Consider the following 56,188-nt stretch of genomic DNA (forward strand, 5'->3'; position numbering starts at 1 on the left):
TATCAGCAACGCCAGCATCAGGTAATAAGTCATCTGGATGTGGTTGGCCCTTATTTCCATCGCCAAAAAAAGCGCTGTTAAGGCACCACCGGTAAAATATTTGCCCCTCAGGGTAAGTATTATGCTGCCTATTAAAGGCGCGAAAAAAGCGATTGCAAAAACCTGGTTTGAATGCCCCGCTACCAGCAGGATAATATTATACGACGAAAACGTAAACGCCAGGGCCCCGGCTGCCGCCAGCCACGGCTTTACCTTTAAAACGCTTAGTAAAAAATAAACGCCGAAGAGCAGCAACAAAACTGTATCAACCGGATTGGGGAAAACTGCTTTTAAGGCCGATACAACATGCGTGGTAATATTATCGGGGTAGGGCGCCCATATCTGGAACGTTGGCATACCGCCGAATATCTGGTTGGTCCACAAAATGGTGACACCTTTTTCCCTGTAGTCGTTTATCTCTTTTTGGGTCGACTGGGCGCCGGTAACATCCGACTGTCCTAACACTTTACCCTGGAATGCCGGGGCAAAGTAAATAATGCATATCACAAAGAAAATTACACCTATCAAAAAGTGAATGCCATTTCGCTTAAACCAATTGTTCATCTAAGTTTTTTAAAAAAGAGCTAATATTAATTCCTCAAAAATAGAAATTAGTATGAGAAAGTGAATTATATGTTTGATTGATTTATCGGGGTCGTAAATTCCGGAATTCTGTATCCAAAAAATCGGGCATCGAACGTCCTAAGTCCGACATCATTGAACCGCTTTTTCATCTACATGAAAAACACCGGTGGTCTGCAAAATATGCCACGGGTAAAGACTATCATTGCTATCAGCGCCTACCCCCTCCATGATAGTACCATCAGGGCTTGTTATCTCAACCGGCTTGGTGGACTTAAATGTTTTGGCTGTCATGTCATAAACCAATTCTTCCGATTTAAACACATCCCCATGCGCACTCGTAGCTACAACATGCCGCCTGAATTCAATTAGATTCTCTTTCTCGCGTTGAATGGCATAGTCTGATACAACGCTGCCGCTTTCTTTTAGATTACTGTCGTAAAAAATTATTTTAATTCCTTTGGGAAACTCTTTATAAGGCTTGGGCGTGTTGTCCGAATAATCAATCATCAGCGGCCCGGTCACATGTGCCTTAACCTTCGCCGAGTCGCTGTAAATCATATCAACATCTGTGGTGCGCGAAATGGGTTTATCCTCTTCTTTTGAAGCAATTTTCTTGATGTCGTTCAACGAGTTTTCGCACGAGCAGAACGCAAGCATTATGCCCGTCAATAGCGTTAACTTAGTTGCCCGGATATTCATATTGAAGAAGAATCAAGAGTCAAGATACAAGAATCAAGATAAAAATCACAAACAGGCCTTTCCTGCAAGCAAATCTAACTCCCAAACGAATTATTGGAACTTATATTTTTGGAACCACTTATCGTTAAGCGTAAAGCCTAAATGTATGTTAACGTAGTTTTCTTTAACCAACCCGCTTGCAACCGTACCACGCTGACCTACCTCGGCAGATATGTTAATTTTATAAAACGAAGAAAGCGTTTGTGATGGCGCCAAAGGCAGGCCAAGGCCGAAAGTAACCGCATACCTGTTAATGTTGGTATTGTTTACGTTAAGGTAAGTTTGGTCGTAAATAAAGCCTAAACGGTAATCAACCCGCTGAAAATAGTTACGCAACGCGTTATTATCAGGTGTGAACTGCCCGCCCACGGCAAACGTTTTACTATTTTGTATATTTTCAGCCTTCGCGCCGTCAATAGTAAGGCTGCTCCAGTTACCTAAAGTTAAATCAGCGCCTACCAAAAATTTGTTATCTACCTGGTACGATAGTCCAAATCGGTTAATAGAAGGCAGTTTTATTTTCGATTTTTCGTTCTGGTGGTTCACTATCGAGTCCGCTGGCGCCTTTTCATTACCGCTTGCGTCGTAAGTATACTGGCTCACAATATAAGACGATGTGTTTGTTATACTATTAGCCGTTGAAGCTGAATAACCAACTGTAAAGTGCCGGGTATTATTCGCCCAATCGAACGAATACTGAAGACCCAGATCATAGTTCAAACCACCAACACTTTTGCTGTCTTCAATGCGCGAGTTTAGCGCACCATATAAAGTCGGAACTTCGGTAGAAGCTGTTTGAACTATGTTACCGAAAATATAAGAAGCATTAGCGCCGATTGACAAGTGGCCTATTCCAAACCCGTAACCGATATACGCCTTTGAAAGACCGCCGGTACCGTTGTAAAGATAATTTACTGCATTGGTATCAACCGGCGAACCCGAGCCAAAGTTTGGCTTTACCTGTTTATAATTGTATCCAACTTCGCTGTAAGGCATTAAACCAAAGCTAAGCGCCGACCGTTTGCTAACCGGTACAGCAAAATTAACGTGGCTAAGCCTGAAGTTTGAATTGCGTACACTTGTCTGCCCTGTTTGGCTTAATCCAATCGAGTTTACATAAATGCCCACATCAAAGGTAGTATAGTTGATAAACGAATACGATGCAGGGTTCTGTACGTTTATGGTGTTGTAATTATTTATTTTGTTAATAGCGGCTGATATGCCGCCCATGCCCCTTTGTTGTGGCGTTACAGCCGGGTCTATATCACCCAGCCCATATCTTGAATAAGGCGAACTTGTAGTAGCGGTTGTTTGTGCGTGTGCCCCGTATACAGAAACAGCAAATATTAGTATTATAAAAACCCTGGTATATTTAATCATTATTAGTTTGTATTGCTGCGTTTAATCCTTTTAGAACCAAGTGAGGCTCAATTTTTATATAGGGGGCAAAGATGCTATTTTTTAGCAGCGTATCAAAAAAAATACTATCGCCGCCGCTAAGCACAATATTCAGCTCTTCCCCGTTTTTTTTATAGCTTTTTATAAAGCCTTCCAATTCATATTTTATCCCGTTTTGCACCCCGGATATTATCGCCGATTTCGTGTCATTGCCGCTGTCGGCGGTAAAACTTTCATCGGCTTTTATTAAAGGCAAACCGGCTGTATAATTATTTAATGCCTTATAACGCATATTTAAACCCGGCGATATACTGCCCCCAAAATAATTTCCCTCGGCGTCAACCCAGTCGTAGGTAATGGCAGTGCCCCCGTCAATTACCATGTTGCTTTTACCTGGGTACAGGTGGTATGCACCTATTACTGCGGCCAGCCTGTCGAGCCCGAGTGTTTGTGGGGTTAAATAATGGTTGGTTATGCCACTTGTCATCCCGGCACTAAAATATACCAGCATTACTTTGCCGGCCAGTATATTTTGCCACTCCTCTTTTTCTTTTTTTACTGATGATATAATGGCCTTACCGATGGCATAATCAGCGAGGGATTTATCAATTATAGTTTCATCAACCTGGCTATACTGGTCTGTCTGTAACAGCCTGTCGTGTTCAAAAACAGCAATTTTTGTAAACGTATTGCCGATATCGATAACCAGGTTCATTTATTTTAAGTCTTGAGTCGCGAGTCTTAAGTCCTAAGTCAAAAAACAATGACCCAATGACGTAATGACCCAATGACTACGCTTTTACCAGTGACAATATCGATTCAAAAATTGCCAGCCCGTCTTCGTTAGCCACTAATGCATCCGATGCGCGTTCCGGGTGAGGCATAAAGCCAAACACGTTACGGTTTATATTGGTGATACCGGCAATGTTATCCAACGAGCCGTTAGGGTTCGATTCAGGTGTTATCATACCATACTCATCGCAATATTTAAACAGCACCAAATCATCATCATACAGCGATTTCAAAACATCAGCATCGGCAAAATAATTACCCTCGCCATGTGCAATAGGTATTTTAAGCGCCCTTTCAGGGTCTATCTGCGCAGTGATCAATGAATTGGTGGTTTGCGCCTTCATATAAATGTTGCGGCAAATAAACTTGCGGTTTTCGTTATGCAGCAATGCGCCCTGTAACAGGCCAGCTTCGGTTAATACCTGGAAACCATTGCAAATACCCAAAACATAACCGCCGCGCGCAGCAAACTGTATTACTTCGGTCATGATAGGCGAAAAACGCGCTATCGCGCCCGAACGCAGGTAATCGCCAAACGAGAACCCACCCGGTAAAACAATAAAGTCGGCACCCTGCAGGTCGTGGTCTTTATGCCATAGGCGGACCACCTGCTGGCCCATTATTTTTTCTAATACATAGATGATGTCCTCATCGCAATTAGAACCCGGGAAAACAACTACTCCAAATTTCATTAAATTGATTTTTTGTGTAATAATGGTACAAAACTAATATAACAGCCGTGATTTGAACGAATGTAAAAGTTAAAAAGTGTTAAACTGAAAATAGATGATGCTGATTAGCAGCAATAAATACAAGCTTTCGTAAAACCATTTGCTTTTGGCGTACAAAAAATAGTAAGCAAAAAACACCGCAAGCGGTACTGTGCAAAGCAAAAAATGGTTTAAAGTGAACGGCGTTTTTACATAAAATGATAAACCGGCCACCAAAAAAATTATAAACAACAACTGGAACGATTTGCGCACCTGTACATAGCTTTTAAAAAAGTTTTGCTGCAACTTAAAAAAGCAAAGCACCAGTATGGCAATAACCGGTATAAGCACCAGGTAGTTGTAATAAACAATATTAATTGTATCCGGAAATTTGGTGGCAAGCGGCAACCAGATGGCCGGAAACCGGCTGATGCTGTCGGATAAAAAATAATACACGGCCAAAAAGAAAAATATGGTCACGTAACCAATAATGCTGGCAACAACCTCGCGCCAGTTAAACGGGCGAAAGATAAACAGGGCTATCCAAAGCACCAGGAACAGGTAAATAAAGGGCAGGTAAATTACCGAACCAATAGCAACCATCATCCCCAGATCGTAAGCGGCCGACTTGGCATCACTGCTTTTATAAAAGCTGAACAGCCTGAATAGCATCCAGATGATCAGAAAATTACAAATAAGCGGCGGGCTCAATACCAAAAACGATTTAAACAAAGCCGTTGCAGTAACATACATTAAAGCAGGCAGAAACGTAGGCTTACCCAATAAGTTAAAGTGATTTACCAATCGGTTTATCAGCAGACTTTGTATAAACACAATGGCTGCGGCCAGCAAAACATTGTAAGCGGTAACTGCCGGGTTAATATACGAGCCAGGCGCAATTAACAGCCGCGCAACAGGTTCAGCAAATGCAAATTCGGTTGTAGCCGGGGCGGTAAGCAAATAGCCCGCCCGCGACACAAATAGCACTACAACAAGCAGTAAAATATTGAACGGATTAAGCGTTTTAAAAAAACCAATCATTAAGGGCGTATTTGCGCTGCGAAATTAGCACAATTGTCGTTAGGATAAAACTATAGGGTGATAATAGCTGGTAAATAACAAATATCGAACACCGAATTTTGAATGTCCAACACCCAAGTACCCTTCATCATTCGATATTGGATATTCGATGTTCGATATTTTTTCTTCTAAAACTTCTCCTCCATCATCTTCTCCAATGCAAACATCTCATCCCTCAACTTGGCAGCCAACAAAAAGTCCATATTCTTCGCGGCGGCAAGCATTTCCTTTTTGGTATTCTCTATCGATTTTTTCAAATCGGGCTTGGTCATGTAAGCCACAATCGGGTCGGCGGCAAGGCTAACCATGTCGGCTTCCACGTAGGCTTTTTGTATGCCGTCCTTAAAGTCCATTACCGATGTTTGCTCCATTATCTGCTCGCGGGTTTTACCGACAGTTATTGGGGTAATACCATGCAGCGTGTTATAAGCAATCTGTATTTCACGACGACGGTTGGTTTCGTCCATGGTGATTTGCATCGAGTCGGTAATTTTGTCGGCATACATAATTACCCGGCCTCGGTCGTTACGGGCGGCACGGCCAATGGTCTGAATGAGCGATTTTTCACTGCGTAAAAAGCCCTCCTTATCTGCATCCAAAATAGCCACTAACGATACTTCGGGCAAGTCCAAACCCTCGCGCAACAGGTTGATCCCTATCAGCACATCAAACTCACCAAGGCGCAGACCGCGCAAAATTTCCACCCGTTCCAGTGTTTTCACTTCCGAGTGTATGTAGCGGCATTTAATACCCAGCCTGTCCATATATTTTGCCAGTTCCTCACTCATACGCTTAGTCAGGGTGGTTACCAGCACACGGTCGCCCATTTTTATGGTTTTATCCACCTCTTCCAGCAAATCATCCACCTGGTTTATAACCGGGCGCACATCAATTACTGGGTCGAGTAAGCCGGTTGGGCGTATTACTTGCTCAACCACTACGCCGCCCGATTTTTCCAGTTCAAAATCAGCCGGCGTTGCGCTAACATACAAAGTTTGCGGCGCCAGCTTTTCAAACTCCTGGAAGTTTAAAGGCCTGTTGTCCAGCGCTGCCGGCAGGCGGAAACCATAGTCAACCAATGATATCTTCCTCGACCTGTCACCACCGTACATGGCGCGTATTTGTGGCACGGTTACGTGGCTCTCGTCAATAACCATCAGGTAATCTTCCGGGAAATAATCAAGCAAACAGAACGGCCTAGCACCTGGTAAGCGCCCGTCAAAAAATCGGGAATAATTCTCAATGCCCGAGCAATAACCCAGCTCGCGTATCATTTCCAAGTCGTAATTCACCCTTTCTTCCAAACGCTTAGCCTCCAAAAAGCGGCCATCGCCAATAAATTGCTTTTTGCGGGTCTCCAATTCTTCCTGTATTGCCCAGATGGATTGTAAAAAACGTTCGCGCGGGGCAACATAAAGGTTGGCCGGGTAAAGCACCATGTGCGTCATTTTTTCCAGCGTTTTGCCTGTGCTCACGTCAAAGCTGGTCAGTTCCTCAATGTCATCACCAAAAAAGGATATACGGTAAGCGTGGTCCATATAAGCCGGGAAAATATCGACGATATCCCCTTTAACCCTAAAAGTGCCACGTTTAAAATCGGCAGTGGTGCGCGAGTACAATATCTCAACCAACCGGTGCAAAAATGCATTTCGTGCTATACGGGTGCCAACAGCAAACTTAAAAACCGAATCCTTAAAATCCTCCGGGTTACCCATACCATAAATGCAGGAAATGGACGACACCACGATCACATCCCTCCTTCCCGACATCAGTGCCGATGTGGTGCGCAAACGCAGCTTTTCAATCTCCTCATTTATCTGCAGATCCTTCTCGATGTAAGTATTGGTTGTAGGGATAAATGCTTCCGGCTGGTAGTAATCGTAATACGATACAAAGTAGTTAACCGCATTCTCCGGGAAAAACTGCTTAAACTCGCCATAAAGCTGTGCAGCAAGCGTTTTATTGTGACTTAAAATCAGCGTTGGCTTTTGCGTTTGCTGTATAACATTGGCAACAGTAAACGTTTTACCCGAACCGGTAACCCCCAGCAGGGTTTGGAACGGATCGCCATTATTTACACCTTCAACCAATTGCCTGATGGCCTCGGGCTGGTCGCCAGTGGGAGAATATTGGGAAGTAAGTTTGAAATCCATAGTGTAAATACAAAGTTAACGATTAGCGGTTAGAGATTAGTTAATTAGAGGTCAGTTTATCAGTCAACATTTAATAACCGGGGTAAACCTTAATTTTCTAAACAAAATCAAAATAACAATGTGTTAATGACAACGGTATGTCAACAGGAATTTATAGATTTAATTTTTTGTAAATTTATACCTGCATGCCAACTAATCGCTAACCTCTGATTAACTAATCACTAACGCTATGACCTTCATCCTCAACGAAACCAACACCGTCGCCAATAAGTTTTTGGCCGAGCTGCGCGACAGCAGCATACAGCAGGACAAGGCCCGTTTCCGCAATAACCTGGTGCGACTTGGTGAAATAATGGCTTACGAGATGAGCAAATCGCTTAAATATGGCGAATACGAGGTGCAAACACCGCTGGGTTTGGCAAATATAAACCTGCCCGAAACTGATTTGGTGTTAGGTACCATCCTGCGTGCCGGGCTACCCTTTCACCAGGGATTTTTAAATTATTTTGATAATGCCTGCTCGCTGTTTGCCACCGCCTACCGCAAAGTGAAAAAGACAGGCGCCTTTATCATCAATATCGACCATATCTCCACTCCCGACCTTGACGATAAAACCCTGGTAATGTGTGATACCATGCTGGCTACCGGCCAAAGCCTGGTACAGGTCTGCAAAGAGTTGATAGCACAATACCAAATAAAAGAGCTACACATTGCCGCCGTTATCGCGAGTACTGAGGGAATTACCCACGTGCGCGCCAACCTGCCCAAAGCAAAACTATGGGTATGCGCGGTGGATGAGGAAATGACCAGCAAATCTTACATTGTGCCAGGGTTGGGCGATGCAGGGGATTTGGCGTTTGGGGAGAAAGTGTGAAGAGATTTACGAATTACGATTTTAGAATTACGAATGATTTTTATTCCGGAATTCGGATTTAAATGAGGAAGTGACTACAATTATTTATGGATAAAAACAAAGTTGATCTTAGATTAATCATTTGCGATTTTGAAGACATCAGTCCTGCTGAAATAACAAGGCTTACCGGTATAACGCCCATTTATGTTCGTATCAAGGGCGAAAAGCGGAACCCTAAAAACCCGGAGTCGCCGCTGTGGAAAAATAATCTTTGGTCCATTAATAGCGGCCTTGACGAATTTGCTGATTTTGATTCACAGATGACTGCATTGTTAAATATTATTGAAAGTAAAATCGACGTGTTTAAGCCCTTGTGCACAAAATATTATAGCGAGTTTGCATGTGCAGTTTTCATCTATAAAGATAACAATGAGAGCACGCCAGCTGTGCATTTGGATAGCCGGTACAGGGATATTGCATCGGAATTGAACTGTGAATTTGATTTAGACCTTTATGCGCGGTAATTAGAATCTACAATTATCGAATTACTGCTAACTTTCCAGAGCGATGAAAAAATCCAAAATCGAACATCCGACCTCCGAAATCCCCAAATACAAACACATCTTCTTCGACCTCGACCACACCATCTGGGATTTTGACAAAAACGCCGAGGAAACACTGCATGAGCTATACGAAATTTACCGCCTGCACGAAATTGGCGTACCGGCTGCCACCATATTTATTGAAACTTACACCCGCAACAACCACCAGCTTTGGGCCGAATACCACACCGGCAAAATAACCAAAACCGAGTTACGCGAAACCCACTTTAAACGTACATTCATCGAGTTGGGTGTGCATCCCGATATATTGCCCGTTGCATTTGAGGACGATTACGTAAAGCTTTGCCCCACAAAAACGAATCTCTTTCCGCACGCACATGAAACCCTTCAATACCTGCAAAGCAAATACACGCTGCATTTAATATCCAACGGATTTAGAGAGGCCTCGACCTTAAAAATTGGCAATACCAATATCGGCCGGTATTTCGACCAGGTGATTATATCCGAAGTAGTAGGTATCAACAAACCTGACAAGGCCATATTTGAACACGCCCTAACCGTTGCCGGCGCCCAAAAACACGAAAGCATAATGATTGGCGACAGCCTGGAAGCCGATGTTTATGGCGCGTTACACTTTGGCATGGACGCCATCTACTTTAATCCGTTTAATGCACCAAAACCGGATGATGTACCGGCGCAGGTGAATGGGTTGAAGGAGTTGATGGAGATATTATAACTATTGTCATTTCGACGAAGAACGAGGAGAAAACTTGTACGCGGCAAAAGCAAAGCGTACAAGTTTTTTCGCTTTGCTCAAGAGATAGTTTCTCGCTGTCGTTCGAAATGGCATATAATTATTAATTTTATAAAATATGAACCTGCATAAAGAGCGCAAAGCCATTGACGCCGCACTGGATGATTACCGGGCTAAACTGGAAACCATCCCCGAAGAGCTTTTTACCGAAACGCCGCCGGGCGGTGGCTGGTCGTACGCCGAGGTTTATTCACATATTTTAAAAGCAACATTGGGCTCTTCAATCGCGTTGGAACGCTGCGCACACAATAATTGCGAACCCACCACAAAAGGGCCTAACTTAATGGGCCGTTATTTAATGCTGATTGGGAGCTTTCCTGTAAAGTTAAAAGTACCCGAAGCCACATCGGCAAAAATGCCTGCCGAAAAAATTAGCAGAGAAGAAGCTAAAAACCTGCTGGTAAAATGCCGCAAACGCGTCGACGATACTGCTCCTATCTTAAAAAATTCATTACCAACCTCGCGCATTAAACACCCACGACTTGGCATGCTGAACGCCGGCCAGTGGTTTAAGTTTATTCGCGTACATTTATATCACCATTTAAAGCAACTAAAATGGATTGAAAAAAAATTTCAGTCAAAATGAAACCTTTTACATTTAACACAGTCTTAACAATTAAATAATCCGTTTTACCGTTATTTGTAAAAATCTTAAAAGATGCATTTCGAGTTAGGATATATGGTTGTAGGCAGCTTACTATTTTTAGTATGCATTTACTATGTAAGTCCATTTGAACTAAAAGTTAATGACGACGACGAAGAAGACTAATCGTTGCTTGTACAATGCTCCTGTATTTTTCCGGTCTAATTTACCGGGTGGAGAAATATCCCCCCAATTTTAATGGCAAAACGCGAAGTTGATATTGTAGTTATATCCGACGTGCATTTAGGTACATACGGATGCCACGCTAAAGAACTGCTCAAATACCTGAAGAGCATCAAACCCAAAATCCTGATTTTAAACGGCGATATTATCGATATATGGCAGTTCAGCAAATCGTATTGGCCCGAAACACACATGAAGGTTGTGCGTCGCATTTTAAAATTTGTTACCGATGGGGTGCCCGTTTATTACCTTACCGGCAACCACGATGAAATGCTCCGCAAGTTTGCCGATTTTAACATGGGCTCGTTCCAGTTGCTGAACAAAATTGTGTTAAACGTCGATGGCAAAAAGGCCTGGATATTCCATGGAGATGTGTTCGACGTCACCATGCAACATTCCAAATGGCTGGCTAAACTGGGCGCTGTTGGTTATGATACGCTGATACTGATCAACAGCTTTACCAACTGGCTGCTCACCGCCATGGGGCGCCAAAAAATGAGCTTTTCGCAAAAAATAAAGGCCCGTTTTAAAGAGGCTGTAAAATTCATTAACCAATTTGAACAAACTGCGGCCGACCTGGCTATTGAAAAAGGCTACCAATACGTTATATGCGGCCACATCCATCATGCCGAAATACGTGAGATGCAGGCGACCGATAATCCTGGCTCTGTACTTTACTTAAACTCGGGCGACTGGGTGGAGAGCCTCACCGCGCTCGAATACCAAAACGGCAACTGGACTATTTTTAAATATGAACCCGCAAATTTTGATACCGACGCCGACGAAGATGACAAAACCGATGCTGAAGATTTGGACGCTAAGTTGGATGTGAGCAGCCTACTTGCCCGGTTTAAACAGGAACAGGATTAATATTTGTTGAAACGTCTGAACGTTGAAAGGTTGAAATGTTAAGAAAAACCTTCCATCTTTTAACTGGTTGAACATGAAAAATCAATAATTATTCAACAAGTTTGTGATAATCAAAAAAACTTTACAACAAAATAAGCAACGTTCCAACTTCGATCAATGAAAATCCTATACGCCATACAAGGTACCGGTAACGGCCACATAAGCCGGGCCCGCGAAATTGTGCCGCTGCTGCAGCAACATGGCGAAGTTGATTTACTGGTGAGCGGTACGGAAGCCGAAGTTAGTTTGGCACAACCGCTTAAATACAAATTTCATGGGTTTAGCTTTGTGTTTGGTACCAACGGTGGGGTTGATAATTGGGCCACTTTTAAGCTGATGAACACCCCCCGGCTGTTTAAAGACATCTTTACCCTGCCGCTAAAGCAATATGATCTTATTATAAACGATTTTGAACCGGTTAGCGCCTGGGCCTGCAAGTTGCAGCGGATACCTGCCGTGTCGTTAAGTCACCAGTGCTCATTTGTATCACCAAAAACACCGCGTCCTGCCAAATGGAGCTATGCTGAGTGGCTGCTGAAATATTATTCGCCAACTGCCCACCACATCGGCTTTCATTTTGAGCGCTACGACGATTTTATCCATACGCCGGTTATCCGCAGCGAAATACGCAGCCTGGTCACTTCAAACCTGGGCCATTATACCGTTTACCTGCCCGCTTATGACGATAAACTGCTTGCCCGTGAGCTGAATAAAACCAACAAGGAATGGCATATATTTTCCAAACGACAAAAAACGCCTTATACCCAAGGCAATGTGAAGATTTTCCCGGTAAACAACCAGGATTTTAACAACAGCCTGGCAAGCTGCGAAGGCCTGCTCACAGGCGGCGGCTTCGAGGGGCCGGCAGAGGCATTGTTCCTGCAAAAAAAGGTAATGATGATACCCATGAAGGGCCAGTACGAGCAGCAATGCAATGCACTGGCGGCGTCAAAGCTGGGCGTTCCCGTAATCCACGAAATTGACGACAAATTTATTTACTACGTTAACAACTGGCTTAACGACGGCAATAAGGTGCAGGTAGATTTCCCCGATGAAACTGCGCAGATTGTGGATGATATGGTGAAGAAGTATGCCCGCAGTAAATAATCTTGTCCTCTCAAAACTTAGGACACACCACCGACGGATTGGTTGTATGTTTAAATACATAGCTAATTGATAACTCAAACCCGCCCTGTCCGCTTGTTGCATTTTTAAACGCCGAGGTATTAAAATCGTAGCTCACCCCTATCACCATGTTCTTAAGGTGATAACCTACATCGGCTACTGCGGCATCGCCAATGCGATACATACCACCAAGGATGAGGCCGTTATCGTCCTGGAATTTCATTTCGGAGTATACCCCTAAAGCTTTAATTGCATTGCCCTGCTGACTTATATAAACCGCATGCGGGATAACGTCAAAATCGTCTGATGCTTTAATCTTCACCCCGGCGTGGGCGGTAAAACGCATGGGCAGCTTGCTGGTAATACTGCCACCGTTGGTAAAAGGGTCTTTAGGCGAAGTTAAATGCGCCACGCTTACGCCACCAAAAAAATTGGCCGGATGTGTAGGATCGCCATCGTAATAAAAAACGCCTGCGCTTGCGTCAAATACGGTTGCACTGGTGGTAGCAAAGGTTTCAAAACTGGCCGTATTGGGGTCGTAACCAATTACCGGGTTATACTGGTCGTCGAACTGTAGCCTGCTCGGGTCGAAACTACGGTTGATGATGCCTGCCTGCAAACCGAAACGCAGCTTTTTAGTCTCATCGTCAGATACCGAGAACCCATAGCTGTATGAAGCATAAGCGGCAAAATAATTCCACCCTGCTGTACCCGCGGCCTGGTTGATAATGTTAAGGCCCAACCCCGATTTTTCGCCAGCCTTAAAATCCATAGAAATGCCACCCGTTTTGAAGCCGCCGGGTATGGCGTTCCATTGATTTTTGGCATTGGCATTTATACGCAGGTCGCCATCAATAACACCGGTAAGCGCCGGGTTTAGCCAAAGCGGGTAAGCATAATACTGTGAAAAATGAGGGTCTATCTGCCCCTTAACAGAGCCGACAGCCATCAATATAACAGATATAAATACAATTATCTTTTTCACCGTAATAATGTAATCGTTCCTTTTTTATTCACCTTCTCGCCGTTGGTTAAAGTAATTTCAACATAATAAACATATACCCCGGCCGGTTCTGCTTTGCCTTTAAAAGTGCCGTCCCACCCATTTTGCTGGCTTTGCGACATAAACAGCAACTCGCCCCATTGGCTGTACACATAAAATTTAAGCGTTTTAATGTTTTCGTTGTGTACATACACCACATCGTTTTTACCATCACCGTTGGGCGTAAAGGCATTGGCCACAAACACTTGGTCAATAAGCGGGTTAACAGCGATTGCTGTTAATGGCGTTGAATTCGCACTTTCCTTGCAGCTAACGTCACCGGTGGCGCGCACAATTAAAGTAACGCTCTGCCCAATTTGCAAGCCTGTAACCGTATGGGTGGTACCATTGCTGCCCGAGCTTGGCGCAGTAAACGTTTGCCCATTGTCGGTGCTTACCAGGTACCCGTCGGCCCCGCTAACCGGCGACCATTCAAAAGTTATACTGGGCGCCTTTAAAGCTATAGCCTGTGGTACAGGGGCAGGTAATGGCTGAATAATTTGAACTTGCGCCGCTGCCCTCGTTGCAGATACGCAACTGTTGTTTACTGCTTCGGCATAATAAGTTGTGTTTGCGTTTACGGGCGGTGTGGTAACGCTATTGCCGGTAAACAATATGGCACCACCGGTTGCAGATGCATACCAGTTTACAGTAACGTCAAGGTCTGTATTATTTGATGTCAGCGAGGCGGGGGCGCCGGGGCAAACATTGTCGCCCTGTGCCGAAATAGTTGGCAGCGGGATTGCCGACACATTAACTACGGTGCGCGATGTTGAGGTACAGCCTGCGGAACTGGTGGCGTCAACATAATAAGTTGTGTTATTGCTTAACGCCGGTGTCGTAAAATCGGGACCGGTAAAAACTGACGTACCACCTATGGCAGCTGTGTACCAGTTGTAAGTCAGGCCGGCCTGGGGGTTCAATATGTTTAATACTGCCGGCGAGCCTGCACAGGTTGATGCCGGGTTTGTTTGGAGCATTGGCGCAGTTGGTACAGCATTCACAGTTACGGTTGCCGGGGTTATAACCGGGCTGGCGCAGGTTCCGTTTGAGGCCTCAACATAATAAGTTTGCGTGGTATTCAGTACTGGGGTTACAAAACTTGTTCCCTGGAAAACCGCATTGCTTTTATCCGATGAATCATACCAGACGTAGGTAAGCGCCGGGTCGGGCGAGGTAATTGAAATAGTTGTGGTATTGCCGGCGCATATCGGCGCTATAGGGTTTATCACGGCGTTGGCCGGTGTTTGGTTAACCGTAATTGTTGCCATGGCACTTTGAAGCGGCACCTGGCAGGCGCCTGAAGTAACATCGCGCCTGTATGAAGTAGTTACGGTAATAGTAGACGGGTCATAATCGATACTGTTGGCGCCGGGAATCAATGTCCAGGTTGCCGCTTTATCGGTTGAACTGTACCATTTATACTGAAATGAATTGGGGCCGTCGCCGCCATTTGGCGGGCTGCCTGAAATAGGTTGCGGATCAACACTTACGCAATACGGGAACGGCGGCACTAATATGGTATTGCTTGTTACAAGCTGCGTGATATGTATCTCAATAGCGGTGCTTATAAGCGGTGTGCTGCACGTTGCTTCTGTTACCACCCTGCGGTAAAACATAGTCGCCGTTAACGAAGGCGGATCGAAATTCTTACCAGTTTGCCCGTTTATATCGGTAAAATGCGCGTCAACATTATCTGGCGATTGCTGCCATTGGTATAAAGGCGAGCCGTCCCCGCCCGTTGGCGTACTGCCGGTGATCAGTCCGGCATCGCCGGTCGCGCAAAACTGGGTTGTTGCAGGTGGGGTGAGTGTATTCCCTATCAAGGCTTGCTGGATGGTTATAGTAACCTGCCCGCTAACCAGTGGTGTGGTGCAAGAACCTGATGTTACACTACGCTGGTACGTGGTCGTTTGTGTTACCAGGCCAGGCCCGTAGTTCTGCACATTGGAGTTGGGAATATCAGTAAAAGGCCCACCGTTTACCGACTGCTGCCAAACATAGATATACGATCCACTGCCGCCGGTTGGCACCGAACCGTTTATAAATCCCGGTGAGCCGCTCGCACAAAACGTAGTTGTTGCGGGTGTTGTTATGGTATTCCCCGCCAACGCAGGTTCAATAAATATACCAATTGAATTACTTGTTAATGGTGTGGTGCATAAACCGGATGTTACCGTGCGCCTGAACCAGGTTGTTTGCGTTATTGTTCCCGGGTCGTAATTCCGTATGTTTGAGTTGGGAACAGGCGTAAAAGGCCCGCCAAATGCGGATGCACTTTCCCATGAATACGTATAATTGACACCATCGCCCCCGGTTGGCGGAGAATCCTGGATAGGCCCCGGCGTATAGCTTGCACAATGGAAACCGGCCGACGGCGCAATCAATGTGTTACCGCCAAGCGCGGGTTGTACGGTAACCGTTACCTGGTTACTGTATACTCGTGTGCTGCAGGCACCCGAAGTTACACCTCGCTGGTAAATAGTTGTTTGGGTTACCAGTCCTGGGTCGTAGTCCTGTACGTTGGAATTTGGAATATCGGTAAAGGGCCCGCCATTTACCGAGCTTTGCCAAACTATGGTATAACCGCCCTTACCCCCGGTTGGAATAGAACCCGGTATTGGTCCCGGTGAGCCGCTTTGGCAATAGTCAGCTATCAGAGGCGATTGTATGGAATTGTTACCCACCGGAGGCTGCACGGTAATTACAACCTGGTTGCTTTTTAAAGGTGTATTGCAGGCGCCCGATGTTACTAAACGCTGGAAGTAAGTTGTAGTGTTTACAGTTCCGGGGCTGTAAGTGGCACTGGTAACCGACGGTAAGATATCATTAAAAGCGCCCCCATCGGGTGAACTTTGCCATTTGTAGCTGTAATTAACGCCGTCGCCGCCGGCAGGCTGCGTGCCGCCAATTGTGCCTGGGTCACCGGGGCCGCAAAACGCCGTGGGTCCGGCTGTGCTTATAGTATTATTGCTCAACCCCTTTTGTATGGTAATAATAATCTCCTTATCGCTGGCTACAAATGTTGAACAGGCGCCTGATTTTGCCAGCCGGCGAAAATAGGTTGTTTGAGTTAATGCAGGAGCGTTATAATCGAAGCTATGCGAATTGCCGGGCAGATCAGTAAAATTTACGTCGTCAGTGCTGCTTTGCCATTGGTAGGTAAATGACCCGCTTGTGCCGGCTCCACCCGAAGGCGGATCGGAGCCATTAAAAATTGCGGGAATGGATGGGCCGCAAAAAGTAGTGGTACCCGGTTGAAACAGGTGGTTATTTGTAATTGCTGATTGAATAGTTATGGTGATCTTATTACTCGTAGAAGGCGGAATACATGGTCCCGAGGTGGCCACCCGCTGGTAAACGGTTGTGATAGTTGATATAGGCGGGTCGTAGTCTTTACCAGTACCTGCAGGGCCACCGATATTAGTAAAAGCCCCACCGTTTATTGATTGCTGCCACTGGTAGTTATAAGTAACTCCGTCCCCGCCTGTAGCCGGATTGCCGTTAATAACACCCGCGTCACCGCTTGCACAGAATGTCGTTATAGGGGGCGCTGTTATGTTATTACCTGAAATTGGCGTTTTGGGATTTACCGTTAAATCGGTATATGAATCGTAAGCTGTGAATACACCTACTGTTATCCTGCGCCTGAATGTGTACAGCTTTGGCGCATTCACATTGCTTGAAAGCGTAGCTGTAGTATAATCGATACCGTTATTTATTCCCGCGGCTGCTGACCAGGTTCCGGTCGCCTGGTTTAGTATTTCCCATCGATATGTCCCGGCTGGTGTTGGTATATCACCGGTTAGCGTTGTTTGTGTTCCGCTGCATATTGCAGGGGGTGTCCTCGCAGGTGTTACAAAAACTGAATAAGAATTACCATCGGCAGCAAAGAACTTCGCGCTTGTTAAGTCATTTACCGTGCCGGAGGCCGGCGATAAAACTGCGGTTGCAGGATTAGCCTGTATCGTTGTCAACTGTGAACTAACATTAGCACCCGCATGTACGGGTATGGCAATATAATTGCCATTGATAAGGTCGTTTACAATTACTTCCTGCCCTATTTGTGCCGGTATTTTGAAAGAAATAATCAGGCTGGGCGCAGGTTTCTTTTTACCTGCAACTACCTTTACAGGCTTCAAATAGCCTGCATCGGCGTAAAAACATACAGACATAAAAAACGCCAGCAGTGCTAAAAAACGCATGCTTTTGTTCGTCATATCAATATAAAACACCTTAAGGTTTATCTGCTCAATAAGTATCAATAACGCCGATTATTAAAAAGTATATAAAGCTACCATTACACAGCCTGTTTAAAAAATATTTCTTTCGTGCTCCGATAGTTTTTTAAAGAATACTCAATAAAAATAAGGCAATTTAACACCCGTGCTAAAATTACTTATTAGTTAGGTGTTAATAATGGCAAAACCGGCCCGGGAGATACAACTAAATATCCAGGCAATTATCATCTTTATAGAAAACTGACGTCGACTTGCGGTAAAACAATCCCGGCGAAATACCGCTGAACGAAAGTTCCTTAAATCCTTTACTCTTCAAAAACATGATGCCTTCGCCGTAAAATTCGCGCTCCGAATCATCCAAAACAACCACACCATTTGAGGTTAATGCATCAACAGCCTGCTTGCAGCAATTCACCCTGTCGCGGCCATCCACGATAATAATATCAAACTTTTTTTCAAGTTTTAACGGCATGCGGCAATAGTCGCCATCGCGCACCAGCTCGCAAAAAATCATTTCAGAATTTTCGGGTTTGGTACTTACAATTTTTTCGAACCAAGCTTTGTCGTGTTCAACCGATACTACCTGCGCAGCATATTTTGCGTAGAAAAATGTAGAATTACCAGAACCAAACTCAAAAACCGAAAGGTTTTTCTTAAGGTGCGATTTTATAAAATCAATAAACGAATAAGTAACCCATGGAATGGGGTTGTTATGCTCATCAACCGGTGTTTTATGGTCATACGCATTAAACCAGCCAATCTCGTCTAAATAACCTTTTTCGTTAAATGAAAGCAGGGTTTTGAGTCTTTTGGGACTGGCAAATACTTTATAAAGCAACTTGAGTTTACTCATTTTTTAATGATTTTTTGAACCAGCGAAATTAGGAATAATGATTTTAACATCATTACTCCCTGCTCGCTAACTTTCGGTATCAATATAATTACAAATGTGGCGCTTGCATAGGCAACTAAAGTTGAAATAGCAGCACCCATCATCCCCATGTGTGGTATTAATATTAGGTTAAGTACAATGTTAATTACCGCGCCAAACCCAGTGCGGATAAAGGTTAGCTTGCTGAAATTTTCGGCAATTAAATACTGGCTGCTGGCCGCGCCCAAAAACACAAACACCCCCGACCATATGTGCACCGATAATGCAGGCGCTGAGTAATAGTATTCGGGTTTGAAAGGTAAAATGTGATAGATTAGCGGCGAGGCAAATGTTACTATGACGGCTATTGGTAAACTGATGTAAACCATCAGGTCATACAGGTTTTGAATACGTTTTTTGTAACGTCCGGGGTCGTCACGTTTAGCGTTTAGGATAGCCGGAAAAAGCGTGGTAACAATAACTGCAGGAATGAAATTCCACACTTCGCTTAAATTTGCAACGGTTGCATAAGCTCCCGCTTCTTTTGCGCCGGAAATATTTTGCACCATCAGCAGGTCTATCTTCATATAAAGGGCAACCATAATACCTGAAATGATAAGCGGCCACGAATATTTCAACAGTTTTTTGGACAATTCGAAATTGAACGTCCAGTTATAAACGCTGCGTTGCTTGCGTTGATAGGTAAAATAATAGCCTATAGAAAGCAGTAAAAAGTCGAACGTGTAGGCGTAAACAAACCAGATAAGCGGCATTTGCAGGTGTATCAGCAATAGCTTAACCGCAGCGGATACCAGGTTGCCTGTAATTTGAACCTGCATGATGTACTTTGACTGCACCTGGCTTTGAAAATACGAATCGATGACGTTGAAGGCCTGTATAATGCCTATTGCGGAAAAAATCAACACATAATGATAGGGCGTCCCCTTAGCGGGGTAAATGGTATATGCAAAATAAATAATTGGAACGCAGCAAAAACCGGCAAATATCTTCATCCAAAAGGATGTGCCTAAAATTTGGTCCCTGTTTTCAGGAAATTGATGAAGTTCTTTAACAATGAATTGGTCCAGGCCAAGTGCGGCCAGCGCAGAGGCGAAGTAGATGTAAACCGTACCGCCGGTTAAAATGCCATTGTTTTCGCGGTGCAGGTAGTTGGCTACCGCTATCCCCACAAACATTTTTATCGCCAGGCTGCCGATGCGGCCAATAAACATCATCCCGGTATTTTTAAAATACTTTTCGAGTGCCTGCTGGTCAAAACCTGGAATGGAGGGTAAGCGCATATTTTGCACAAAGGTATTAAAAAAAGGAAACCCGCCGTTTAAACGGCAGGTTTCCTTTTTTATGTCAGCATAAAATTAATTTAGATGTAAATAGCCGTTGCCATCGATATAAACAAAGCTACCGTCGGGCTTAACCGATATGCTTATTGCTGTTGCTGTGCTTATTGAAACTGCAGCCCACGAGCCTGTCGCATCTATTTTGGCAACCGCAGATGTAGCAGCCGCAGCCCCAGACGCAAAAACGCTGCCATTGGCACCGATACCTATGTCGTTAGCCAGGAAACCATTAATAGGATTCCAAAGCCGCGTACCATCGTATTTGTAAACGACGTTTGACAGGTTGGCAACATAAGGAATTCCGTGAGGGTCAACCGCTATATGGATGCCGGCGCACTCTGGCATAGTAACCCAATTGCTGCCATCCCACTTTGAAATGCTTTTGCCGCCGGAAGGTGAAACATCGTCTGTACCGATAATGAATGCAGAGCCATCAGCGCCAATGCCTATATCGGTAGCGGTACCAGGCATTAGTTGCCAGGCCGATGTAGAATCGCGGAAACGATAAACGAGATTTGATTTGTTAACCACCCATGGCTTTCCATCGGGCCCGACGGCTATCCGGACACCTGCGCACAAAGGCAGTTTATTTAATTTATTGCCTACAACTTTGTAAATGCCAAACCCGCCGGTGGGCGACACCAAATCAGTCCCGATGGCGTAAATAGAACCATCTGCGCCAACTGAAACATCAGATACCTTGGTATCCGAAATATTATTTCCCCCTACAATCACCACGCATTTTGCCGAAACAGCATAAGTTTTATGCACTGCTGTTATCAAAACTATACCTGCACGAAATGCAGTTATAAGGCCTGTTGCATCTATTTTTACAATTGAGGTATCAGATGAGGCCCAGTTAATCTGGTCGGCGTGATAATTCTTTGCGGCAAGATACTGAGTTGTGCCCTGTGTAATGCGGACAGTATCGAATGTAAGTTTGATCGAATGGTCTGGCTCTGTCTGAACGTCAGTAACCTTACTGCATGAATTCAGGACCACCATAAATCCAAGCACTGCAATAATGATAAGGTAAAGTTTTTTCATTAAATGACAATTATAGCCTCAAATATATTCTTTTTTTATCGTGATAAAATAACGCAGTCAGAGTAACATCGCGCAAAAGATTACTACCTGGCGATAATAGTGACTAATTTTGATGATGGATTTATCCATTGTTTATATTGCAACGCTAACTAACTACCACCTAATCTTGTACGGATTACCAATGTTTATTTACCATTAACATTTCATTAATAAATCCGTTTGCGTTTGTGGGGGGCTTTAATATCCAAATATTTGTAATGAATAAATTACAAAGTGGCATGTCGGCAGTGATTAACGTATTCGCGAGGTTTTTACTTTTTATAGCAGCACTGATAATTGTAATACTGCCGGTTTCAAACCTTATATCGGGCCAGCCGATAAATCATCATCACCACACACCGGTCAATAAACATAAACTTGTACATCATCAATATTTAGAACGCGGCGGACACGACATAAGCTGGGACTTTTTTAACAAGCGGCACCTTTCGGCTCCTCCTGTGCATTTTAAACTAAAAACTATCACCGCTATATGCCTGCTATTTAGTTTGTTTGCCGCCAGCTGCGTTTTAAAATCAATAAGCATATCAAGATTTAACTTTTTGCCGTGTAAAAGCCAGTTCCCGGCGCTTCAAAAGCACGTCATTTACCAAACCTTCCTTATTTAGCACTTCTCCGGGCATTTGCCCACAATCCGTTATAATTAACATAATTACAAATTACCGGGCAGCTGTTTTTCGGCACCGGGTACATCAATTATTATAATGAATTTTGGAGAGGATCTGAACGTGCAGGTAATGCAGGTAAATAAATCATACCAGCAATATTTATTTGGCGCACTTAAAGAAATAGAAATTTATCAGCATTACCCCATTATTCTGGCTATAAACCGGGCGGGGGGGCGTATAACGCAAAAAGCAATTTGCGACCAGTTACAGATAGAAAAATCAAATATCGTTGCCATAATAACATTGTTGATAAACAAAAACTATGTTACCAAAGAGGTAAATTTTAAAGACCGCAGGGGAAAGCTCATTACCCTTACCGCCAAGGCAAATTATTTGATTGGTATACTGGATAGTTTATTTACTGTTTTTGAACAACAGGTATTTGAAGATGTCACCTGGCAGGAAAGGTTCACCTGTCTGCGTGTACTGGCAAAGGTAAACGAAAAACTCAAAGCCACAGCCAGCAACGGTTCCGACTTTGATAAACTGGTAAACCAGGTGACATTATTAAATAATGACGATGTTTTGGCGTAATTATAGGCAATGGTTATGAAACTGAACCATTGGTAACACCTTATGCTGTAACATATAATGGTTTGATAATGGCAAAAAATTGTTACAGCATGCTGATAGAAATAGCTTTGCATCAAAATATTTTTAGTGAAAAAAGTTATATTCTTCGGCGTTGTATTGCCTCTGGTTTTTGTATGTAAAAATGTTGTTTTTGCACAGGGTACCGGTAAAATTGTTGGTAAAGTAATAGACAGCAAAACCAGCGAAACCTTAATAGGCGCAAGTGCCGGCATACACGGCACAGCAACAGGCACTGCTACCGATGTTGAAGGTCGTTATGTATTAGGCGGCATACAGCCTGGCAGCTATACCTTAATTATAAGGTACATTGGGTACGAGAGTAAAATAATATCAGACATAGAAGTTAAAGCCGGCAATGCCACCACGCTCGACGTTGCTTTAGCGCAGGCCCGAGCTTCAAACCTCAAAGAGGTGGTGGTTAGGGCAACTTACCGCCAGGAGTCAATAGGGGCCTTATATGCTATCCAAAAAAACAGCATTTCTATTTCCGACGGCATATCTGCCGAACTGATAAGGAAATCGCCGGATAAAAGCACCAGTGATGTTTTAAAACGGGTGAGCGGCACAACCATACAGGATAACAAGTTTGTTGTAGTGCGTGGCTTAAGCGACCGTTACAACAGCGCGTCGCTTGATGGCTCTTCGTTGCCAAGTACCGAGCCTAACCGTAAGGCGTTCTCGTTCGATATTGTTCCGGCATCATTAATTGATAACATTATTATCAGCAAAACTGCCACCCCGGATATGCCCGGCGATTTTGCCGGCGGCAGCGTACAAATACTAACCAAAGACATCCCCGACCAAAATTTCGTAAGTTTTGGGATTAGCTATGGCTACAATACCCAAAGCACATTTAAAGATTTTAAAGGTGGTTACCGCAGCACCAGCGATTACTTTGGGTTTGATGACGGCAGTCGGAAATTGACTGCTAACTTTCCAACATCAACTCAAATTGTAAACAGGCAGCTAACTTCAAAAGGCAATATCCAGGCCATTAACAGCTTAAATAACGATTTCAATATTTACACAAGCAAGGCGCTACCTACTCAAAACTACCAGTTTACTTTAGGCGATGTGCGTGAAATTGGCAAAAACAAAAATCGGTTTGGTACTACCATTGCATTAACCTACAGAAATTCGCAAACTGTAATCCCCGACCTGACGCAGCAGTTTGATAATTACGACTATCATAACCAGCAATATAAATTCTCAACCAACATCGGGGCCTTAACTAATTTTGCCTACAGCTTCGGCAAAAGTAAAATAACCTTTAAAAACCTATACAACCGCGTACTCGACGACCAGTTTACCTATCGCACCGGCCTTAATACAAGCACATCAACCACCGGCGATAATCATTTTTACGCTTTCGATCTGCTTGAAAAAGCCTTGTTTAAAACAACCCTCGACGGTGAGCACGGCCTTGGTGCAAAAAGCGCCAAACTAAAATGGAACTTAAGCTATAGCAATGTACTGAACGACCAGCCCGACCAGCGCAAAGTAAATTATAAACAAAACGCGCCCGGCGAGCCATACTTTGCACAGGTTACAGGCCTGCAAAAAGAGAATGCCCGGCTGTTTTCGCACTTAAGCGAAAATGTTTTTTCGGGCAAGGTGGATTTTAGCCTGCCGGTTAAAATGTTTGCCCAAAGTACTTTTAAAACAGGCATCTACTCGCAGTATCGTGATCGTACGTTTAACGCCAGGTTCCTTGGGCTGGTATTTAACACAAACGACCCTAACTACGATTCGAACACAATTTTACAACGCCCTATAGGCACCATCTTCGGGCAAAATGTAATCAACGCAGGCTTATATAACCTCGACGAACTATCAAACCCTACCGACAGGTATACCGCCAACAGCTTAACCAACTCGGCATATGCCATGCTTGATAATAAAATGGGCGAAAATGTAAGAATTGTTTATGGTTTGAGAGTCGAAAAATTCAACCTGAAACTGCGTACCCAGGAAACCAATGTAAAGCAGCCACGCACCGATTTAGACAATACCGACTTACTGCCGTCAGTTAACTTTACTTACAGCTTAACAAAAAAAGCAAATTTCAGAGCGTCATACTATCGCACCGTTGCAAGGCCTGAGTTGCGCGAGGTAGCCCCCTTTCCATATTATGACTATGAACTGTTATCAACCATACAAGGCGAACCTTCATTAAAGCGTACCACTATCGATAACGCCGATATCAGGTATGAGTTTTATCCTTCGGCAGGACAAATATTCTCTATTTCGGCATTTTATAAAAACTTCACCAATGCCATTGAACCGGTTATTGATGATGTAAACTCGTCAAATACTATCAGTTATTTTAATTCAAAATCGGCCTACGTTTACGGTTTTGAGTTAGAGGCCCGCAAAACGCTCGATTTTTTAAGCAGCGGGGCTTTTTTTAAAGCGACCACGGCTTACGCAAACTTCTCTTATAACAAATCAAAAGTTACCAACCCTAACGATGGGGTTAACCGGTTAGAAAAATCGAGGCCCCTTGTTGGCCAGTCGCCATACGTTATAAACGCAGGGTTACAGCATACCGAATTTGATAACAAGCTTTCGTTGAACGTACTATTTAACCGCCTGGGCAAAAGAATATTTTATGCCGGCGGCGAACGTTTCCCAAGCGTTTATGAAAGCCCGCGCAATGTGCTCGATTTCCAGGCAGGCTATAAAGTACTGAAAAGCAAAGGCGAAATTAAGTTTAACGGGGGCGATATCCTGAACCAGAAATACGATTTCACCTATCAGCTTAATGGTAAAACATACACCCCGCCGGGTACAGGCTACACTTTCAGGCGGTACAAGCCCGGCGCAAATTATTCAATCGCATTTAATTACACATTTTAAATAACTGTAAAACTCAATAAACTACAAAACAACAAAACATGAAAAAATCATTTTTATTTTTAGCGTTAAGCGCTATCATTTTTACTACATCGTGTAGTAAAAATGGCAATACTGTTGATCCGCCCGTAACCCCGCCTGCATCATCGACAGTTGAAGTTACCGGAGATATCGCAGCCAGCACCACCTGGAAAGCTGATAAAATTTACCTCTTAAAAGGATTTGTTTACGTAACAAACGGCGCGGTACTTACTATTGAACCGGGTACCATTATTAAAGGCGAAAAATCAAGCAAGGGAACCTTAGTTGTAACCCGCGGGGCTAAGGTGATGGCTGTTGGTACTGCAGACAAGCCAATTGTATTCACCTCATCATTTGCTGCCGGCACACGCTCGGCCGGCGACTGGGGCGGTATTATCCTTTTAGGCAAGGCACCGGTTAACCAGGGCGACAACGTAGGCATTGAAGGTGGTTTGGATGCCAAAGGCGATGCTGCAAAGTATATCCAATACGGCGGTACCGCTGCTGACGATAACTCAGGAACATTAAAATATGTGCGTATCGAGTACGCCGGTATACCTTTTTCGCCTGATAATGAAATCAATGGCCTTACCATGGGTGGCGTAGGTTCTGGCACCACGCTTGAATATATCGAGGTTTACCGCTCGGGCGACGACTCATACGAGTGGTTTGGCGGTACAGTAAATGCCAAGCACCTATTGGCAATTGGTGGTTTGGACGATGATTTTGATACCGATTTCGGTTTCTCTGGTAAATTGCAGTTTTGCCTGGGCCAGCGCTACCCTACAATCGCCGACGTGTCTGGCTCAAATGGTTTTGAGTCGGATAACGATGCATCTGGTTCAGATAAAACGCCACAAACTTCGGCAGTGTTTGCTAACATGACCATGTTAGGGCCAATTGCAACTGCCACATCCGGTAACATTAACGCCAACTACACGCATGCCGCTCAAATCCGTCGTAACTCGGCTTTAAGCGTTTACAACTCGGTTTTTGCAGGATACGTTGAAGGTATATATATTGATGACTCAAAAGTTGCTACTGCAAAAGCTACTTCAAGTAATTTCTTAGCCGGCCGCTTAGGTTTTGCCAACAATATTATTTACGGAAGCAATAAAAAAGGAACCGAAGTTAAAGGCGAAAACAAAGATTTGTTTGAGGCTACTTTAAGGGCAACAAATACCTTTAGCTCTGCATCGTATGCCGACGCGCTTATAACCGATCCATTCAAATATTCGTCTGATTTTGCTAATGCAGGTACACCTAACTTTACTGTTAAAGGTGGGTCTATAGCAGAAACCGGCGCTGTTTTTGCAGGCGTAGCTAAATTAAACAACCCGTTTTTTGACGTAGTTACCTATCGCGGCGCCTTCGGCTCCACCGACTGGACTGCTGGCTGGGCTAATTTTAACCCACAGGTACTACCTTACACTACCCCGGGTGCAGTAAAATAATTAGTATTTAATCTAAACACAAAAGCTGCGTCAACCAATTGGCGCAGCTTTTTTTAAATTATAGCCATTTTACCACTGTTTTAAATGAATTTTTTGAAGGCGGATTTAGATGAAACCGATGTCCAGGTATCGCAATTTGCAAGGGCGATAGCATTGCCCGTTAGGGTTTTTATCATCCGGATGATTATTGAAAACGGAAACGCGATAAATAAGAAAACTTTTTATACCAACACTTATAAAGCGCGTACTATTGACAAGCATATTCTTGAACTAAAATCGTTAGGGATAATAAAGGTTGATACCAAAGAGGCCCAGGTTATATACTGTATTGATAAGAAACTATTTGACAGGATGTCGGTTAAGTTTAACACGCTGCTTAACCACAAAAAGTAATTTTACCCCCACAAAAAAAGCACCCGGTAAAACCGGATGCTCCATATATTTTAATTTGCTAATTGGGCGTTTTTTCAACCCAATCAACCAGTCACTTAATCAACCAAATTATTGGTTCACAAACTTCTTAGCGTTAATCCTTCTTTCGTTTTCGTTCAGGAAGATTTTACGCATACGGATACTTTGCGGGGTTACCTCAATGTATTCGTCAGCTTGTATGTACTCCATCGATTCTTCTAATGAGAATTTAATGGCAGGTGCAATACGCACGTTGGTATCGCTACCTGATGCACGCATGTTGGTTAACTGTTTACCTTTGGTAAGGTTAATCACCAAATCGTTATCGCGGATGTGCTCGCCTAAAACCTGGCCTTCGTAAATATCAACTCCCGGATCGATGTGGAAACGGCCGCGGTCCTGCAATTTGTCAATTGCAAAAGCAGTGGTTTTACCGGTATCCATTGATACCAATACACCGTTTGAGCGACCGGGGATAACACCCTTCCATGGTTCGTACGATTTGAAACGGTGTGCCATAATAGCCTCGCCGCCTGTAGCAGTCAATACGTTGTTACGCAAACCGATGATGCCGCGTGCAGGAATATCAAATTCTAAATGCTGTAAATCGCCTTTGGGTTCCATCACAAGCAAATCGCCTTTGCGCTGGGTAACCAGCTCAATTACTTTACCAGCAACTTCGCCCGGTACATCAACTATCAAAGTTTCAACCGGCTCACATTTAACACCATCAATTTCTTTAACAATTACCTGTGGCTGGCCAACCTGCAACTCATAACCTTCGCGGCGCATGGTTTCAATAAGCACTGATAAATGGAGGATACCACGGCCATAAACCAGGTACGAGTCGGGCGAGTCGGTTTCAATAACCTTAAGCGCCAGGTTTTTCTCCATCTCTTTATACAAACGGTCGCGCAGGTGGCGGGACGTTACAAACTTACCCTCTTTACCAAAAAACGGTGAAGTGTTAATGGTAAACAGCATGTTCATGGTAGGCTCGTCAATATGGATAACCTCCAATTGCTCCGGTTTTTCAAAATCAGCAATGGTATCGCCAATATCAAAACCATCAATACCCACAACGGCGCAAATATCACCCGAGCTTACCGACGTAGCTTTAACTTTACCAAGGCCCTCAAACGTGTATAATTCTTTTATGCGCGATTTTTGAATAGTGCCATCGCGTTTTACCAGCGATACCGGCATATTTTCTTTAATGGTACCGCGTGCAACACGACCAATTGCGATACGACCAACAAATGAAGAATAATCCAACGAGGTTATCTGCATTTGCAAAGTGCCTTCGGCAATTGGCGCAGGAGGAATGTTTGCTAAAATAGCATCCATCAACGGGAAAATGTTATCGGTAGGCACTTTCCAGTCGGTGCTCATCCAGCCTTGTTTCGACGAACCGTATATAACCGGAAAATCCAGCTGGTCTTCGGTAGCTTCAAGGTTGAAGAACAATTCAAATATCTGTTCGTAAACTTCTTCGGGGCGGCAGTTTTCTTTATCAACCTTGTTCACCACAACAATTGGCTTAAGGCCTAAGGCCAAAGCTTTTTGGGTAACAAAGCGGGTTTGCGGCATAGCGCCTTCAAACGCATCACACAGCAATAAAACGCCATCAGCCATTTTTAAAACGCGTTCAACCTCGCCGCCAAAGTCGGCGTGACCAGGAGTATCAATGATGTTGATTTTAACATCTTTGTACATTACCGAAACGTTTTTTGATACGATGGTAATACCACGTTCGCGCTCCAGGTCATTGTTATCCAGTATCAATTCACCTGTCTGTTCGTTGTCGCGGAAGATAGAACAACTGTGTAATATCTTGTCAACCAAAGTAGTTTTACCGTGGTCAACGTGAGCGATAATCGCTATATTTCTTATTTTTTGCATGAAAATGCGCCTCTAAATTTTGCGCAAAGGTACAGTTATTTAGTGGGATTTGAAAGCCAAGTCGGCTTTTTACCCCAAACCAAGGATTTGAGCTTGTTATTTAACAATCAGTTTTTTTGAATTTAACACAAATTACTGCAAGTAACCTAATACTGCCGCTGGTAACTGCTTTTATCTTTCTGGATTTGCAACCGCAAAACAACCGGGATTCGCTGACCGCTGAGCATCATTTTATAAAGTGAGGTATGTCATATTTCTGTCAAAAATACCGGTGTACTTTGCGCCCATCGAAAAAAGATAAAACAGTCACCTAATAAAGTAAGTATTATGAAACTTTTACAAAGCAGAAAATTTTGGATAATAACAACATTAACTTGCGTACTTGGCTATGTGGTAAGTTGTACCAAAAAGGACCAGGTAATTATGCCGGTAGCAGGAAATAACACATCTTCGCTGGTATCTGTAAAAACTACCGCGGCGCCTAACATTGATGGCAATATTGAACAGGCATGGAGCAATGCCCCTAAACTAAATTTTACGCCCACTGTGCCATACCCGGGCAATAACCTCTTTACCGGCTATAACGGACAGCAATACCCTGCCACATTACGCTCAATGTATGATGATAAATACATTTACTTTTTAGCTGAGTGGACCGATGCCGAAAAAAGTGTTTTTGTAGCAACATGGTATTTTAACCCGGCAACTAAGCTTTGGGCGCAGGAGCCCACCAGCAAAACATTCGACTCAAATGGCAACATAACAAGGGTGGCTTTGGCGAAGACAAATTTGCAATGTTATGGAATATAGACGATTCGACACCGCTATTTTTAACCCAAACCTGCTACGCGAGCTGCCATATATTTACACCATACACCAACTACTCGGTAACCCCCGCAGTTAGTGTATCAAATGCAGGCGAGGGTAACCACTACACCAATGGGGCCAGCGAAAAAATTGACATGTGGTGGGGACACTTAAGCCGCGACATTATTTTTAACCAAATAGATGACGATTACCAGGACTGGGCCGGTGGACCTGGCGTAACCGGTTTAGCTGGTGGCTCAGGCAATGGCCGCCACGTTGACGGTTTGGTAGTATCAGGCACTTCGGTAAACTTCCCTTACGGGCCTACTTATACTGTAGCACCGCCCCAGGGTGCTTTAAATAACAAACAAAGCTTAAAATTAGACGGTAATGGTGCCAAAGTTAGCGTGCCAATGTGGATAGTACCCAATGCCAGCAACTACTATTACGTATTAGCCGCTGATACAGTAGCGGGCGGTAAAGCAGCCAAAATTACCGGGGTAAGCTCAACAGGCGTTTTAACTTATAACGGCGGTTCAATCGACCCAAATTCAGGCACAGATTATCAAAGAACAGGCGATGCCACTTTTGGAGGAGATGGGCCTAAATGTTTCCCAAGCTATATCGCTTCACCGCTTATTGGCGGCAGGGCCGATATTACCGGCGCAGCGATTTACACAGGCTCGGGCTGGGTTGTTGAATACAAGCGCCTGTTAAAAACCGGTGATAACCTTAAACAGGACGTCGATCTGTCAAGCCTTAAAGATCAGCAATTTGGCTTTGCCATATGGAATAAATCAAACAACCAACACGGTATTCAACCCAATCTCACCTTAACTTTTAAGAAGTAGTACCCGGCAGTTCTTTCATAAGCTAAAAAATAAAGATCATGTCAAAAAAAATAAGAACAATAGGGCTTATAGTGCTGGCGCAATTGGCCTTTAGCATATACAGCTGTACTAAAACAACCACTGTGGTTATAGACAACACGCCCGCAATAACCACGGTAGTGAGTTTCTCGAAAGATATACAGCCTGTGCTAACACAAAGCTGTGCAATAAGCGGATGCCACAGTGGTGCAGTTGCACCCAATTTATCGGCGGCGACCGGGTACACGGTATTAACCGGCGGTAGTTTGATAAATACCAGTACGCCCGAAAAAAGTGAAGTGTATTTATGGATGACAGGTAAAAAAGCGGTAACAATGCCGTTGGGCGCTGCAAATAACCCATCAAACATAAACGCCAAAATACTTGCTTGGATAAAACAAGGCGCTAAAAACAATTAAAAAAACAACTCATGAAAAAACAATATAGATATCCGTCATTATTTACCTATTTGGCAAGGATATGCCTGGTGATTGTGCTGTGTGGAAGCTTCGGCCGGTTAAAGGCACAGGATTCAACGGCCGCTGCACCAACGGTTAACAAGAAGTCGTACGTGAAAAACACATTTGAAGGCAATTTTTTAATTGACAATCAAAGTGTGATGGTGCCCATAAAAGGAACCTTTGAATTTGATATTCAACACAGGTTCGGTAATATAAAAAAGGGAACGGCCGACCTGTTTGGTTTATTTGGGGGCGCTAATATGCTGCTTGGATTTAGTTACGTACCGATTAATAATCTGCAGTTGGGTTTTGGCGCAACCAATGAAAATATGGTAGTTGACGGAAACCTGAAATACGCCATACTAAAGCAAACAAAAGACGGCTCAATGCCGGTAAGCGTTACTTATTACGGCAATGCAGCAATGGACACCCGCAAAAAAGATGCTACCACGTTGTTTGTAAACGCATCAGACCGGTTTAGCTTTTTTAACCAGCTTATTATTGCCCGAAAGATAAACGAAAAATTTTCGGTGCAGGTTGCGCCAAGCATGTCGCATTTTAACAACCTTGAAGGATACCTGGATGCTGCAGGAAAAATACAGCCAAAATGGAATAATGATCATTATGCAATCGCCGTTGCCGGTCGGTATAAAATATCTGACGGAAGCTCACTAATTGTAAATTACGACCAGCCACTTTCACAGCACCCGGTGGACAACCCTCACCCTGGTGTCAGTTTTGGGATTGAAATGAAAACAAGCGGACACGATTTTGAGATCTTCTTTGGTAACTACAGTTCATTAATACCCCAAAACAATAATCTTTTCAACCAAAACGACTACAAACATGGGATGTTTTTAATTGGTTTTAATATTTCAAGGCTATGGAATTTTTAATTGCACATAAGAAGTTTAATCACCTTGTTTCAATTATGCTTCATGCTAAACCAAACAGACGGGTGGATATAATATAAATTGATAAAATTAATAGTGGAATGACCGGCCGATATGGCTGGTTATTTTCCACGTAAGTGACTTCATACCGCAGATAAAAACGAACAGTAAAAAACATAGCTACAGTCGCCAATAAAAATCTCAGCTGCATTATTAAAGGTGTCGCTGATTTAAATATTTAACGCTATTCGAAATTATTTTTTATGGATAACAGCTTTCTAGCGTACATACAGAAACTCGAAGCAATGGCTTTTTTCTCCGGCTACGCGTTGGTGTATACGGTTATCCTTTCTATTTTAGGAAACAGGCGGTTAAAAGGAAAACTCAGTGATAGGATAGTTTCGTTTTTACCAATCTCGTATGGCCTGATAGGAATTTTATTTCTTGGTTTTCAATTAAGAAAACTTTACCCCGACTATTCCTTTGAACATATACATTTTACGTTCCAACAGCCTTTCCTGATTATTTGGGGGCTACTCTCCTTTGCATTCCTTGCTCCTGTCCTTTACAAACGGCCTCTTTTTAGTTTACTGCATAGTTGTTTGTTTTTTTATTTCGTGGCAAGTGATTTGTTTAAACAGGCAACAACTCCATTGGCCGATACCAACATCGTAAAAAACGACATGAGGGTTTTAGCTGCAAGCGTAATACTAAATATAGCAGTGCCTTGCCTTATAACCATCCTGTTCCTGGGCTTTAATTATATAAAAAAGCACAAATCGCTAATTCCAAAAAAACAGGGTAGCAGCACATTATTCTAAGCTTTTTCGACAAGCAAAAATCACCCCTAAAGCCTATTTCCAATTTAGTGACGAGGGTCACACTAATCCCCCATGCCCGTCATTAAATTGTAAAATTCCGCGCCATACATTTGATGACATAATAGTAATCACAAATCAAACAAAAACAATATGAAACCATTTAACAAAATACTGATGATCGCACTGCTTCTGATAAGCGGCGTTGGATTAGTTGTAAGCTGCACACACAAAAATGACCCTTTGCCGGCATCTGTATCAACTGCAATAAAAATTTCACACGGCAAGCACATTCACTTGGCTGGCATTACTCTGGGTGATACCACACAGTGGAAATTTGACAAGGTACACAGCGCCGTTAACTGGTCAAGCCCATTTTTAGAAGTAGGCGCCGACCTTACCGGCAAATTTAACCAATTCGGTGTAGCTGATTTGAAAGATGCGCTGATGCAGAATTATAATACAACCAAGCAGCCGGTGCCAGATACTTCGTGGGCATTTTACGAAAACGAACCTGCCAAAACACATTTTGCCGGGTATATTCAAACCAACCAGGTAAATACCGGCGAGCCGGGCCGCGACGGAGGTTGTTTAATTACAACATTTGGCACCACCAAAATTGTAGCCGGCACACAAAACCTTACCGTTGCAAATGTAGCGCACATAAAAACTACTTCTGTAGTGTTCGACCCGCTTAGCAATGGCTACATAGCCACCTTTGATTTTACCTGGCAGGGAGGAGGATCTGCACCTGTTACCCAATCAATTAGCGGTAAACTAACCTATGTACCCGAGACATTGGTACCAGGGGCCACCTACAGCGATTTTGGATTAAAATTAGAATTCCAGATAAACAAAGCTGATTTCGGTGTAAACAACACCGAGGTTGCCGACAAGGTGAACATAGTAGTTAATGCCAACTTTAATAACAAATAGTTAACAACCAATTACCATGAAACGATTTTTAATAATTGCCGGTGTCTTCATTGTTATGATAGTCGGCGTTACAAGCTGCTATAAAGATGTAGTGCTCCCAAAAAAGGGCACCGACCCGAACGCTCCACCTGTACAATACAGCTATAAAAAAGATATCGCCCCTTTGTTTAACACAAATTGCGCGTTATCGGGCTGCCATGTAGCAGGAGTACAAGCACCTGACCTGGAAACAGCTGTGTCATACAACAGCCTGGTTAACGGCGGATTTGTCAATACCATTATTCCAACCCAAAGCGATCTGTATATCATGATCAATGGAAATATGCAGGTACACATTCCAGACGCTGCCGACAGGCAAAAAGTTTATGACTGGATTAGAACCGGCGCTCTTAATAATTAAGTGGACTTAAAAAATAACGACGTGAAACTAACAATAAAATCACCAACCCGCCTGCTTAAAGCAGGCCTGTGTATGCTCTGTTGCCTAATGCTGCACCAGGTATCTGTTTTTGCACAGGACACGGCGGCGACAGCAAAGCAAGCTGTTACCTCTAAAAAAGCAAAACCGGTAAAAAACACTTTTCAAAGTGTTTGGATAATTGACAATCAAACTGTAATGGTGCCTGTAAAAGGAACATTTGAAATGGATATTCAGCACAGGTTTGGCACAATTGACCAAGGCTATAGCGAGTTTTGGGGACTGTTTGCTTCGTCAAACATACGCCTCGGCGTTAGCTATGCGCCCATCGATAACCTTAACCTGGGCATTGGCCTCGACAAGTTCGATCTGCTGTGGGACGTCAGCGCAAAATACGCTATCCTTAAACAAACAAACGGGCAATATCCGGTAAGTATAACCTACTATGGAGATTTGGCAGTTGATACCAGGAAGGATGCCGGCAACGCCCTTTTTGCCCACCAGACAGATCGGTTGACGTCTTTTAACCAATTGATTATCGCCCGGAAAATAAGTGATAAATTATCACTGCAGGTAGCGCCAAGCATTACACACCAGAACTCGGTACAAGGTTATTATACAAAAAACGACAGTAGCGGTCAAACCATCTTTCAACAAATGAAGCATGACCATTTTGCTATTGCTTTTTCGGGAAGGTACAAATTAGGCGACGCAACCGCCGTATTAGTCAACTATGACCAGCCGATAACAAAGCATGCTACCAACAACCCCAGCCCCAATTTATCGTTTGGGTTTGAGTTTGCAACAAGCGGCCACACTTTCCAGCTGTTTATGGGTAATTATACCATGTTAAATCCCGGAAAAAACAACCTGTTTAATACAAACAGTCCTGTTGCCTATACGCAAGCCGATGGCACAAAGATTAAAGGCGGCAAATTTGTTATCGGCTTCAATATTACCCGTTTATGGAATTAACCCCGGCAATATCAAACAAGCAATATTGCGTGTTTTAATCACTAATACTTAAATGAAAGTTCTATGAAAATTAAATTAATGTTAACCACTGCGGTATTTGCCGCAAGCATGGTCAGCGTCGCGTTTACCACGGCGCAGCAACCCAAACCATGGCCCGTTCCCGAAAAGAATGCAAAAATGGCCAACCCGGTAAAATCAAGCAAAGAATCAATAGCTGAGGGGAAATCGTTATGGAATTTACATTGTGCATCGTGCCATGGCAAAACAGGCTTGGGCGACGGTAGCAAAGCAGCGCAGCTAAAGACCCAGCCCGAGGATATGACAAAATCAGCCTTGCAGGCACAATCAGACGGATCTTTATTTTACAAGATTTCTGAAGGGCGCAACGATATGCCGAGCTTTAAAAAGAAGATTCCGGAGGCCGAAGACACCTGGAACGTGGTGAACTACATACGTACGCTAAAAAAATAGCAGGCTTTAAAATAAAACAAACCGGCTTTATACAACCTGGCTGGTTTGTTTTATTTCATCAAAACAATGCAATGTAATGCACCTGTTTAACGGCACAATAAGCGCCGGGGGCATAAGGTATGTCCTTTTACCACACCCAATTAAGTGTAATAAAATGAATAATCACGAGGAATTAACACCGACAAATTCAGCATCGCGCCGAAGGTTTGTTTGGAAAGCCGGTGCCATCACTGCATTCGCAGCTATCGCCGCATCACTGGGGCTACCGCTTTTCGGAAAAAAGAACAAGGCACTACCGCAAACCCCGGTTAAATGTGGTACGGTAAGAATGCTGACACAAGATGGACGGCTGGTTGATATTGATGCGTCGCTGTTAACCGCCAACCGCAAAAAGGTGACAGACACCGAACTCAAAAACTGGATAAAAAAATAAAAGATACCCCTTAATAAAATTAAGATGGAAAATAATTCGAGAAGAGACTTTTTACTAACCGGCTTAATAACCGCCGGCCTGGTATCAGGTTGTACGCCGAAAACCGACCCTTTTGAGGCCGGCGCCAGTGATGTTGCCCTGCCCTCAGGCAAAAAGGTAAAGTTGCTTTCGGTTGACGGAGAAGAAATAGAAGTTGATGAGGCATTTTTAAAACCTGTGCCCCATATGCCGCCTGTTAGTAATACCGAAGCACGAATTGGCATCCCCGGAAAAAAGTTTGTAATGGTGATTGACCTTTCGCGGTGTAAAAACCTGAAGAAATGCCAATCGGCATGTAACCATGCGCATGAATTAAACCCCGGCGAAAACTGGATTAAAGTTGACCCCATGCAGGACGCCGAACACACCGCGCCCTATTGGGAACCAACTACCTGTATGCATTGCGACGAACCGCCCTGTGTTAAGGTTTGCCCTGTTGATGCAACCTTTAAAAGGCAGGACGGTATAGTTTTGATTGATAGCGACCGCTGCATAGGCTGCCGTTTTTGTATGGCCGCATGTCCTTATTCAACCCGGGTATTTAACTGGGGCGAACCGGAAATTGCACCAGCTATAGCCAGTCAGCCATACTCGTGCGAAACCAGCGTGCCACAAAAAAAAGGCACCGTAGGCAAATGCGATTTCTGTGCAGATATGACCCGTATGGGCGAATTGCCGCACTGTGTTTCAGCATGTCCTAACGGTGTTTTCGCCTTTGGGGACATCAACCAGGATTCGGTAAGCAACGGCGCCGAAACTTTCCGTTTCAGCGACCTGATTAAAGACAAAGGAGGCTACCGCTTAATGGAAGACCTTGGTACCAAACCAAGTGTTTATTACCTGCCGCCGGTAAGTCGCAATTTCCCTTTCGAATCGGGGCTTGAAAACGATAAAGAGCAGAATAAATAATATTAAATAGTTAAAAGTGGAAAACTCAATAACAGATGAAAAAATAATAGCCGACCTCCTGCCCCAAAAATTTGGTAAGGCAGGTAAAATATGGGTTGGCGTATTAACGGTAATTTGTTTGATAGGATTATTTGCCTATTACCGCCAGTTACGATATGGTTTGATAGTTACCGCCATGCGCGATTATGTGTCGTGGGGTATTTATATTTCAAACTTTGTATTTTTTGTTGCCATAAGCCTGGTAGGGTCGTTAATAACGGCAATATTCAGGTTAGCAGGTGTAAAATGGGGTGCGCCACTTACCCGCATCGCCGAAATTATAGCTGTAGCGGCTATCATTTTTGCATCGCTTATTATCATTGTAGATATGGGTAGTCCCGAACGGTTCTATTACCTATTCACCCACGGACGTATCCAATCGCCGATCATTTGGGACGTTATAGTAATTACCACCTATTTTTTTATCAGCATACTGTTATTATACTACCCTTTGCTGCCCGATATTAAAATATTGCTTCGCTTTAAACAAAAATCAGGCAACGGTTTGCATAAATTTTACAACTATATCGGCTCATTCTGGCAAGGGACACCTGCCCAGTTTAAATTAAGCGAAAAGGCAATCAATATACTTTGTATAACTATTATCCCGGTGGCTTTTACTATCCACACGGTTACATCGTGGTTATTTGCCACAACATACAGGCCTGGCTGGGATAGCACCAACTTTGGCGCTTATTTTATCGCCGGTGCGTTTTTGGTAGGCGCCGGGGCCGTTGTGGTTGCCATGTACGTTTTCAGGAAAGCCTATCATCTTGAAAAATATATCACCGAAAGCCACTTCGAAAAAATGGGCCGCGTGGTTGTATTACTATCGCTGCTTTACCTTTATTTTAACATGAACGAGTTTTTGACCCCGTTTTTTAAAATGAAAAAATCAGAGGAAGGTTATTTAAACGGACTTTTTAGCGGAGATTTTTCAGTGGTCTTTTGGTTCGCTATTTTAATAGGCATCATCATCCCGGTAATTATTCTGCTATTCAGGCAGGGGCGCAAACCATTGCCAATGTTTATAGTGGGCATTATGGTAATAGTAGGTGCATGGTTTAAACGCTATTTAATTGTAACGCCGACTTTGCTGAACCCCTTTTTGCCTATGCATGATGTGCCGGCAAGCTACCATCATTATTTTCCAAGCTGGGAAGAATGGGCCATAACCATGGGCTCGTTAGCCGGAACGCTGCTTATTATAACCATACTGGCCAGGATATTCCCTATCATCCCAATTCAGGAAACTTTAACCGAACAACATGAAAAGGCTATATAAAAATTTTAGCGCACTATTGGCCCTTGCTTTAGTATTTGTGGGCTACAATACCTTTGCGCAGGCTACCCCGAAAGGCGATTTAAGCATTGCAATTAATTATTTTGTTGACAACAATACGGTGCCTTCGCTGCTGGTTAGGGTAAAAACTAAAGCTAACGGCAGGTTTCAACCAGTTGAAGGCGTAACCGTTAATTTGTTTTTAGACAAAGACTCCGCCGGCACTGCCATTGGCCGTGTTACTACAAACAGGAAAGGCGAAGCAAGTATTTTTATCCCGGTATCGGTAAAAAAACAATGGGCTACTTCAGTAAAGCATACCTTTTTAGCCACATTTAAAGGCGATAAAAAGTATGAGGAAGGTAAGGCTGACTTAACCGTAGCACGGGCGAAAATAGTATTAACTACAGCCGACAAAACCATAACCGCTACGGTTTTAGAATTAAAGGACACCACCTGGACACCCGTAAAAGGAGTTGAACTAAAAATCGCTATAAAACGCCTTGGCGGCGATCTGCCTGTTAACGAAACCCCAACGTTTACAACCGATTCGACCGGGCAAGCATCCGCAGATTTTAAACGACTGGGCATGCCGGGCGGCAAATCAGGTAACCTTATCCTTATAGCCAAGGTTGAGGACAATGAGTTGTATGGCAATTTATCGGTTGAGAAAACTGTAAACTGGGGCATTAAATTTACGCCTGTAAACACATTTAACAACCGGACGCTTTTCGCCACCAGGGACAAAGCACCCATCTGGCTGCAGCTGATATCCTATTCCATCTTATTCGCTGTTTGGGGAGTCCTGGTTTTCCTGGTGTTTAATTTAATTAAAATAAGAAAAATAGGCGGGCAGGTTTAGCAAACAAGGTAAAATATAGATAAGGTGACCGGCTGTTGTGGCTGGTCATTTTTTTTGACTATGGATGCACCTCAAACATTTAACTATCGCACGATAATAGCTGTAATTAGGGTGCCGATATTAAACTTTATGTATTATTTATCTATTGGCTTTTTTAATAGTTTATTTTTATATTTAAAGCATGAAAAAAATATATACCCTTATTATCGCGCTGGTAATTACAGCAGGTATTGCTAATGCACAGGATGGCTGGGTTACCCACGTTGCCGATAACAGGGTATCGGTTAAATTTCCGGTAGAGCCCAAGGAACTTACACCAGGTTCGTTTATTACTACCGATAAAGCCGGGGTAGCTTACGTTTTCACCGTGGTTGATTTTGTGCAGGTAGCAGGCATCGATTCGGTAGCCCTCGCCCCCATGAAAGCCACAGCGGAATTTGCCGCCCAAATAAAAACCGGGCTATTGCAGAGTCTGCCTGGCGTGGATATGACCGATTTTACCATTGGCACTTACAAAGGGTTCACCAGCTACACTTCTACGGGTACAGATGCAGCTAAGAAGAAGTATGATATGTTTATGTTTATCATAGGCAATAAATTGTACAGCGTATCAACAATTGCAGCCGAAGGTTCACCTACAACAGGGCATGATACGTTTCTGGGTTCGGTGGTCGTAAAGAACTGAAAGAGTTAATCGGCTATTGTTAATTTAGGTTTGGAAAACGTATTTTTGGTAGTCAATGATATTTCATGTCCGTACCAAACTTACCAAAAATCTATCTCTACCGCCGCATAGTTTACGCCAAGCTATTCATTGATAATAACTATGCCGATAAGATAGATTTGGATAACATTGCCGATGAGGCCTTTTTCTCCAAATATCACTTTATCAGGCTCTTCAATTCAGTTTATAATAAAACCCCGCACCAATATCTTTCATCTGTTCGGATTGAAAAAGCCAAACAATTGTTATCCACAGATATGCTTGCCGCCAATGTTTGCTACGCTGTCGGCTTTGAAAGCGTGACGTCGTTTACCGGGCTATTCAAGCGCATGGTTGGCCAAACCCCGGCTGCATACCAGGCCGCACAACACCAGCGGCAGGCAGCCATTGCCGATGCACCACTAAAATTTATTCCCAATTGTTTTGCCGAGAAAAAAGGGTGGGTGGTTAGTCATTAGTCATTTCGCTGCGCTGTCATTTGTCATTAGTTTGCGTCGTCGCTGCCATGAACTTTTCCGCAATTTCGGAGAAGCCCCGCACCAAATCTATGCTCACCTTCGCTTTATCAAAACAAAAGAACAATGATTACAAAAATGAACCACGTAAGCGTCTTCGTCCTGGACCAGGAGAGCGCCTTTGATTTTTATGTGAATAAACTGGGTTTTAAAGTGCATACCGATGCGCCAATGGGGCCGGGCATGCGGTGGTTAACTGTTTGCCAACCGGAACAGCCGGAATTGGAAATATCTTTAATGTCGATAGACGAAGGGATGATGTTCAGCAAAGAGTCAGCACAGCAAATGCGCGATCTGGTAAGCAAGGGCACCTTCGGCTTTGGCGTATTTGAATGCGACAACCTGCTGGTAACCTACGAAGAACTAAAAGCCAAAGGCGTTGAGTTTACCAAAGCACCAACCCAGGAATTTTACGGTTTCGAAGCGCTGTTTAAAGATGATTCCGGCAATTGGTTTTCATTGGGGCAGAAAGGGTGATTTGAAGATTTGACGATGTGTTAATTTGAAGATTCATTTCATTTTCAAATCAACACATCTCCAAATTATTTTATTTTCAAATCAACCTACAATTTACTAAACCAGCCTTTTTTCCAAAACACAACTACCTGTATTACCCCAATGAGTATCATGCCACCGATAGCGTAAAGGTACCCATGCGGGCTATACAACTCAGGCATGTTATCAGGCAGTACTTTATTGGTTACCGGGTCGGTATGCGAAAAATTCATGCCGTAAATGCCGGCCACAAATGTTAAAGGGATAAATATTACAGAAATAATGGTCAGCACCTTCATAATCTCGTTCATGCGGTTGCTCACCATGGATAGGTAAATATCCATGATGCTGCTGGTTATTTCCTTGTAGCTTTCAACCAGGTCCATTATCTGGATGCAATGGTCGTACGCATCCTTCAAAAACATCTTTACTTCGGCGTTTATGAGCGGGCTTTCGGTACGCAGCATATCGTTTATTTTATCGCGCTCAGGCCAGCAGCTGCGGCGCAAAACTATCAGGGTGCGTTTTAGCTGTTGCACGTCGTACATAATGGTTTTATCGGCGCTGGCATACAGGCGGTCCTCAACAATGTCCAGCTGGTCGCCAAGCTTAGCCAGCAGGGCAAAATAACAATCGAGAATAGTGTCGGTAAGCGCATAGCACATATAGCCGGCACCAGCGGTGCGGATAGCGCCTTTGCCCGCCTTAAGCCGGCTCTTTACACCCTCGAAATTTTCTTCGTGGGTTTCTTCAAACGTAATGATAATGTTATCCTTCACCAGCGCCGAAAACTGGTGGTTGGTGAGCTCGTAATCCTTAGTGAACATTATCATCCGGCTCACGGCAAATACGTAGTCATCATATTCATCAAACTTGGGGCGCTGGTGTATATTGGTAATATCCTCTAATACAAGCGGGTTGATGGTTAAAATAGACCCTATTTCTTCAATAAGGGTGGCATCGCCCAAACCGCGCACCTGTATCCAGTGAGTATGGTCCTGGCATTTTTTAAACTGGTCCAGCACAACCTTTATATTTTTGCCCTCACTGCTTACCAGTTCTTTGGTATTGTACGAGTAAACCGAAATTATTGGCTTTAAGGCATCTTCGGGGATGACGATGGCGCCCGGGCTATCGCCAATATTGCCAACTTTTCGTCGCGGGTTGTAGCGGATTCTTTTTCCGGATATATTCATGGGGTACTAATTACGTTTTCAAAAACTGAAATTAGTACTTTTTGTTTCTGTGTTGATAAAATGCATGAAAAAATTAACTCCCCGGCGCTGCCGCAGCTTTAATGTCCTTAACCTCTAAAACAATACTTCCATATCCAAATAAGGTAACATTTATCATTGCCTGCCCAACCTGGGCTATGGTGCCTACCGAGTTCGGCACTACCAATTTTAGAATTGGATACAGCCAGCTAAAATATTTATAAAGTTTCAGCGTGTTCTTAGCTCCCGGTGCCGCCTTCATAAATCCCGGGCGAAAATTAAACTCCTGCTTAAAGGGCAGTTTTTTTAAATCGTTTTCGGTTTTACCCTTTACCCGCGCCCACATCTGGCTGCCTTTTTCGGTACCGTCAGTACTGGCCCCTGATACGTAGCAAAAAGTCATGCCGTTATTTAACCGGCTTAGAGTTTCGGCAACATGCATGGTTAGGGTGTAGGTAAGCTTATAATATTCCGGCTCCTTCATCCCAACGGATGACACACCCAAACAAAAGTAACAGGCATTGTATCCCACCAACTGATTTTCAATCGAACTCAAATCAAAAAAATCAGTATGGATAATCTCCTTTAGTTTTGGGTGAACCACTCCACAGGGCTTGCGGTTGATAACCAAAACCTCTGTTACCTGCGGGTGTTGCAGGCATTCATCCAATACCCCCTCGCCTACCATGCCGGTGGCACCGGTTACTATTGCCTTTATATTTTCCATATTTTCGAATTACACTTAAGAACCAAGAGCCAAGAATCACGACATGAGAGTCGAGAGCCAAGAGCCAAGAATCAAGATAAAAAGAATATTCGATAGTAGGGTGCCTTTTTCTCCTGTCTTGGCTCTTGATTCTTGATTCCTGGCTCTATTTTTTCTTACAAACTTCCTCTCATCCCAGTTGTAAAATCTTTATTAATAGTTACAGGTAACCTGCCAGTTGGTTTTAGCTGCTGCGTAATTACTTTCACCGCCGAGCGCTGCAGCGCATCAGTCATTTGGTAGCAAACCAGCAATGCGCTGCATTTTTCAATGCCTGGCAAATCGGCAATGGTGTAGGCATTGGCAAATAGGGTAATTACAGTATTGTTGTGCGCTGCCAGGCTGCTTATGAATTGTTTAATATCCGCACTGTAATCCAACTTACTGGCCGGGCGGGCGCGGGTATCATTAATACTTACGTACACCTGGTCGTAATCCTTCAGGGTTGTCAATATATTATTAAGCTCGGCCACTGTGGATGTTTTGCCTATGTTAAACCACCTGTTATAAGTATACCACTTAGCTAATTCCGCTTGGAAAACCGTCCCCTCCGCACCCACGCTTACCAATGCAGTACGGTGCAAAGGGATCATTTGCAAACCGGCGGCGCTGCCTTTCACAAGTGTTACCGCCGCATCACTCAATTGCTGAATAAGGTTAGTGGCCGCGGGCCGGTGCAAATCTTCGGCCAGGTGGTTAATATCTGTTTCGTGGTACTGATTTAAGCCGGCCCAATATTTGGCTGCAAGCACCTTTTTAACTTTGGCATTAAATTCTTCCTTTGTGATTTTATGTTTGCGAATGGCCTTGCGGATTTTCTTTATCGCCCGCTCAGAGTTTTCCGACAATTCAATTATGTCATTTCCGGCCAAAAATGCCCTTAAGTCTGCTTCGCCGTCCGGAAAATACTTTATTACCGCTTTCATCTCCATCGCGTCCGATACGACCAGTCCTTTAAAACGCAACGAGTCCTTCAATTCGCCGGTAACAATTGGCCGCGAAAGTGTTGAAGGCAAATTTTTAGTGGTATCAAGCGCCGGTATATTCATGTGGGCTATCATTACACCGCTTATATCGGCATTTATTGCCTGCTGGAAGGGGTATTCCTCCAGCGAGTCCAACCGTTGCCTTGTAAAGGGTAAGAGTGGCAAGTCAAGGTGCGAGTCCACGTTGGTATCTCCATGACCCGGAAAATGTTTGGCCGTGGTTAAAATACCGGCATCCTGCATACCCTTAAAATAGGCAATACCCTTTGCCGCAACGTTATATTTATTATCACCGAATGAACGGTAGTTTATCACCGGGTTGTTGGGGTTATTGTTTACGTCCATATCCGGCCCTAAATTCATTTGCATGCCCAGCCGCTTAAAGTCGTACCCCACCTGCTCTCCCATTTTGTAAATAAGGCTGTTATCCTGGATCGCCCCCAAAGTCATTTGGAAGGGGTATGATATTGCAGAATCTATCCGCATTCCTAATCCCCACTCCCCGTCCATCGTTATTAACAACGGCACTTTTACCAGTTTTTGATAATTATTGATCAATTGCGCATGCCGCACCGGTCCGCCCTGGAAAAACACCACGCCACCCAATTGTTCATCCTTAATCACCTTTGCTACTGAGTCTTCGTAGGCTTGCCCCCTGTCGGTATGGGCGCGCACAAAAAACAACTGTGCAATCTTTTTCTTCCGGCTCAGTTTTTTAAAAACAGAATCGACCCAATGGTTTTGGTGGTTTAATGATTGTATATAGCTTTCCTTTTGCGCAAAAACATTGAATGAAATAAAGCAGAAAACGAGTACTGCAATATATTTTAAATGGTGTTTTATTAATGCCATGGGCCAAATGTAGTTGAAATATGATTTTTTAGTGAGCAGCATTCATAAAAAAAACAATTACGAATAAACCTTTGTATTGTTTTTTAATCTATGAGATATATCAAACAAAAAACACATGAAAAAATTACTCTTTTTTGCTATATGCCTGCTGGTTGCAGGTTCAGTAAGCGCACAGGGCTATTACTCCGGCCATCGTCGTGCGGTTAGGCGTTCAGCCCCGCGCAGCTCAGCGAGCGATTTTTACCGCACCAGGGTTGGGATTGCAGGCGGCTTTAACTTTGCCGATGCTGTTGACGCCTATAACTCAAATTATTCAACAGCAGGCATTACGGCATTCCACGTGGGCCTTACGTTAGACATCCCGGTAGCTTACCCGCTGTCGTTCGCACCCGAGGTTTTATACTCACAAAAAGGTTATGCAGCAACTACCACTGATGGCAACTTTACACAGCGCAGCAACTTTATTGATGTGCCGTTACTGGCAAAATTCAGGCTGTCGCCATTCTTTAATTTCGTAGTTGGTCCACAGGTTTCGTTCCCTATATCAACAACAAATACATATGATAACGGATTTAACGGGACCGCACAGGATCACTACAGTACTACCCATGACCGTACTGTGCTAGATGGTGTGATTGGGGTTGGTGTTGATATAAATCCCAACGTTGAAATACGTGCCCGTTATACTATCGATTTTCAACAAACTGATGATAATGCTTATTATATCCCCGGTTACCGCAACGAGGTTTTCCAATTGGGTATAGGATTTAAGTTCCAGTAAAATTGGTGAGTGGTAAGTTTCGAACGTCAAAAACAACAAAAAGTCCCGCAGTTTTTTTCCTGCGGGACTTTTTGTTTTACGATATTACTGCAATGCCGGGTTTATCCTCATCCTGGCTTTAAACCACCTTTTAACCCTGCGTCTCAGCAAATTATGCTTCCGCTCCCGCTCATTAATATCAAAATCGTGGATTAACGTATAATTGTCAGCTTGTGTCTCTGGTAAAAAAATATGGGGATGGGTAATGGCCTGCAAATTTCCCAGTGGCAAATTAGCATATGGGCTATCGGCATCAATCGTATGGGTCGAGTCAGGCCCGAAACCTAAATTTGCTATCAGGTTAACATTGGGTATAATGCAAAGACCGTGGTTAAAATAATTTAAAAAACCAAGCTGGTAATCCCAGGTATCAATCTTGCCCGCCTTTAGCTCTTTAAACACATGCTCGAGCGCATCAATTATGTACCTGTTTGCAAAAACCTTCCCCATCTGGTTTCTAAACTCGCTTTCCGGGTATCGCGTTAATTCTTTATCGTAATCCTTCCAAACCCTGCGCCAGCCGGCCCAGCCCCATACATGGGTTATATTCGAGAAGTAATAGCTGGCATCGCCCCATTTTTTGCCATGTTGCAAATTGCAACCTGCTATGTGCCTTATCCGGGTATCATGGCGGTATTTTTCTAAAAGGTTATCGCAATAATTAAAAAAGTCGTCGGCAGGTAAACAATCATCCTCTAAAATAATCCCTTCTTCTTCCTGTTCAAAAAACCAGCTTATTGCGCCTGCTACCGCCTCTTTGCAACCAAGGTTTTTGTCCTGCCAAAGTGTTTTCACTTCACAGGGCCAGTTAATTAAATTTATAACGCTGCGTGCATCAGCACAAAGTTGTTTTTCGCTGGGTTTGCCGGCGCGCGGCCCGTCGCCGGCCACATATAAACGCGACGGCCTGGCTTTTTTAATCTGGTTAAAAACCTGCATTGTTGTACCCGGTCTGTTGAATATAATAAATAACACCGCCGATTTTACGGGAGCGGGAACAGAGGTAACTTTCATGTTACAAAATTGGGTAAAAACATTATAAGAGCGATACTATTTTAAAGATAAATATCGCTCTAAAACCTATTAATATCAGCAACAGCGTGTTCCACCGCCAAAGGTTTAAAACGCTGTTGATATTAACTATTACGACAGGCGGAAGCGATACGCTACAATGTTTTAACGAAATAATTCCGCAGAGGCAGAGTTTGAAAAGAAAATAGCAGCAGGATTACAATGCTGCGTTATTAAAAGAAGATACAAACCACCGTTTAACCCTCCTTTTCAGCGCATTTTGTTTGCGCCGTTGTTCTTCAATCTTAAAATCGCGGTTTATTATCGTTAGGTCGGCACGTTTTTCCGGAAGTATGAATACAGGGTCTGTAATTTCGTCAATTTCAGCCACCGGCAAGTTCGCATAAACACTTTCGGTACTGAGAGTATTGGTAGCATCGCCACCGAAGCCAATATTTGATATCAAATTTTCGTTGGGGATTATTACCAGGCCGTTGTTGAAAAAGTTTATAAAATCAAGCGGGTATGCCCATGAGTTTACTTTGCCGGCTTTCACATCTTTAAAAATATTTAGCCAGCTTTCAACCACCAGCGGGTCCTGGTAAATATTCTGTAAACGTTCCCTTATTTCAGGTTCATGATATTTGCTTAGGTGTAAGTCGTAGTCGTTCCATACACGCCTCCAGCTTGCCCACCCCCATATATGTACGCGGTTTGAAAAATAGTAGCTGTATTCGCCCCATTTCTTTCCCAACTGCAGGTTGCAACCCGTAATATGTCTTATACGGGTATCGTCGCGGTATTTTTCTAAAAGGTTGTCGCAAAATTTAAAAAAGCTATTCGATGGTAAACAGTCGTCTTCTAAAATAATACCATCCTCTTCATTATCAAAAAACCAGGTTACCGCTGCCGAAACACCTTGTCTGCATCCCCTGTTTGTTTCATTAAAAAGGGTTTTCAGTTCACAGTCCCAGTCTATCCTGTCAACAATAGCCCGTGTTTGTTTACATAATAACTTATCGGTGGCATTATTGGGGCGGGGCGCATCAGCCGCAATGTATAAACGGGCTGGTTTTGCCGCTCTTATCTGTTCAAAAACGCGGGCAGTAGTATCGGGGCGGTTAAAAATTACAAACAGCACAGCCGATTTAGTTTGATATGGGGTAATAGTAGCTTGGTACATGGCAAATACTTTATAATTGGCAACCCAAAATTCAGTAGAATATTTTAACGCTATGGTAACAATCTGAATGCAAAAGGGTTTATAAGAATATTGTTACAATTGACCAATTGCCTGATTAACAATAAACACCAGTTTGGAATTTAGTGGCCGGCGGCAAGTTAGTTGATGACCACACACAGACTTTCCGTTTGAATTTTGAAAATAAGTTATCCCGCAAAAGTCTGCATATCAATCAACTTCCGGTACAGCCCGTTGTTTTCAAGCAGTTCAAGGTGATTCCCCTGTTCCACAATCTGCCCGTTTTCCAGCACGATAATGATATCGGCATTTTGTATGGTGCTTAACCTATGCGCAATTATTAGCGACGTTCGATTTTTCATCAGGTTATTCAATGCATCCTGTACCAGTTTTTCTGATTCAGTATCCAATGCCGATGTAGCCTCGTCAAGCAGCATTATTGGCGGGTTATTGAGTACCGCGCGGGCTATACAAATGCGCTGGCGCTGACCGCCTGAGAGCTTGGTACCGCGGTCGCCAATGTTGGTTTCATATCCTTTTTCGGTTTCGATGATGAAATTGTGGGCGTTGGCGATTTTGGCCGCCGCTATTACGTCATCTTTAGTTATATTGGTTTTACCAAACGCTATGTTGTTAAAAATAGAGTCGTTAAATAATATCGATTCCTGGTTTACCACGCCGAGCAGTGACCGTAGTGAATGGCTTGTGTAATTGTTAATATTTTCGCCGTCAATTAGTATTTCGCCCGATTGTGGTTCCATAAAATGTGGCACCAAATCCATCAAGGTTGACTTACCGCCACCGGACGGGCCAACAAGTGCAACGGTTTTACCTTTTGGGATAGTGAAATTCACATTATTCAATACCTGCCTTTCGCCATAAGCAAACGACACGTTTTTAAATTCGATGCCTTTGTTAAACTCCTTAATTTCCAGGGCGTCGGGTTTATCTTTTATTTCCGGTTTTTCATCAATCAGTGCCAGTACCCGCTCACCGGCTGCAATGCCCGAGTGTATGTTACTGAACGAATCGGAGATAGCTTTTGCGGGTCGCATCAGTTGAGAAAAAATAGCGATGTATGCTATAAATTGCCCTCCATCAAGTTCCGTGCGCTTGTTTAAAATCAGGAAACCGCCGTACAAAACAATACACGATATCATGATAATTGCCAGCGTTTCAGAAACCGGCGAGGCTGATTGCTGACGCTTGGCCATCGAACGTAAAATTTTCGAATACCTTACGTTTTCGGCATTAAACCTGGTTTTAATAAAATCGGTAGCGTTAAATGCCTTTATAATACGTACGCCCTGTAGTGATTCGTCCAGGTAGCTAATCATATTTCCATAAGTCTGTTGGGCAGCTACAGCCTGCGACTTAAGTTTTTTTACGATTTTAGAGATGATAAAAGCAGACACAGGCACCACCAGCAACGACCCCAAAGTTAAGCTTATCGAAATTTTAAAAAGCAGCACCAAAAAAACGATCATCTGGAAAGGTTCCTTAAAAATAACCTGTAGCGTAGCAGTAACCGAAAATTGAACAACCTGAACATCTGATGCTATTTTTGAAATAATGTCGCCTTTGCGCTGGTTATTAAAATAGCCCAAATGCATATCCATCACATTGTTAAACACCGAACGACGCAGGTTAAGCAAGGTATGCAAGCGCAGGTTTTCCATAGTACGCGCACCCAAATAACGGAACAGGTTGCCAACCACCATGGTAACAATTATGGTTCCGCATATAAATTTTAATGCCCCCCATTGGCCCTGGCTTTTTATAAAGCCGTGCATGTAATAGTTGAACCAGCCTGTAACATCCATAAAGCCGGGCCGCTTAACTACTTCGTGAGCGGCAACTTTACATGAATCGGCTATAAATAGGGTATTCATTAGCGGGATGAGTAACGGGTAAATCATCGAGCTGAATAACACAAACAATAATGTATAAAGTATGTAAGGGATGGCGAACTTTTCAATTGGCTTGGCAAAAGATAGCAGCCGGAAATATGTCTTCATTAAAAACTATAAATAAAAATGCAAAGCTAACAGTAATTAACTAATATATACCCCACAAAGTATCCCGGCGCTTGCCACATTTTTATTACCGGGACAATAAAGGCAAAACCGCGTCCCAAACGCGCGCTACGCTAATTTTGCCGATACAGGGGTAAACTTCGGTTGCGGCAGGTTTATAAATACAAGCCCAATTACAATAATAGCAGTCCATTTTGTCGAATACGCAAACCGGGCCGTATTCGAAATATGCCGGGTAGGGCGCAAATCTTTCAAAGTGGCCGCCGCCAAGTATACAAACCGATTTTGTTTTTGCAGCGACAGCTATGTGAATGGCGCTGGTGTCATTGGCAATTACCAGAGTCGCCCTCCCAATCAACTCAACCATCTGCGGCTGCGTTGATTGGCCAATTAAATTAACCACGCTGCCGGGCGGTAAATTGGCAACAATAAATTCGCCCAAAGCCGTTTCGCCTGGTCCGCCTGCCAGGTAAACCGACTGTGTGCTCTGCTGTTTAATTTGCTGTATTAGTTCAATAAAATTCTGCTCGCCCCATTGGCGGCCAAAAGCGCCCGCACCGGGAAATATCACAATGCCACCCTCACCCGTTTTTGTCACCGGGATTGTGGTTGAGCTTATAGTATCATGTGTATTTAAAAAAGTATCGAAAAAAAACCTCGAACGCTCAAATTCAAAATGCACCCCGGCAGGTAATAACAAGCGCCGGGTATAAAATTTATCAGTCTTAGTCTTATAGCGTGCAGAAATACCCTCATTGTCACTTTCGAATCCAATTATTTGTTTTGCCGCTGTAAACCCGGCAAAACTATCATTGATAAATGTACGGGTGGACGATGGCTGTAGCGTAACCTCGTAATTAGCTTTATAAAGCCGCCATGCCAGTTTGAAGACTTTCACAGGCTGGGTAAACATGGGCCCGGCTTTTACAAATATAAACTGGTTAACATAAGGGGCGTCGTATTTCAACGCAATATCCTGCCAAAGCACGTTGCCAAGCAAATCAACCTGGTAATCTTTATAGTCTGCTGATGATTTTACAACTTCTATAAAATTTCTGAACAGGATGTAGTCGCCAATGGCATCGGTTTTTATGATCAGCAGTCTTTTTTGGGGCGACCTGAACTTCGCAAAAAAACGAAATAGCAAAGGAAGCTTCAATAGTAGAAACCGGGTAAGTCTGAATAAATTTTTATCAATGACGGCCATTATAATTAGGAATAATTACCGAAACGCTTTTCTTTAAATTCACGTTGGCTATTTAACTATTTTGTAATTACGGTATTCGCTTACCCGCCAGCCAGTGATATCTTCAACTTTTTGCAGCAATTTCCTCCTAAAGGTCATTTTTTTATGCAGTTGGTTAAGGTCGATATTAAGCTTCCAGTTGGTTAAAGCAATCCGTTTTTGCATTACCTGCGGATGGCTGCCGGTAAAATGTACCAGGCGGTCGGCATTTTTATAATCAAATTCAAATGTTTCGGGCAGGTTTTCGGCCATCCACTCGTCATCATGATAAAATAAGTTAAAATTACGAAGCTTGCTTTTCAAACCATCCGGTGGTTTTACCCAGCCATAGTGATAAATGTAAGCATCAATCAACTTAACCCTTATCTTTCTTCCGTCCAGCCTGAAACCTTGTGCATCACGATATGAATGTATCGCCTTATTGTTTCTTAGTATCCTTATTTCACGTCTGTACCACCTGCGCGAATGGCCGTAATAATCGTACGACCCGTAAAAATGGAGATACTTAAATAACAAACCTTCTATACGGTTATCATTTAAATTATCCTCCATCTCCTTTTTTATGAGCGGCAGGTACTTCTCATGCACGCACTCATCTCCCTGGATATAAAAGGCCCAGTCGGCATCTGAAGAAATTGAATTAAAGGCCTTATCTGTTTCGGCGGCAAATACGGCTCCACCATCGCGCAACGAATCGTCCCAAACAGTATTAATTATTTTAATCTTAGGCGAGTTTATATTCCTTATCAAACTTTCAGTGTCATCGCTGCAATTGCCTAATGCAACTATAAACTCATCACAAATTGGAAGAATTGAAGTTATGGCTTCGGCTACAGGGTAATCATTTTTTACTGCATTCCTGATAAAAGTAAAACCGGTCACCTTCATTATACATTATGTTTTGCAACAAATATAGCTTTCTGCTACAAAGTAAGTTTATATTATTGTCAATCAAAAAATGACACTTGTACATGTGTTGTTTAAAATACATTATATTTTTGTTACTTTATCTCAGTCATATAAAATGCAAAATACCGCCACCAACAACATCAAACCCGATTGTTCTGATTTCCGTTCAGTTGCGCGTGCTTTAACTGTTGTTGAAAATGATTTGCAGGGTGTAGGCGAACTTTTAAAAAGCCTGACATTTGTCAAAAGTGCCCCCATTATTGGTATAACCGGGCCGCCGGGAGCCGGCAAAAGCACCCTGGTAAACACTTTAATAACCGGTTTGCTTAACAATGGCAATAAAATAGCGGTTTTAGCCATCGACCCAACTTCGCCCTTTAATTTCGGCTCGCTGTTAGGCGATCGTATCCGCATGGCGCCGCATTTTAACCATCCTGATGTTTTTATCCGCTCGCTGGCCACGCGGGGTTCGCTTGGCGGGCTGTCGGCAAAAGCCATCGAAATGACTGATGTTTTACGTGCCGCAGGGTTCGACTATATTTTGGTAGAAACAGTGGGCGTTGGTCAGTCAGAAATCGAAATTGCAGGCCTGGCTGATATCACGCTCCTGGTTTTAGTGCCTGAAAGCGGCGACGAAATACAAAACATCAAATCGGGCCTCATGGAAGTTGCCGATGCCTTTATAGTAAATAAAGGTGATCGCGCCGATGCCGACTTGTTTGTTAATAATCTGAAAAAACTGCAGAAGACTGATTCCGGCTTGCCGGTTTTTAAAACTGTTGCTTCAAAAGATATCGGCATTGATAAAGTAATTGGCTTTATCCGCTCAAATGCAGGCAAAAAAAACTCACGCAAACAATTACTGCTTGCTGAAAAGGCCTATCGCATCATCCAGCAAAAACGCATGGCCGATATCGACAAAAAAAAGCTTCAGCATGATATTGCCAAAGCTTTAGAAGAACCAGGATTCAACTTGTATAAATTCATCAGCCCCCTAACCCCCTAAAGGGGGAACCGAATCGTCAGCTTGCAAATCAAAAACTCCCCCTTTAGGGGGCTGGGGGGCCTAAGCATTCATTATCTCCTCAATATGATCTGCCTCGACAGGTATATCGGCCATCAGGTCAACGTTGCCACCGGCGGTAATCAGTATATTATTTTCTATACGTATGCCAAGGCCTTCTTCAGGTATATAAATTCCGGGCTCGCAGGTTAAAATATTTCCAACCTCAAATGGTTTATAGCGGCTGGCAAAATCGTGCACATCAAGGCCCAGGTGGTGCGATGTGCCGTGCATAAAATACTTCTTATATAAAGGCATCTTAAGGTCTTGCTTGTCAACATCCGTTTTGTTGAGCAGTCCAAGTCCAATTAATTCGCCGGTCATTATCCTGCCTACCTCGTCCTGGTATTCGGTTAGCACAGTTCCGGCAACAATCATTTTGGTTGCTGCGCGCATTACCCGCAGCACTGCATTATAAACATCACGCTGCCGTTTGGTAAAACGCCCGTTAACAGGTACTGAGCGGCTCATGTCTGCATTATAGTTGGCATACTCGGCACCAAAGTCAAATAATACTACATCACCGTCTTTACAAACCTGGTTATTGTCGACATAATGTAGTACAATCGCATTTTTCCCGGACGCTATAATGGGGTTGTATGCATTGCCTGTGGCACGCTGGCGAAGGAACTCGTGGGTCAATTCAGCTTCAATTTCATATTCGGCCACTCCGGGCTTCAAAAACTTAAGTACACGTATAAAAGCGTCGCGGGTAATTTCGCAGGCTTTTTTGGTAAGCATAATTTCGGTATCCGATTTTACAACCCGCAAATCGCGCATCACCAAAGCAGAACGTTCGTATTTGTGCAGGGGATACTTCGCACGTAACGACTCAAGCAGCCTTATGTCGCGGTACGGCACGACATGGGCGTACCTGTCGTTCTCGTTTGTATTTATATATATGTGCTCTGCGTAGTTAATAATGGAGTGTAGTATAACGTCAAAATCATTCAGCCAATAGATATTTGTTATACCCGAAGCAACCTTGGCTTCTTCAATAGTATATTTGTGGCCCTCCCAAACAGCAATGTGTTCGTTGGTTTGTCTTAAAAACAGTACTTCTTTGTATAACGGATTAGGACAGTCTGGAAATAACAGCAAAATGCTTTGCTCCTGGTCAATGCCTGTTAGGTAAAAAAAATCAGGATTTTGTTTGTAAAGAAAACTTTGATCGCCGCTTCGCGGAAATTCATCATTTGAATTGAAAATGGCTATAGAACAGGGTTTTAGTCGCGAAACGAAATTTTTTCTATTGTGGGTAAATACCTCATTATTAACAGGGAGATATTTCATCTTTTAAATTTTATTAATTTTTTAAAAACATTTTTTTTCATTTATTTGTATAATAATTATAAAATTTGGAACGGTGTTTGGTTACAAATTCAAACATAATTACTATTTTTGAAAAAAATCACAATTAAAATCGTTTAATCTTAAAACTATGAACTATTCTACATTAAAGAAAACAGTCGTCTTATCATGTGTTTCCTTGATGGCAGTTGGTATAGCATCCGCTCAAACCGACTCCACTAAGAAAATGTCTGACGCGGCCGGTCCCGCCAAATTATTTGGTGGAGCTGGACAGTACAACACATGGAGCATTGGAGTTAACGTTGGCGTGACAGGATCGTCAGTAATAACCGGTGGCTTCAACAGATTTAATCAAAGCCAGCCTGCTTTAGGTTTTGGCGTTTCGGTTAAAGATCAACTTAGCCACGCATTTGGCATACAGTTAGATGCACACGCAGGTCAGATCAAAGGCAGACAAGATCAATCTCCAAACGCGAATGATCCTGGCGCTACTACCACTGTAACAGATCTTGTTACTGGTACCCAGTACGAAGGTTTCAAAACCAACTTCATTTCAGGAAGCTTGAGCGGTGTTGTTAATTTTGGTAACATCAGCTTTTTACACCGTGCTAACTCTGTTAACTTTTACGCTTCTGCAGGTTTTGGCTTCATGGTTTATGATCCGGCACCGTCAACTGATTTAACAAATTATGTTAAATGGAGCGCAGCAAGCGGTCATAAAGTTAAAGAAGTATACGTACCAGTTGGCGTTGGAGTTAAATTCCGCGCATCTGATCACTTAGACTTCAACGTTGGCTACACCGAAAACTTTGTTGACGGATTTAACGTAACCGGCGTTCACGCTAAATACCCATCTAACGACAAATATTCTTACGGATATGTTGGTTTAGAGTACACTTTAGGTTCATCTTCGAAACCGAGCTTAGAGTGGGCAAACCCAGTTGCTATGATGTATGATGAATTGTACGATGCTGCATTACGTGCGGAAGTTGAAGCTTTAAAAGGCCGTGTTACTAACGTTGAAAACGCTGTTAACGACCTGAAAAAAGATTCAGACGGTGACGGTGTTGCTGATCAATTCGACAAATGCCCTAACACTCCTGCTGGTAGCGTAGTTGATGGTTCTGGTTGCCCAATCAAATTCCCTGAGCCAGTTGCTGTTGCTACTGCTGCTCCTACTGCTACTCCTTACGGAAACATCCAGTTTGAGTTTGACAGTTCAGTATTGAAAACTTCTTCATACCCAGTATTAGATGCTACATCTGCTGATATGAGGGCTAACTCAAGCACTGTTACTTTAGCTGGTTACGCTTCATCTGAAGGTACTGCTGCTCACAACATGCGTTTATCAAAAGACCGTGCTAACTCTGTAAAAACTTACTTAGTTAACTCAGGTGTTGATGCAAAACGCTTAAAAGTTAAAGGATTTGGCGAAACCCATCCTATAGCTGATAACTCTACCGAAGATGGCCGCGTTGCTAATCGTCGTGTTGAAATGCACAAATAATTTTAATTAATTATTATATAAAAGGCCTCCTGTTACAGGGAGGCCTTTTTGTTTACCCTAAACTTCCGACTTCCGACCTCCGACCTCCGACCTCCGACCTCCGACCTCCGACCTCCGACCTCCGACCTCCGACCTCCGACCTCCGACCTCCGACCTCCGACCTCCGACCTCCGACCTCCGACCTCCGACCTCCGACCTCCGACCTCCGAC

The 56,188-nt window shown here is 43.4% G+C and carries 52 protein-coding genes (1 of these 52 cut by a window edge); 30 read left to right on the forward strand and 22 right to left on the reverse strand.

Going from position 1 to position 56,188, the window contains the following annotated elements:
- The 7 genes from Q0R52_RS25335 to uvrB all read right to left on the reverse strand — a co-directional run.
- Positions 1-603 carry the beginning of a hypothetical protein gene (locus Q0R52_RS25335; RefSeq protein ID WP_295800338.1) on the reverse strand. Its footprint begins 1,959 nt before the window's first position, so only the first 603 of its 2,562 coding nucleotides appear in the window; it begins with the start codon at positions 601-603; its stop codon lies beyond the left edge, outside the window.
- Between the two features lie 150 nt (positions 604-753).
- On the reverse strand, positions 754-1,323 hold the full coding sequence (gene lptC, locus Q0R52_RS25340; protein ID WP_295800343.1) for an LPS export ABC transporter periplasmic protein LptC: 570 nt from the start codon (positions 1,321-1,323) through the stop codon (positions 754-756).
- Positions 1,324-1,413: 90 nt separating this feature from the next.
- Positions 1,414-2,742 (reverse strand): hypothetical protein, encoded by a 1,329-nt coding sequence (locus Q0R52_RS25345; RefSeq protein WP_295800346.1) that lies wholly within the window; start codon positions 2,740-2,742, stop codon positions 1,414-1,416.
- Positions 2,735-3,475 (reverse strand): type III pantothenate kinase, encoded by a 741-nt coding sequence (locus tag Q0R52_RS25350; protein ID WP_295800349.1) that lies wholly within the window; start codon positions 3,473-3,475, stop codon positions 2,735-2,737. Before Q0R52_RS25350 ends, Q0R52_RS25345 begins: the two co-directional genes overlap by 8 nt.
- A 76-nt stretch (positions 3,476-3,551) precedes the next feature.
- Positions 3,552-4,244 carry a phosphoribosylformylglycinamidine synthase subunit PurQ gene (gene purQ, locus Q0R52_RS25355; protein ID WP_295800352.1) on the reverse strand — a complete coding sequence of 231 codons (693 nt, stop codon included), beginning with the start codon at positions 4,242-4,244 and terminating at the stop codon, positions 3,552-3,554.
- Positions 4,245-4,313: 69 nt separating this feature from the next.
- On the reverse strand, positions 4,314-5,303 hold the full coding sequence (locus tag Q0R52_RS25360; protein ID WP_295800355.1) for a DUF6427 family protein: 990 nt from the start codon (positions 5,301-5,303) through the stop codon (positions 4,314-4,316).
- Positions 5,304-5,470: 167 nt separating this feature from the next.
- Positions 5,471-7,495 carry an excinuclease ABC subunit UvrB gene (gene uvrB / locus Q0R52_RS25365; RefSeq protein WP_295800358.1) on the reverse strand — a complete coding sequence of 675 codons (2,025 nt, stop codon included), beginning with the start codon at positions 7,493-7,495 and terminating at the stop codon, positions 5,471-5,473.
- Between the two features lie 229 nt (positions 7,496-7,724).
- On the opposite strand from uvrB, the gene upp reads away from it, so the two are divergent.
- The 6 genes from upp (at position 7,725) to Q0R52_RS25395 (ending at position 12,567) form a co-directional block, all read left to right on the forward strand.
- Positions 7,725-8,369 carry a uracil phosphoribosyltransferase gene (gene upp, locus Q0R52_RS25370; protein ID WP_295800361.1) on the forward strand — a complete coding sequence of 215 codons (645 nt, stop codon included), beginning with the start codon at positions 7,725-7,727 and terminating at the stop codon, positions 8,367-8,369.
- An 86-nt stretch (positions 8,370-8,455) separates the two neighbouring features.
- On the forward strand, positions 8,456-8,872 hold the full coding sequence (locus tag Q0R52_RS25375) for a DUF4279 domain-containing protein (protein ID WP_295800363.1): 417 nt from the start codon (positions 8,456-8,458) through the stop codon (positions 8,870-8,872).
- Between the two features lie 43 nt (positions 8,873-8,915).
- Positions 8,916-9,647: a YjjG family noncanonical pyrimidine nucleotidase gene (locus Q0R52_RS25380; protein WP_295800365.1), complete on the forward strand. Its 732-nt coding sequence runs from the start codon at positions 8,916-8,918 to the stop codon at positions 9,645-9,647.
- A 136-nt stretch (positions 9,648-9,783) separates the two neighbouring features.
- Entirely contained in the window at positions 9,784-10,311 is a 528-nt protein-coding gene (locus Q0R52_RS25385; protein WP_295800368.1) for a DinB family protein, read from the forward strand.
- Positions 10,312-10,566: 255 nt separating this feature from the next.
- On the forward strand, positions 10,567-11,421 hold the full coding sequence (locus Q0R52_RS25390) for a UDP-2,3-diacylglucosamine diphosphatase (RefSeq protein WP_295800370.1): 855 nt from the start codon (positions 10,567-10,569) through the stop codon (positions 11,419-11,421).
- Between the two features lie 156 nt (positions 11,422-11,577).
- Complete coding sequence (locus tag Q0R52_RS25395; protein WP_295800373.1) at positions 11,578-12,567, forward strand: glycosyltransferase family protein; 990 nt, start codon at positions 11,578-11,580, stop codon at positions 12,565-12,567.
- Positions 12,568-12,577: 10 nt separating this feature from the next.
- Here the strand turns inward: Q0R52_RS25395 and Q0R52_RS25400 are convergent, their stop codons facing one another.
- The 5 genes from Q0R52_RS25400 to Q0R52_RS25420 all read right to left on the reverse strand — a co-directional run bounded on the left by Q0R52_RS25400 (position 12,578) and on the right by Q0R52_RS25420 (position 21,144).
- On the reverse strand, positions 12,578-13,570 hold the full coding sequence (locus Q0R52_RS25400; RefSeq protein ID WP_295800376.1) for a type IX secretion system membrane protein PorP/SprF: 993 nt from the start codon (positions 13,568-13,570) through the stop codon (positions 12,578-12,580).
- Positions 13,567-17,892 carry a gliding motility-associated C-terminal domain-containing protein gene (locus tag Q0R52_RS25405; RefSeq protein WP_295800380.1) on the reverse strand — a complete coding sequence of 1,442 codons (4,326 nt, stop codon included), beginning with the start codon at positions 17,890-17,892 and terminating at the stop codon, positions 13,567-13,569. Before Q0R52_RS25405 ends, Q0R52_RS25400 begins: the two co-directional genes overlap by 4 nt.
- 181 nt (positions 17,893-18,073) lie before the next feature.
- On the reverse strand, positions 18,074-18,721 hold the full coding sequence (locus Q0R52_RS25410; protein WP_295800383.1) for an FkbM family methyltransferase: 648 nt from the start codon (positions 18,719-18,721) through the stop codon (positions 18,074-18,076).
- Positions 18,718-20,040: a flippase gene (locus Q0R52_RS25415; RefSeq protein WP_295800389.1), complete on the reverse strand. Its 1,323-nt coding sequence runs from the start codon at positions 20,038-20,040 to the stop codon at positions 18,718-18,720. Before Q0R52_RS25415 ends, Q0R52_RS25410 begins: the two co-directional genes overlap by 4 nt.
- 75 nt (positions 20,041-20,115) lie before the next feature.
- Positions 20,116-21,144, reverse strand: coding sequence for an Ig-like domain-containing protein (locus Q0R52_RS25420; protein ID WP_295800391.1), 1,029 nt, complete (start codon positions 21,142-21,144; stop codon positions 20,116-20,118).
- Between the two features lie 257 nt (positions 21,145-21,401).
- Between Q0R52_RS25420 and Q0R52_RS25425 the strand changes: the two genes are divergently transcribed.
- The 5 genes from Q0R52_RS25425 to Q0R52_RS25445 all read left to right on the forward strand — a co-directional run bounded on the left by Q0R52_RS25425 (position 21,402) and on the right by Q0R52_RS25445 (position 27,190).
- A complete protein-coding gene (locus Q0R52_RS25425) occupies positions 21,402-21,812 on the forward strand; it encodes a hypothetical protein (protein ID WP_295800394.1) in 411 nt (136 codons plus the stop codon).
- A 96-nt stretch (positions 21,813-21,908) separates the two neighbouring features.
- Entirely contained in the window at positions 21,909-22,406 is a 498-nt protein-coding gene (locus Q0R52_RS25430; RefSeq protein WP_295800395.1) for a MarR family winged helix-turn-helix transcriptional regulator, read from the forward strand.
- Between the two features lie 126 nt (positions 22,407-22,532).
- Positions 22,533-25,325 (forward strand): TonB-dependent receptor, encoded by a 2,793-nt coding sequence (locus Q0R52_RS25435; protein WP_295800398.1) that lies wholly within the window; start codon positions 22,533-22,535, stop codon positions 25,323-25,325.
- A 38-nt stretch (positions 25,326-25,363) separates the two neighbouring features.
- Positions 25,364-26,797, forward strand: a complete 1,434-nt coding sequence (locus Q0R52_RS25440; RefSeq protein WP_295800400.1) for a hypothetical protein — start codon at positions 25,364-25,366, stop codon at positions 26,795-26,797.
- 84 nt (positions 26,798-26,881) lie between these two features.
- The gene (locus Q0R52_RS25445; protein ID WP_295800404.1) at positions 26,882-27,190 is read left to right on the forward strand and encodes a hypothetical protein; all 309 of its coding nucleotides are present in this window, start codon (positions 26,882-26,884) and stop codon (positions 27,188-27,190) included.
- A gap of 108 nt (positions 27,191-27,298) precedes the next feature.
- Here Q0R52_RS25445 and typA read toward each other — a convergent pair whose 3' ends face one another.
- Entirely contained in the window at positions 27,299-29,110 is a 1,812-nt protein-coding gene (typA, locus tag Q0R52_RS25450; RefSeq protein WP_295800408.1) for a translational GTPase TypA, read from the reverse strand.
- Positions 29,111-29,437: 327 nt separating this feature from the next.
- Here typA and Q0R52_RS25455 point away from each other — a divergent pair, with 327 nt between their 5' ends.
- From Q0R52_RS25455 to Q0R52_RS25530, 16 genes are all read left to right on the forward strand, one after another.
- Positions 29,438-29,920: a hypothetical protein gene (locus Q0R52_RS25455; RefSeq protein ID WP_295800411.1), complete on the forward strand. Its 483-nt coding sequence runs from the start codon at positions 29,438-29,440 to the stop codon at positions 29,918-29,920.
- Positions 29,905-30,768 carry an ethylbenzene dehydrogenase-related protein gene (locus Q0R52_RS25460; protein WP_295800414.1) on the forward strand — a complete coding sequence of 288 codons (864 nt, stop codon included), beginning with the start codon at positions 29,905-29,907 and terminating at the stop codon, positions 30,766-30,768. The genes Q0R52_RS25455 and Q0R52_RS25460 overlap by 16 nt, the downstream gene beginning before the upstream one ends.
- Positions 30,769-30,806: 38 nt before the next feature.
- The gene (locus Q0R52_RS25465; RefSeq protein WP_295800417.1) at positions 30,807-31,205 is read left to right on the forward strand and encodes a hypothetical protein; all 399 of its coding nucleotides are present in this window, start codon (positions 30,807-30,809) and stop codon (positions 31,203-31,205) included.
- 11 nt (positions 31,206-31,216) lie between these two features.
- Positions 31,217-32,143 carry a DUF5777 family beta-barrel protein gene (locus Q0R52_RS25470; protein ID WP_295800420.1) on the forward strand — a complete coding sequence of 309 codons (927 nt, stop codon included), beginning with the start codon at positions 31,217-31,219 and terminating at the stop codon, positions 32,141-32,143.
- 260 nt (positions 32,144-32,403) lie between these two features.
- A complete protein-coding gene (locus Q0R52_RS25475) occupies positions 32,404-32,961 on the forward strand; it encodes a hypothetical protein (protein WP_295800421.1) in 558 nt (185 codons plus the stop codon).
- Between the two features lie 150 nt (positions 32,962-33,111).
- Complete coding sequence (locus Q0R52_RS25480) at positions 33,112-33,894, forward strand: YceI family protein (protein WP_295800423.1); 783 nt, start codon at positions 33,112-33,114, stop codon at positions 33,892-33,894.
- Between the two features lie 16 nt (positions 33,895-33,910).
- Entirely contained in the window at positions 33,911-34,294 is a 384-nt protein-coding gene (locus tag Q0R52_RS25485; RefSeq protein ID WP_295800425.1) for a hypothetical protein, read from the forward strand.
- A 21-nt stretch (positions 34,295-34,315) separates the two neighbouring features.
- Positions 34,316-35,287, forward strand: coding sequence for a DUF5777 family beta-barrel protein (locus Q0R52_RS25490; RefSeq protein WP_295800426.1), 972 nt, complete (start codon positions 34,316-34,318; stop codon positions 35,285-35,287).
- A 63-nt stretch (positions 35,288-35,350) separates the two neighbouring features.
- Positions 35,351-35,758: a c-type cytochrome gene (locus Q0R52_RS25495; protein WP_295800428.1), complete on the forward strand. Its 408-nt coding sequence runs from the start codon at positions 35,351-35,353 to the stop codon at positions 35,756-35,758.
- A gap of 154 nt (positions 35,759-35,912) precedes the next feature.
- Positions 35,913-36,191 carry a hypothetical protein gene (locus Q0R52_RS25500; protein WP_295800430.1) on the forward strand — a complete coding sequence of 93 codons (279 nt, stop codon included), beginning with the start codon at positions 35,913-35,915 and terminating at the stop codon, positions 36,189-36,191.
- A 24-nt stretch (positions 36,192-36,215) separates the two neighbouring features.
- Entirely contained in the window at positions 36,216-37,139 is a 924-nt protein-coding gene (locus tag Q0R52_RS25505) for a 4Fe-4S dicluster domain-containing protein (protein ID WP_295800433.1), read from the forward strand.
- A gap of 16 nt (positions 37,140-37,155) precedes the next feature.
- The gene (gene nrfD, locus Q0R52_RS25510) at positions 37,156-38,463 is read left to right on the forward strand and encodes an NrfD/PsrC family molybdoenzyme membrane anchor subunit (RefSeq protein WP_295800436.1); all 1,308 of its coding nucleotides are present in this window, start codon (positions 37,156-37,158) and stop codon (positions 38,461-38,463) included.
- Positions 38,447-39,322: a hypothetical protein gene (locus Q0R52_RS25515; RefSeq protein ID WP_295800438.1), complete on the forward strand. Its 876-nt coding sequence runs from the start codon at positions 38,447-38,449 to the stop codon at positions 39,320-39,322. The genes nrfD and Q0R52_RS25515 overlap by 17 nt, the downstream gene beginning before the upstream one ends.
- Before the next feature lie 181 nt (positions 39,323-39,503).
- Positions 39,504-40,007, forward strand: coding sequence for a hypothetical protein (locus tag Q0R52_RS25520; RefSeq protein WP_295800442.1), 504 nt, complete (start codon positions 39,504-39,506; stop codon positions 40,005-40,007).
- 65 nt (positions 40,008-40,072) lie between these two features.
- On the forward strand, positions 40,073-40,504 hold the full coding sequence (locus tag Q0R52_RS25525) for an AraC family transcriptional regulator (RefSeq protein ID WP_295800445.1): 432 nt from the start codon (positions 40,073-40,075) through the stop codon (positions 40,502-40,504).
- 123 nt (positions 40,505-40,627) lie between these two features.
- A complete protein-coding gene (locus tag Q0R52_RS25530) occupies positions 40,628-41,038 on the forward strand; it encodes a VOC family protein (RefSeq protein WP_295800448.1) in 411 nt (136 codons plus the stop codon).
- 86 nt (positions 41,039-41,124) lie between these two features.
- Here Q0R52_RS25530 and corA read toward each other — a convergent pair whose 3' ends face one another.
- The 3 genes from corA to Q0R52_RS25545 all read right to left on the reverse strand — a co-directional run bounded on the left by corA (position 41,125) and on the right by Q0R52_RS25545 (position 44,874).
- A complete protein-coding gene (corA, locus tag Q0R52_RS25535) occupies positions 41,125-42,252 on the reverse strand; it encodes a magnesium/cobalt transporter CorA (RefSeq protein WP_295800451.1) in 1,128 nt (375 codons plus the stop codon).
- Between the two features lie 73 nt (positions 42,253-42,325).
- Positions 42,326-42,997, reverse strand: coding sequence for an NAD-dependent epimerase/dehydratase family protein (locus Q0R52_RS25540; RefSeq protein ID WP_295800454.1), 672 nt, complete (start codon positions 42,995-42,997; stop codon positions 42,326-42,328).
- A 155-nt stretch (positions 42,998-43,152) separates the two neighbouring features.
- Complete coding sequence (locus tag Q0R52_RS25545) at positions 43,153-44,874, reverse strand: glycoside hydrolase family 3 N-terminal domain-containing protein (RefSeq protein ID WP_295800456.1); 1,722 nt, start codon at positions 44,872-44,874, stop codon at positions 43,153-43,155.
- Positions 44,875-44,989: 115 nt separating this feature from the next.
- On the opposite strand from Q0R52_RS25545, the gene Q0R52_RS25550 reads away from it, so the two are divergent.
- On the forward strand, positions 44,990-45,655 hold the full coding sequence (locus Q0R52_RS25550; RefSeq protein ID WP_295800459.1) for a porin family protein: 666 nt from the start codon (positions 44,990-44,992) through the stop codon (positions 45,653-45,655).
- An 84-nt stretch (positions 45,656-45,739) separates the two neighbouring features.
- On the opposite strand, the gene Q0R52_RS25555 is transcribed toward Q0R52_RS25550, so the two are convergent.
- The 5 genes from Q0R52_RS25555 to Q0R52_RS25575 form a co-directional block, all read right to left on the reverse strand.
- Positions 45,740-46,708: a nucleotide-diphospho-sugar transferase gene (locus tag Q0R52_RS25555; protein WP_295800462.1), complete on the reverse strand. Its 969-nt coding sequence runs from the start codon at positions 46,706-46,708 to the stop codon at positions 45,740-45,742.
- Between the two features lie 214 nt (positions 46,709-46,922).
- The gene (locus tag Q0R52_RS25560) at positions 46,923-47,888 is read right to left on the reverse strand and encodes a nucleotide-diphospho-sugar transferase (RefSeq protein WP_295800465.1); all 966 of its coding nucleotides are present in this window, start codon (positions 47,886-47,888) and stop codon (positions 46,923-46,925) included.
- Positions 47,889-48,094: 206 nt separating this feature from the next.
- On the reverse strand, positions 48,095-49,924 hold the full coding sequence (locus Q0R52_RS25565) for an ABC transporter ATP-binding protein (protein ID WP_295800469.1): 1,830 nt from the start codon (positions 49,922-49,924) through the stop codon (positions 48,095-48,097).
- Positions 49,925-50,009: 85 nt separating this feature from the next.
- Positions 50,010-51,149, reverse strand: a complete 1,140-nt coding sequence (locus Q0R52_RS25570; RefSeq protein ID WP_295800472.1) for a glycosyltransferase family 9 protein — start codon at positions 51,147-51,149, stop codon at positions 50,010-50,012.
- Positions 51,150-51,197: 48 nt separating this feature from the next.
- Positions 51,198-52,076: a glycosyltransferase family 2 protein gene (locus Q0R52_RS25575; RefSeq protein WP_295800475.1), complete on the reverse strand. Its 879-nt coding sequence runs from the start codon at positions 52,074-52,076 to the stop codon at positions 51,198-51,200.
- A 136-nt stretch (positions 52,077-52,212) separates the two neighbouring features.
- Here Q0R52_RS25575 and meaB point away from each other — a divergent pair, with 136 nt between their 5' ends.
- Positions 52,213-53,103, forward strand: a complete 891-nt coding sequence (meaB, locus tag Q0R52_RS25580) for a methylmalonyl Co-A mutase-associated GTPase MeaB (RefSeq protein WP_295800478.1) — start codon at positions 52,213-52,215, stop codon at positions 53,101-53,103.
- A gap of 60 nt (positions 53,104-53,163) precedes the next feature.
- Here the strand turns inward: meaB and Q0R52_RS25585 are convergent, their stop codons facing one another.
- Complete coding sequence (locus Q0R52_RS25585; RefSeq protein WP_295800480.1) at positions 53,164-54,453, reverse strand: aminopeptidase P N-terminal domain-containing protein; 1,290 nt, start codon at positions 54,451-54,453, stop codon at positions 53,164-53,166.
- Between the two features lie 148 nt (positions 54,454-54,601).
- Between Q0R52_RS25585 and Q0R52_RS25590 the strand changes: the two genes are divergently transcribed.
- Entirely contained in the window at positions 54,602-55,978 is a 1,377-nt protein-coding gene (locus Q0R52_RS25590; RefSeq protein ID WP_295800481.1) for an OmpA family protein, read from the forward strand.
- Positions 55,979-56,188: the final 210 nt, after the last annotated feature.

This window comes from Mucilaginibacter sp., from assembly GCF_025359345.1.
Taxonomy (GTDB): domain Bacteria; phylum Bacteroidota; class Bacteroidia; order Sphingobacteriales; family Sphingobacteriaceae; genus Mucilaginibacter.

What these genes read in the sequence shown, in the direction of transcription:
- lptC (WP_295800343.1), bottom strand. Translation starts at nt 1,323, where the DNA reads ATGAATATCCGGGCAACTAAGTTAACGCTATTGACGGGCATAATGCTT.
- Q0R52_RS25345 (WP_295800346.1), bottom strand. Translation starts at nt 2,742, where the DNA reads ATGATTAAATATACCAGGGTTTTTATAATACTAATATTTGCTGTTTCT.
- Q0R52_RS25350 (WP_295800349.1), bottom strand. Translation starts at nt 3,475, where the DNA reads ATGAACCTGGTTATCGATATCGGCAATACGTTTACAAAAATTGCTGTT.
- purQ (WP_295800352.1), bottom strand. Translation starts at nt 4,244, where the DNA reads ATGAAATTTGGAGTAGTTGTTTTCCCGGGTTCTAATTGCGATGAGGAC.
- Q0R52_RS25360 (WP_295800355.1), bottom strand. Translation starts at nt 5,303, where the DNA reads ATGATTGGTTTTTTTAAAACGCTTAATCCGTTCAATATTTTACTGCTT.
- uvrB (WP_295800358.1), bottom strand. Translation starts at nt 7,495, where the DNA reads ATGGATTTCAAACTTACTTCCCAATATTCTCCCACTGGCGACCAGCCC.
- upp (WP_295800361.1), top strand. Translation starts at nt 7,725, where the DNA reads ATGACCTTCATCCTCAACGAAACCAACACCGTCGCCAATAAGTTTTTG.
- Q0R52_RS25375 (WP_295800363.1), top strand. Translation starts at nt 8,456, where the DNA reads ATGGATAAAAACAAAGTTGATCTTAGATTAATCATTTGCGATTTTGAA.
- Q0R52_RS25380 (WP_295800365.1), top strand. Translation starts at nt 8,916, where the DNA reads ATGAAAAAATCCAAAATCGAACATCCGACCTCCGAAATCCCCAAATAC.
- Q0R52_RS25385 (WP_295800368.1), top strand. Translation starts at nt 9,784, where the DNA reads ATGAACCTGCATAAAGAGCGCAAAGCCATTGACGCCGCACTGGATGAT.
- Q0R52_RS25390 (WP_295800370.1), top strand. Translation starts at nt 10,567, where the DNA reads ATGGCAAAACGCGAAGTTGATATTGTAGTTATATCCGACGTGCATTTA.
- Q0R52_RS25395 (WP_295800373.1), top strand. Translation starts at nt 11,578, where the DNA reads ATGAAAATCCTATACGCCATACAAGGTACCGGTAACGGCCACATAAGC.
- Q0R52_RS25410 (WP_295800383.1), bottom strand. Translation starts at nt 18,721, where the DNA reads ATGAGTAAACTCAAGTTGCTTTATAAAGTATTTGCCAGTCCCAAAAGA.
- Q0R52_RS25415 (WP_295800389.1), bottom strand. Translation starts at nt 20,040, where the DNA reads ATGCGCTTACCCTCCATTCCAGGTTTTGACCAGCAGGCACTCGAAAAG.
- Q0R52_RS25420 (WP_295800391.1), bottom strand. Translation starts at nt 21,144, where the DNA reads ATGAAAAAACTTTACCTTATCATTATTGCAGTGCTTGGATTTATGGTG.
- Q0R52_RS25425 (WP_295800394.1), top strand. Translation starts at nt 21,402, where the DNA reads ATGAATAAATTACAAAGTGGCATGTCGGCAGTGATTAACGTATTCGCG.
- Q0R52_RS25430 (WP_295800395.1), top strand. Translation starts at nt 21,909, where the DNA reads ATGAATTTTGGAGAGGATCTGAACGTGCAGGTAATGCAGGTAAATAAA.
- Q0R52_RS25440 (WP_295800400.1), top strand. Translation starts at nt 25,364, where the DNA reads ATGAAAAAATCATTTTTATTTTTAGCGTTAAGCGCTATCATTTTTACT.
- Q0R52_RS25445 (WP_295800404.1), top strand. Translation starts at nt 26,882, where the DNA reads ATGAATTTTTTGAAGGCGGATTTAGATGAAACCGATGTCCAGGTATCG.
- typA (WP_295800408.1), bottom strand. Translation starts at nt 29,110, where the DNA reads ATGCAAAAAATAAGAAATATAGCGATTATCGCTCACGTTGACCACGGT.
- Q0R52_RS25455 (WP_295800411.1), top strand. Translation starts at nt 29,438, where the DNA reads ATGAAACTTTTACAAAGCAGAAAATTTTGGATAATAACAACATTAACT.
- Q0R52_RS25460 (WP_295800414.1), top strand. Translation starts at nt 29,905, where the DNA reads ATGTTATGGAATATAGACGATTCGACACCGCTATTTTTAACCCAAACC.
- Q0R52_RS25465 (WP_295800417.1), top strand. Translation starts at nt 30,807, where the DNA reads ATGTCAAAAAAAATAAGAACAATAGGGCTTATAGTGCTGGCGCAATTG.
- Q0R52_RS25470 (WP_295800420.1), top strand. Translation starts at nt 31,217, where the DNA reads ATGAAAAAACAATATAGATATCCGTCATTATTTACCTATTTGGCAAGG.
- Q0R52_RS25475 (WP_295800421.1), top strand. Translation starts at nt 32,404, where the DNA reads ATGGATAACAGCTTTCTAGCGTACATACAGAAACTCGAAGCAATGGCT.
- Q0R52_RS25480 (WP_295800423.1), top strand. Translation starts at nt 33,112, where the DNA reads ATGAAACCATTTAACAAAATACTGATGATCGCACTGCTTCTGATAAGC.
- Q0R52_RS25485 (WP_295800425.1), top strand. Translation starts at nt 33,911, where the DNA reads ATGAAACGATTTTTAATAATTGCCGGTGTCTTCATTGTTATGATAGTC.
- Q0R52_RS25495 (WP_295800428.1), top strand. Translation starts at nt 35,351, where the DNA reads ATGAAAATTAAATTAATGTTAACCACTGCGGTATTTGCCGCAAGCATG.
- Q0R52_RS25500 (WP_295800430.1), top strand. Translation starts at nt 35,913, where the DNA reads ATGAATAATCACGAGGAATTAACACCGACAAATTCAGCATCGCGCCGA.
- Q0R52_RS25505 (WP_295800433.1), top strand. Translation starts at nt 36,216, where the DNA reads ATGGAAAATAATTCGAGAAGAGACTTTTTACTAACCGGCTTAATAACC.
- Q0R52_RS25515 (WP_295800438.1), top strand. Translation starts at nt 38,447, where the DNA reads ATGAAAAGGCTATATAAAAATTTTAGCGCACTATTGGCCCTTGCTTTA.
- Q0R52_RS25520 (WP_295800442.1), top strand. Translation starts at nt 39,504, where the DNA reads ATGAAAAAAATATATACCCTTATTATCGCGCTGGTAATTACAGCAGGT.
- Q0R52_RS25525 (WP_295800445.1), top strand. Translation starts at nt 40,073, where the DNA reads ATGTCCGTACCAAACTTACCAAAAATCTATCTCTACCGCCGCATAGTT.
- Q0R52_RS25530 (WP_295800448.1), top strand. Translation starts at nt 40,628, where the DNA reads ATGATTACAAAAATGAACCACGTAAGCGTCTTCGTCCTGGACCAGGAG.
- corA (WP_295800451.1), bottom strand. Translation starts at nt 42,252, where the DNA reads ATGAATATATCCGGAAAAAGAATCCGCTACAACCCGCGACGAAAAGTT.
- Q0R52_RS25540 (WP_295800454.1), bottom strand. Translation starts at nt 42,997, where the DNA reads ATGGAAAATATAAAGGCAATAGTAACCGGTGCCACCGGCATGGTAGGC.
- Q0R52_RS25545 (WP_295800456.1), bottom strand. Translation starts at nt 44,874, where the DNA reads ATGGCATTAATAAAACACCATTTAAAATATATTGCAGTACTCGTTTTC.
- Q0R52_RS25550 (WP_295800459.1), top strand. Translation starts at nt 44,990, where the DNA reads ATGAAAAAATTACTCTTTTTTGCTATATGCCTGCTGGTTGCAGGTTCA.
- Q0R52_RS25555 (WP_295800462.1), bottom strand. Translation starts at nt 46,708, where the DNA reads ATGAAAGTTACCTCTGTTCCCGCTCCCGTAAAATCGGCGGTGTTATTT.
- Q0R52_RS25560 (WP_295800465.1), bottom strand. Translation starts at nt 47,888, where the DNA reads ATGTACCAAGCTACTATTACCCCATATCAAACTAAATCGGCTGTGCTG.
- Q0R52_RS25565 (WP_295800469.1), bottom strand. Translation starts at nt 49,924, where the DNA reads ATGAAGACATATTTCCGGCTGCTATCTTTTGCCAAGCCAATTGAAAAG.
- Q0R52_RS25570 (WP_295800472.1), bottom strand. Translation starts at nt 51,149, where the DNA reads ATGGCCGTCATTGATAAAAATTTATTCAGACTTACCCGGTTTCTACTA.
- Q0R52_RS25575 (WP_295800475.1), bottom strand. Translation starts at nt 52,076, where the DNA reads ATGAAGGTGACCGGTTTTACTTTTATCAGGAATGCAGTAAAAAATGAT.
- meaB (WP_295800478.1), top strand. Translation starts at nt 52,213, where the DNA reads ATGCAAAATACCGCCACCAACAACATCAAACCCGATTGTTCTGATTTC.
- Q0R52_RS25585 (WP_295800480.1), bottom strand. Translation starts at nt 54,453, where the DNA reads ATGAAATATCTCCCTGTTAATAATGAGGTATTTACCCACAATAGAAAA.
- Q0R52_RS25590 (WP_295800481.1), top strand. Translation starts at nt 54,602, where the DNA reads ATGAACTATTCTACATTAAAGAAAACAGTCGTCTTATCATGTGTTTCC.